This is a genomic window from Ruminococcus sp. 1001136sp1, assembly GCF_039841815.1.
GTDB classification, from domain to species: domain Bacteria; phylum Bacillota; class Clostridia; order Lachnospirales; family Lachnospiraceae; genus Blautia_A; species Blautia_A faecis.
Map to the genome: position 1 here is coordinate 1 of NZ_JBDPGY010000005.1, position 57,671 is coordinate 57,671.

General features: G+C 42.8%; 52 protein-coding genes, 1 tRNA gene and 2 pseudogenes (1 of these 55 running past the window's edge). 47 read left to right on the forward strand and 8 right to left on the reverse strand.

Features of this window, described 5'->3' with window-relative positions; genetic code table 11:
• The 11 genes and pseudogenes from ABHC48_RS05425 to ABHC48_RS05475 form a co-directional block, all read left to right on the forward strand.
• On the forward strand, positions 1–135 hold a 135-nt coding region (locus ABHC48_RS05425), incomplete at its 5' end, for a DUF4368 domain-containing protein (protein ID WP_215691481.1).
• A 21-nt stretch (positions 136–156) separates the two neighbouring features.
• Positions 157–315, forward strand: coding sequence for a Maff2 family mobile element protein (locus ABHC48_RS05430; protein ID WP_226854286.1), 159 nt, complete (start codon positions 157–159; stop codon positions 313–315).
• A gap of 148 nt (positions 316–463) precedes the next feature.
• Positions 464–1,675: an ATP-binding protein gene (locus tag ABHC48_RS05435; RefSeq protein WP_187565457.1), complete on the forward strand. Its 1,212-nt coding sequence runs from the start codon at positions 464–466 to the stop codon at positions 1,673–1,675.
• Positions 1,676–2,022: 347 nt separating this feature from the next.
• Positions 2,023–2,394, forward strand: coding sequence for a TnpV protein (locus ABHC48_RS05440; protein ID WP_173769856.1), 372 nt, complete (start codon positions 2,023–2,025; stop codon positions 2,392–2,394).
• Positions 2,395–2,608: 214 nt separating this feature from the next.
• Complete coding sequence (locus ABHC48_RS05445) at positions 2,609–2,938, forward strand: DUF6442 family protein (protein ID WP_005608366.1); 330 nt, start codon at positions 2,609–2,611, stop codon at positions 2,936–2,938.
• Positions 2,935–3,141 carry a helix-turn-helix transcriptional regulator gene (locus ABHC48_RS05450; RefSeq protein ID WP_003865061.1) on the forward strand — a complete coding sequence of 69 codons (207 nt, stop codon included), beginning with the start codon at positions 2,935–2,937 and terminating at the stop codon, positions 3,139–3,141. Before ABHC48_RS05445 ends, ABHC48_RS05450 begins: the two co-directional genes overlap by 4 nt.
• 9 nt (positions 3,142–3,150) lie before the next feature.
• Positions 3,151–3,453 carry a hypothetical protein gene (locus ABHC48_RS05455; RefSeq protein WP_008121271.1) on the forward strand — a complete coding sequence of 101 codons (303 nt, stop codon included), beginning with the start codon at positions 3,151–3,153 and terminating at the stop codon, positions 3,451–3,453.
• Positions 3,454–3,472: 19 nt separating this feature from the next.
• A complete protein-coding gene (locus tag ABHC48_RS05460; protein WP_226854287.1) occupies positions 3,473–4,270 on the forward strand; it encodes a YhfC family glutamic-type intramembrane protease in 798 nt (265 codons plus the stop codon).
• Between the two features lie 244 nt (positions 4,271–4,514).
• Positions 4,515–4,700, forward strand: a complete 186-nt coding sequence (locus tag ABHC48_RS05465) for a hypothetical protein (RefSeq protein WP_226854288.1) — start codon at positions 4,515–4,517, stop codon at positions 4,698–4,700.
• Positions 4,636–4,887: pseudogene (locus ABHC48_RS05470) on the forward strand (AAA family ATPase); the annotation flags it as partial. The gene ABHC48_RS05465 and the pseudogene ABHC48_RS05470, both read left to right, overlap by 65 nt.
• A 246-nt stretch (positions 4,888–5,133) precedes the next feature.
• Positions 5,134–5,487, forward strand: coding sequence for a hypothetical protein (locus tag ABHC48_RS05475; RefSeq protein WP_226854289.1), 354 nt, complete (start codon positions 5,134–5,136; stop codon positions 5,485–5,487).
• A 225-nt stretch (positions 5,488–5,712) separates the two neighbouring features.
• Here ABHC48_RS05475 and ABHC48_RS05480 read toward each other — a convergent pair whose 3' ends face one another.
• Both ABHC48_RS05480 and ABHC48_RS05485 read right to left on the reverse strand, forming a co-directional pair.
• Positions 5,713–7,092 (reverse strand): aldehyde dehydrogenase, encoded by a 1,380-nt coding sequence (locus ABHC48_RS05480; protein ID WP_195699073.1) that lies wholly within the window; start codon positions 7,090–7,092, stop codon positions 5,713–5,715.
• Positions 7,093–7,263: 171 nt separating this feature from the next.
• A complete protein-coding gene (locus ABHC48_RS05485) occupies positions 7,264–8,484 on the reverse strand; it encodes an iron-containing alcohol dehydrogenase (protein WP_195699072.1) in 1,221 nt (406 codons plus the stop codon).
• A gap of 500 nt (positions 8,485–8,984) precedes the next feature.
• Between ABHC48_RS05485 and ABHC48_RS05490 the strand changes: the two genes are divergently transcribed.
• From ABHC48_RS05490 to ABHC48_RS05510, 5 genes are all read left to right on the forward strand, one after another.
• Positions 8,985–11,864, forward strand: a complete 2,880-nt coding sequence (locus ABHC48_RS05490) for a TetM/TetW/TetO/TetS family tetracycline resistance ribosomal protection protein (RefSeq protein ID WP_195699079.1) — start codon at positions 8,985–8,987, stop codon at positions 11,862–11,864.
• A gap of 131 nt (positions 11,865–11,995) precedes the next feature.
• Positions 11,996–12,496 (forward strand): transcription elongation factor GreA, encoded by a 501-nt coding sequence (gene greA / locus ABHC48_RS05495; protein WP_173718207.1) that lies wholly within the window; start codon positions 11,996–11,998, stop codon positions 12,494–12,496.
• 407 nt (positions 12,497–12,903) lie between these two features.
• Positions 12,904–14,673, forward strand: coding sequence for a Na/Pi cotransporter family protein (locus tag ABHC48_RS05500; RefSeq protein ID WP_195699071.1), 1,770 nt, complete (start codon positions 12,904–12,906; stop codon positions 14,671–14,673).
• 297 nt (positions 14,674–14,970) lie between these two features.
• Positions 14,971–15,657, forward strand: a complete 687-nt coding sequence (locus ABHC48_RS05505; RefSeq protein WP_187565460.1) for a response regulator transcription factor — start codon at positions 14,971–14,973, stop codon at positions 15,655–15,657.
• Entirely contained in the window at positions 15,654–16,988 is a 1,335-nt protein-coding gene (locus ABHC48_RS05510) for an ATP-binding protein (RefSeq protein ID WP_187565461.1), read from the forward strand. Before ABHC48_RS05505 ends, ABHC48_RS05510 begins: the two co-directional genes overlap by 4 nt.
• A gap of 105 nt (positions 16,989–17,093) precedes the next feature.
• Here the strand turns inward: ABHC48_RS05510 and nagB are convergent, their stop codons facing one another.
• Positions 17,094–17,819, reverse strand: a complete 726-nt coding sequence (nagB, locus tag ABHC48_RS05515; RefSeq protein WP_173718210.1) for a glucosamine-6-phosphate deaminase — start codon at positions 17,817–17,819, stop codon at positions 17,094–17,096.
• A 258-nt stretch (positions 17,820–18,077) separates the two neighbouring features.
• Between nagB and ABHC48_RS05520 the strand changes: the two genes are divergently transcribed.
• From ABHC48_RS05520 to ABHC48_RS05580, 13 genes are all read left to right on the forward strand, one after another.
• Complete coding sequence (locus ABHC48_RS05520; RefSeq protein ID WP_195699070.1) at positions 18,078–19,820, forward strand: histidine kinase; 1,743 nt, start codon at positions 18,078–18,080, stop codon at positions 19,818–19,820.
• Positions 19,795–20,550: a response regulator gene (locus ABHC48_RS05525; protein WP_118582288.1), complete on the forward strand. Its 756-nt coding sequence runs from the start codon at positions 19,795–19,797 to the stop codon at positions 20,548–20,550. The genes ABHC48_RS05520 and ABHC48_RS05525 overlap by 26 nt, the downstream gene beginning before the upstream one ends.
• Entirely contained in the window at positions 20,534–21,793 is a 1,260-nt protein-coding gene (locus ABHC48_RS05530) for an ABC transporter substrate-binding protein (RefSeq protein ID WP_195699069.1), read from the forward strand. The genes ABHC48_RS05525 and ABHC48_RS05530 overlap by 17 nt, the downstream gene beginning before the upstream one ends.
• 178 nt (positions 21,794–21,971) lie before the next feature.
• The gene (locus tag ABHC48_RS05535; protein WP_195699068.1) at positions 21,972–23,252 is read left to right on the forward strand and encodes an ABC transporter substrate-binding protein; all 1,281 of its coding nucleotides are present in this window, start codon (positions 21,972–21,974) and stop codon (positions 23,250–23,252) included.
• Positions 23,253–23,335: 83 nt separating this feature from the next.
• Entirely contained in the window at positions 23,336–24,271 is a 936-nt protein-coding gene (locus ABHC48_RS05540; protein ID WP_226815371.1) for a sugar ABC transporter permease, read from the forward strand.
• Positions 24,272–24,290: 19 nt separating this feature from the next.
• Positions 24,291–25,145, forward strand: coding sequence for a carbohydrate ABC transporter permease (locus ABHC48_RS05545; RefSeq protein WP_148461675.1), 855 nt, complete (start codon positions 24,291–24,293; stop codon positions 25,143–25,145).
• A gap of 82 nt (positions 25,146–25,227) precedes the next feature.
• The gene (locus ABHC48_RS05550; RefSeq protein WP_118582300.1) at positions 25,228–26,538 is read left to right on the forward strand and encodes an alpha-L-fucosidase; all 1,311 of its coding nucleotides are present in this window, start codon (positions 25,228–25,230) and stop codon (positions 26,536–26,538) included.
• Between the two features lie 6 nt (positions 26,539–26,544).
• On the forward strand, positions 26,545–27,795 hold the full coding sequence (locus ABHC48_RS05555; protein WP_118582303.1) for a Gfo/Idh/MocA family oxidoreductase: 1,251 nt from the start codon (positions 26,545–26,547) through the stop codon (positions 27,793–27,795).
• The gene (locus ABHC48_RS05560) at positions 27,782–28,609 is read left to right on the forward strand and encodes an acyltransferase domain-containing protein (RefSeq protein WP_118582306.1); all 828 of its coding nucleotides are present in this window, start codon (positions 27,782–27,784) and stop codon (positions 28,607–28,609) included. The genes ABHC48_RS05555 and ABHC48_RS05560 overlap by 14 nt, the downstream gene beginning before the upstream one ends.
• Before the next feature lie 147 nt (positions 28,610–28,756).
• The gene (locus tag ABHC48_RS05565; protein ID WP_173771753.1) at positions 28,757–29,686 is read left to right on the forward strand and encodes a sugar phosphate nucleotidyltransferase; all 930 of its coding nucleotides are present in this window, start codon (positions 28,757–28,759) and stop codon (positions 29,684–29,686) included.
• 36 nt (positions 29,687–29,722) lie between these two features.
• Positions 29,723–30,805, forward strand: coding sequence for an aminoglycoside phosphotransferase family protein (locus ABHC48_RS05570; protein ID WP_195699078.1), 1,083 nt, complete (start codon positions 29,723–29,725; stop codon positions 30,803–30,805).
• A 127-nt stretch (positions 30,806–30,932) separates the two neighbouring features.
• The gene (galE, locus tag ABHC48_RS05575) at positions 30,933–31,949 is read left to right on the forward strand and encodes a UDP-glucose 4-epimerase GalE (RefSeq protein ID WP_118582312.1); all 1,017 of its coding nucleotides are present in this window, start codon (positions 30,933–30,935) and stop codon (positions 31,947–31,949) included.
• A complete protein-coding gene (locus tag ABHC48_RS05580) occupies positions 31,949–32,557 on the forward strand; it encodes an HAD family phosphatase (RefSeq protein ID WP_195699067.1) in 609 nt (202 codons plus the stop codon). The genes galE and ABHC48_RS05580 overlap by 1 nt, the downstream gene beginning before the upstream one ends.
• 57 nt (positions 32,558–32,614) lie before the next feature.
• Here the strand turns inward: ABHC48_RS05580 and ABHC48_RS05585 are convergent.
• Positions 32,615–32,687 (reverse strand) — tRNA-Phe (locus ABHC48_RS05585).
• A gap of 175 nt (positions 32,688–32,862) precedes the next feature.
• On the opposite strand from ABHC48_RS05585, the gene ABHC48_RS05590 reads away from it, so the two are divergent.
• The 6 genes from ABHC48_RS05590 to ABHC48_RS05615 all read left to right on the forward strand — a co-directional run bounded on the left by ABHC48_RS05590 (position 32,863) and on the right by ABHC48_RS05615 (position 39,324).
• The gene (locus ABHC48_RS05590) at positions 32,863–34,719 is read left to right on the forward strand and encodes a DUF6020 family protein (protein ID WP_195699066.1); all 1,857 of its coding nucleotides are present in this window, start codon (positions 32,863–32,865) and stop codon (positions 34,717–34,719) included.
• 161 nt (positions 34,720–34,880) lie between these two features.
• Positions 34,881–35,879, forward strand: a complete 999-nt coding sequence (locus ABHC48_RS05595) for an FAD-dependent oxidoreductase (RefSeq protein ID WP_195699065.1) — start codon at positions 34,881–34,883, stop codon at positions 35,877–35,879.
• Between the two features lie 55 nt (positions 35,880–35,934).
• Positions 35,935–36,237 (forward strand): thioredoxin, encoded by a 303-nt coding sequence (trxA, locus tag ABHC48_RS05600; protein WP_118582321.1) that lies wholly within the window; start codon positions 35,935–35,937, stop codon positions 36,235–36,237.
• 5 nt (positions 36,238–36,242) lie between these two features.
• Positions 36,243–37,982 carry a B12-binding domain-containing radical SAM protein gene (locus ABHC48_RS05605; RefSeq protein WP_173716893.1) on the forward strand — a complete coding sequence of 580 codons (1,740 nt, stop codon included), beginning with the start codon at positions 36,243–36,245 and terminating at the stop codon, positions 37,980–37,982.
• Positions 37,983–38,192: 210 nt separating this feature from the next.
• Positions 38,193–38,780 (forward strand): AIR synthase-related protein, encoded by a 588-nt coding sequence (locus tag ABHC48_RS05610; protein WP_173735093.1) that lies wholly within the window; start codon positions 38,193–38,195, stop codon positions 38,778–38,780.
• A gap of 43 nt (positions 38,781–38,823) precedes the next feature.
• Complete coding sequence (locus ABHC48_RS05615; RefSeq protein WP_173718216.1) at positions 38,824–39,324, forward strand: tRNA (cytidine(34)-2'-O)-methyltransferase; 501 nt, start codon at positions 38,824–38,826, stop codon at positions 39,322–39,324.
• A gap of 67 nt (positions 39,325–39,391) precedes the next feature.
• Here ABHC48_RS05615 and ABHC48_RS05620 read toward each other — a convergent pair whose 3' ends face one another.
• The 3 genes from ABHC48_RS05620 to ABHC48_RS05630 are packed head-to-tail and all read right to left on the reverse strand — an operon-like array spanning position 39,392 to position 43,999.
• Positions 39,392–40,897: a HAMP domain-containing sensor histidine kinase gene (locus ABHC48_RS05620; protein ID WP_173771763.1), complete on the reverse strand. Its 1,506-nt coding sequence runs from the start codon at positions 40,895–40,897 to the stop codon at positions 39,392–39,394.
• A complete protein-coding gene (locus tag ABHC48_RS05625; RefSeq protein ID WP_118582333.1) occupies positions 40,894–41,595 on the reverse strand; it encodes a response regulator transcription factor in 702 nt (233 codons plus the stop codon). Before ABHC48_RS05625 ends, ABHC48_RS05620 begins: the two co-directional genes overlap by 4 nt.
• Before the next feature lie 22 nt (positions 41,596–41,617).
• On the reverse strand, positions 41,618–43,999 hold the full coding sequence (locus ABHC48_RS05630; RefSeq protein WP_173716889.1) for an endonuclease MutS2: 2,382 nt from the start codon (positions 43,997–43,999) through the stop codon (positions 41,618–41,620).
• A gap of 800 nt (positions 44,000–44,799) precedes the next feature.
• On the opposite strand from ABHC48_RS05630, the gene ABHC48_RS05635 reads away from it, so the two are divergent.
• The 8 genes from ABHC48_RS05635 (at position 44,800) to ABHC48_RS05670 (ending at position 54,152) form a co-directional block, all read left to right on the forward strand.
• Complete coding sequence (locus ABHC48_RS05635) at positions 44,800–45,747, forward strand: HD domain-containing protein (RefSeq protein WP_195699064.1); 948 nt, start codon at positions 44,800–44,802, stop codon at positions 45,745–45,747.
• 5 nt (positions 45,748–45,752) lie between these two features.
• Positions 45,753–47,402, forward strand: a complete 1,650-nt coding sequence (gene rlmD, locus ABHC48_RS05640) for a 23S rRNA (uracil(1939)-C(5))-methyltransferase RlmD (protein WP_347505245.1) — start codon at positions 45,753–45,755, stop codon at positions 47,400–47,402.
• A 20-nt stretch (positions 47,403–47,422) separates the two neighbouring features.
• Positions 47,423–48,112, forward strand: coding sequence for a response regulator transcription factor (locus ABHC48_RS05645; RefSeq protein ID WP_117494501.1), 690 nt, complete (start codon positions 47,423–47,425; stop codon positions 48,110–48,112).
• Positions 48,088–49,353: a HAMP domain-containing sensor histidine kinase gene (locus ABHC48_RS05650; protein ID WP_195699057.1), complete on the forward strand. Its 1,266-nt coding sequence runs from the start codon at positions 48,088–48,090 to the stop codon at positions 49,351–49,353. Before ABHC48_RS05645 ends, ABHC48_RS05650 begins: the two co-directional genes overlap by 25 nt.
• 113 nt (positions 49,354–49,466) lie before the next feature.
• The gene (locus ABHC48_RS05655) at positions 49,467–50,141 is read left to right on the forward strand and encodes an ABC transporter ATP-binding protein (RefSeq protein ID WP_006426335.1); all 675 of its coding nucleotides are present in this window, start codon (positions 49,467–49,469) and stop codon (positions 50,139–50,141) included.
• Entirely contained in the window at positions 50,138–52,567 is a 2,430-nt protein-coding gene (locus ABHC48_RS05660; protein ID WP_195699056.1) for an ABC transporter permease, read from the forward strand. Before ABHC48_RS05655 ends, ABHC48_RS05660 begins: the two co-directional genes overlap by 4 nt.
• A gap of 133 nt (positions 52,568–52,700) precedes the next feature.
• Complete coding sequence (locus ABHC48_RS05665; protein WP_173735086.1) at positions 52,701–53,072, forward strand: TnpV protein; 372 nt, start codon at positions 52,701–52,703, stop codon at positions 53,070–53,072.
• A 318-nt stretch (positions 53,073–53,390) separates the two neighbouring features.
• Positions 53,391–54,152 (forward strand): helix-turn-helix transcriptional regulator, encoded by a 762-nt coding sequence (locus ABHC48_RS05670; protein ID WP_118581329.1) that lies wholly within the window; start codon positions 53,391–53,393, stop codon positions 54,150–54,152.
• 71 nt (positions 54,153–54,223) lie between these two features.
• On the opposite strand, the pseudogene ABHC48_RS05675 reads toward ABHC48_RS05670, so the two are convergent.
• A pseudogene (locus ABHC48_RS05675) lies at positions 54,224–54,505 on the reverse strand (plasmid segregation actin-type ATPase ParM); the annotation flags it as partial.
• A gap of 65 nt (positions 54,506–54,570) precedes the next feature.
• On the opposite strand from ABHC48_RS05675, the gene ABHC48_RS05680 reads away from it, so the two are divergent.
• From ABHC48_RS05680 to ABHC48_RS05695, 4 genes are all read left to right on the forward strand, one after another.
• A complete protein-coding gene (locus ABHC48_RS05680; RefSeq protein ID WP_272066915.1) occupies positions 54,571–55,650 on the forward strand; it encodes an ROK family transcriptional regulator in 1,080 nt (359 codons plus the stop codon).
• A 396-nt stretch (positions 55,651–56,046) separates the two neighbouring features.
• Positions 56,047–57,075: an alcohol dehydrogenase catalytic domain-containing protein gene (locus tag ABHC48_RS05685; protein ID WP_118581284.1), complete on the forward strand. Its 1,029-nt coding sequence runs from the start codon at positions 56,047–56,049 to the stop codon at positions 57,073–57,075.
• 9 nt (positions 57,076–57,084) lie between these two features.
• The gene (locus ABHC48_RS05690; RefSeq protein ID WP_117760520.1) at positions 57,085–57,477 is read left to right on the forward strand and encodes a VOC family protein; all 393 of its coding nucleotides are present in this window, start codon (positions 57,085–57,087) and stop codon (positions 57,475–57,477) included.
• An 18-nt stretch (positions 57,478–57,495) separates the two neighbouring features.
• On the forward strand, positions 57,496–57,671 hold the beginning of the coding sequence (locus ABHC48_RS05695; RefSeq protein WP_195699055.1) for an MFS transporter. 1,189 nt of this gene lie beyond the right edge of the window; only the first 176 of its 1,365 coding nucleotides appear in the window; the start codon lies at positions 57,496–57,498; its stop codon lies off the right edge, out of view.

Consider the following 57,671-nt stretch of genomic DNA (forward strand, 5'->3'; position numbering starts at 1 on the left):
CTTACCCCTACTCTGCTGCGGGAGTTTGTAGAGAAAATCGTTGTGCATGAGTGCAGCTATGACGAGAACAAGACCCGCAGACAGGACATTGAGATTTATTATTCTTTTGTTGGCAAGGTGGACTTGCCCGAATAACCGCCCGACCTATCCGACACAATGCGCAAGTGCCGGATAGGAACGGCAAAATTTTTTACACTCCTATTACTTCTTTATCGCACATCAGTAAAGTCTCAGGGCATGAAACAGCTGATGGCTGGCGGCGTGGCACTGATCGGCACGACTCTGGTGCCGCTGCTTTCTGGACTTTTTGGTTAAACTACGATATTCTGAAACTGCAAAGAAACAGAATTCGACACAATCCGAAAAAGTCAATGAAAATCAATGAAAGCTGCGGTTTATAATCGCAAAACCTATTGATTTTTTTATGCGCTTGCGGTATTATGGAACCATGGAGGTGGTTCCTATGATAGACAGACCGCTCTACGTCGATAAGATTATGGCCTACACCGACACACCTTTTGTAAAAGTGTTGACGGGTGTTCGCCGCTGCGGAAAATCCACAGTCCTTAAAATGATCATGGAGAAGCTGCAACAGGAGCATGGTGTTCCGTCTGAGAGGATTGTCAGCATGCGCTTCGATTCTATGGATTATGAGGATATGACAACGAAGGATATGTTCAAGGCTGTCAAAGAAAAGCTAAAGCCAACTGGGAGAACGTATCTCTTTCTGGATGAGGTTCAGGAAATTGAAGGCTGGGAGAAAGTAGTAAACTCCCTGGCAACGGATTATGATGTTGACCTTTATGTGACAGGCTCCAATTCCAGAATGATGTCTTCGGAAATAGCGACTTACTTGACCGGACGATATGTTTCCTTCCGTATCTATACGCTTTCGTTTCAGGAATATCTGGAATTTAAAAAGCAGTATACACAGGTAAAGGATATCCATGCTGAACTGGCAGACTATATCCGCTTGGGTGGCTTCCCTGCAACACACCTGCGAGAGTATTCACAGGATGAGGTTTATACGATTGTCCGGGATATCTATAATTCCACGATTTTCTCGGATATCGTAAAGAGAAACCAGATTCGCAAGATCGACCAGCTGGAACGGGTGGTTCGGTACACATTTGCGAATGTGGGAAATTCATTCTCAGCAAAATCAATTTCTGATTATCTGAAATCAGAGCATCGTTCTATCGACAATGAAACGGTGTACAGCTATCTGGAAAAGCTGGAGAAAGCATATCTCCTTCATCGCTGTTCTCGATACGACCTGCGCGGAAAGGAGATTCTGAAAACGCAGGAGAAGTTTTATCTTGCCGATACCGCTTTGCGTTACAGCGTGCTGGGCTACACACCAGACAGCGTCGCTTCCAGTCTGGAAAATGTGGTGTATCTGGAACTTTGCAGACGAGGATATACCGTGACGATTGGAAAAACGCCGGATGGTGAGGTCGATTTTGTGGCGCAGAAGCAGAATGACCGGTTGTATGTGCAGGTCACACAGGAGATTAAATCCGAAAAAACAGAAAAGCGCGAATATGAACGGCTGCTGGAAATCCGGGATAACTATCCGAAGTATGTTTTAAGAACCGATGAATTTGCCGGAGGCAATTACCAGGGCATTAAGAGTATGCACATTGCAGATTTTCTATTGAGCACAGAATATTAACGATGAGGGCGGCGGTGAGCCGCCCTTTTTACATAGCCAGGTTTCTGATTGAAATGGGAGACCTGGCTATTTTTTTGCCCTTTTGCAGGTGCACATGCAGGGGGACATTCACTATTCATCAGCCCATTAGGGCGCATCGTACAAGGAGGTACACATTTATGGCATTTTGCAACAGCGCAGTAACCGTTCTTCAATCACTATTATCGTCAGCGTGTATGTGCTGTGTGTGGCAGTACCTACTGGCCTACACACAGTCAGCAGAAATTCTGTTCAGATGAATGTACAAAGGTAAACCACAACAAAAAATCATTGGAGTTTTACCACAAGAAGCAAAAGGAGAAAACACTATGCAAAGATTTATTACAGACGAAAGAACAGGTATCCGATACGAACTCATCGGAGATTACTATTATCCCTGCCTGATAGTAGAGGAAAGTCCTCCCCTTTCAAAATACGGACGGTTGCGGCAACGATATTTGAGGGAACATAAGCGTGTGCTATATTTTAATCTGCTGACAAGCGGAAAGTTATATGAACACCTTGCCGAAATTGATACTTCGGCTCGTGATATGGCGGAATATCTGATAAAGGAAATGGCAAAGAAGCAGGGTGTAACGGAAGAACTGAAAGCAACGGATATGATGAGATGGATAGGATTGATGAATAACATTCGAGCCTGTGCCGATGAGATTGTATTGAATGATATTGTGTATTCCTAACGGATACCAACCGAAGAAGAACTGCTGTCAAACCGATGGCAGTTTTTCTTTTTCGGCAAGTATTCAAGAAGTCATTAAGTCGTGAGTATAATCGAAGTGGTAGAAAAGTTATCTCTTATATCGGTTGTAACTTTTTTATGAACTCTATTGACAAGAAAACTTGGTATGTATATAATTTAAATATGCAAAGAAAACTTGGCATGGAGGTGTTTTTATGAAAAAGGACGAAATCTTAAATGCAAGCAGAAAAGAACATCGCAATAAGGACTTGGCTGAAATGGAAGTGGTATATCAAGCCGGAAGTCACGCAAGCAGAGTTGGTGCTTTAGTGTGTTGTTTGCTTTCGCTGTTATCTTCTGTGCTTGCTCATACTATGATTTACAGTCCGTGGGTTATATACTTCAGCATTATTGCAACACAATGGTTAGTTCGTTTTATCAAAATGAAGCGAAAGAGCGATTTGGTCTTGACTGTTCTGTTTTTTGTGCTTTCCATTTTGGCATTTGTTGGATTTGTTAGCCACCTTTTAGAGGTGAGAATATGAAAGAACAATTACAACTGAAAAATCACTTAAAGGAAGTTCGCACAGAAGCAAATCTTTCTCAAGCTCAGCTTGCAGAAATGGTAGGGGTATCAAGAAATACCATTAGTTCTATTGAAACAGGACAGTTTAATCCAACTGCAAAATTGGCTCTAATTCTTTGTATTGCATTGGACAAAAAATTTGAGGAACTATTCTATTTTTAGGAGGTCATTATGGAAAATATTATAATGTTGATTTTGGGAGTGTTCATATCTGTTGTGGGAATTGTAAATATCAAAGGCAATATCAGCACAATTCACTCTTATAACAGGCGAAAAGTAAAGGAAGAAGATATACCAAAGTATGGAAAAACAGTCGGCACAGGAACGCTGATTATAGGAATATCTCTTGTATTAGGTTTTATTGTTTCGTTTTGGAGTGAAATAATTATAGATTATATCATTCTTCCAGCAGTTATTGTCGGATTAGGCTTTATATTGTATGGACAGTTCAAATACAATAAAGGAATTTTTTGAGAATCAGGGAGGTATAAAGATGGAATTGAACACAATATCAGGTCTGGCGATAGCGGGAGTTATCTGCTCTGTTGTCCTCTCGATGGGGGTACCGATTGCTTTGTTCATTGCAGGAAGGGTGAAGCTTAAGGCAAGGATTTCCTCGTTCTTTATCGGAGCAGGAACCTATCTGCTGTTTGCCATGCTGTTGGAGCAGCAGCTGCATGTTCTTGTCATTCAGTTCTGCGGACTGAACGCACAGAGCAGGCCATGGCTTTACTATGTGTACGCGGCTTTGGCTGCGGCGGTTTTTGAAGAGACCGGAAGACTGATTGCCATGAAGTTCTGGATGAAGAAATGGCTGGATTTTCCAAATGCATTGATGTATGGAATCGGGCATGGCGGTGTAGAGGCCATTCTAATTGGAGGACTCTCCGGAATCAGCAATCTTGTGTCCATGCTGATGATCAACAGCGGAGCCATGCAGAATACGCTGGCGGCACTTCCTGCTGAGTCTGCAAACCAGACCGTGTCACAGCTGTCGGCCCTATGGACAACACCGGCACCACTCTTTTTTGTAAGCGGAATCGAAAGAATCAGTGCCATCATTCTGCATATCGGGTTGTCACTGCTGATCTACCGGGCGGTAAAGGCAGGCAAATGCAGGACAGCGGCTTTTACAGCGGTTCTTGCATATGGGATTCATTTTATCGTGGACTTCTTTGCCGTGGCAGGTCCGGCGCTTCTTCCCATCTATGTGATTGAAATTGGTGTCTTTGTGATGGCAGCCGGAACTCTTGTTATGGCGCTGAAGATGGGAAGGATGGAAGAACTGTGAATTCCAGTTTTCTGCTATCATAAAACAGAATATATCTGACAGAACGCACCGTAGAAATACGGTGTTTTTTGTTATCCCAAACCCACAATTTCATACACAACCACAGGTTAGTACAAACACTTTGCAATTTTTTGAAAGGCTTAGAAAGGAAATTTTCCCTGATTTTCGCCCCGAGAAATGACACAAACAAGGCTTAATGTATCTTTCCTGTGGTTTTTATTTTCAAACGGAAAGGTGGATTGATATGCCGAGAATGAGCAAGAAACGGAAACAAGAGTGGGCGTTGTTTCTGAATGATCGAAACCGCATTACCTACAACGAACTTTGCAGAAAATGCAGGAATGACTGTAAGCAGAGTTTTCGCTGTGTTGTGGTGCATTGCCCAAAATATTTATCGAAAAGGAGAACAAAGAACTATGAAAATGATTGAAAATGAAATGAATGTAACTGTACCTCTTGAAATTATCAAGGCAAGCGAAATTGAGCCGAAAGAAGTGAAATGGCTGTGGTATCCGTATATTCCGTTTGGCAAGGTTACTCTGTTGCAGGGCGATTCCGGCGATGGGAAAAGCAAGTTAATGTTATCAATCGCCGCCCTGCTCTCAAATGGAGAACCAAGAAGAAGGATGCTTCCAGATTATGGTACGGTGAGTATGAAGGGAACGCAGTATTATCGAACCCGTGTGACAGATTAGCAGGGACGGCGGGTTTCCTTATATGCAAGACGACTATGATTTAAACCAGGCAATCTGTTTTTCTTTGAAAAAGTCAGGATATGGAGTTTTGGGGGCGGCTTTTATGGAAAAGGGATTGCACCAGAGCGGCAGGCACAGATTTTTACAAGATTTTACTGTGAACCGGAGGTGCATGACAAGCCTGGTGTTGGAATTACCATCTTTCTTGCCAGCCGGAAACCTGCAAAAATGGAAGCTGCTGTTTCGCCTATCGAGGCACTTGGCTATCGTCCTTCTCATAACGCATCAAAAATAAGAAAAGCAGGAGAGGGAAATTTGCTCACAAGACTTTTCGGGGAACAGTTCACAAAAGATAAGAAGAGGACTTTTATGGTACTGTTGTCTCTGGCTGCCAGTTTGTCTGTGTACCTTTGTGTTGTGACCATGCTGGACAGCCAGGCTGCAAGAACCATTGTATCCAATTTTATGGACAGTGATCTCACAGGTTGGAATGGAAGTATTGTGGAAAGGATTAGGGAGTAGATTAATTGTTATTGAGCCGCATTTTTACGAAAGGGACATGTCAACTTTGGACTTGGAACTTTCATAGTAAAAATGCGGCTCTTTTGTCATATTAATTAACAACCAATGTTAAACATTTTGCAAATCGCATTAAATAATTCGGTGCAGCTATTGAAATTAAAACACATAGTTTCGACCTCCTTATTTTTATTTACGCGAGCAACGAGCCGAAGTAATAGTAACACTTTATTTCAAGAAAATATGGATCAGCTTATCATAAATCCGTCTATAAGGCTGATACCTCGTCGGCAGGTCAATCCAGGTCTTTTTGTCTACAATGCTCTTGTAATGGGAAAAGGTTTCGAAGCCTTTCTGGCCGTGATAGCTTCCCATACCGCTTTCTCCGAAGCCGCCGAATGGCATTTCGCTGGTGGCGAGGTGAATGATCACATCATTGATACAGCCACCGCCGAAGCCACACTCAGAGGTGACTTTTTCGCAGATGGCTTTTTCCTGGGCAAAAATGTAAAGAGCCAGAGGATGAGCCATGGAATTTACCTTTCGGATTACTTCTTCTATGGAATCAAAAGTAAGGACAGGCATTACCGGTCCGAAGATTTCTTCCTGCATTACGGCATCTTCGAAGGTTACCTGATCCATGACTGTAGGTTCAATCTGTAAAGTTTCGGGACGGGCATTTCCGCCGCAGATGACTTTCGCAGGATCAATCAGGTTCTGAATGCGGTTGAAATGCTTTTCGTTGATGATCTTTCCGTAATTTTTGTTATCCAGAGGGGATTTGCCAAACTGCTTACGGATCTGTTTCTGGATCTGTTTCAGAAGCGTATCCTTCACTTCTCGGTGACAGTAAATGTAGTCAGGTGCTACGCAGGTTTGTCCGCAGTTCAGATATTTGCCGAATACAATACGTTTGGCGGCAAGCTTGATATTTGCAGATTTATCTACGATGCAGGGGCTTTTTCCCCCAAGCTCCAGGGTGACTGGAGTGAGGTGCTCGCTGGCATGGCGCATGACCTCTTTTCCAACAGCCTGGCTGCCGGTGAAAAAGATGTAGTCAAAGTGCTCCTGGAGAAGGCAGGAGTTTTCCTGGCGTCCACCCATAACAACGGCCACATATTCTTCCGGAAAACATTCACGGACGATCTCGCAGATGATATTGCTGGTGGCAGGAGAGTAGGCGCTGGGTTTTAATACTGCAGTGTTTCCGGCGGCGATGGCGTCTACCAGCGGATCAAAGGTAAGCAGGAAGGGATAGTTCCACGGGCTCATGATCAGGGTGACACCGTATGGGGACGGCTTCCTGTAACTTCTGGAATGGAACTGGGCAAGTGGGGTGTGCACGGTTTTTTCTCTGGAAAGGGAGCGGATGTGCTTCAGCATATAGGTAATCTCGCTGAGAACGAGACCGGATTCGCACATATAGCTCTCGAAGCTGCTTTTTCCCAGGTCTGACTTCAAGGCAGCATTGATCTGCTCCTGGTGGGACTGGATGGAGGTTTGCAGCTTTTTTAAGGCAGTGATGCGAAAGTCAATGTTTAAGGTAGCGCCTGTATAAAAATAGTTCCGCTGCTTGCGGATGATTTCCTGGATTGCTTCCTGGGTCATGGGAAAGTCCTTTCTGATTATTTATAATGTATTTGATGTTTTGAAATATAGTTTACATAATGTAAAAGGCTATAAAGGGGGTAATTCAAAACTATCTTATTTAAATTGAGATTACCGAATGTAATGTTATAAAGGTGACAATATGGTATTTTTCAAACACGCTTTAGTTTTTTATTGCACTGTGTTTTCTTTAGCCGGTATCAGCATATAATAAAATTTCTCCAGCTCCTGTGCATCCATCAGTACCGGTACCGGATACAGCGGATTCGCCTCTTTGTCCGCATAGTGTGACAGCTTCGGAATGTCTTCTTCCTGGATTTCCGGGATGGTATCGCCGATTCCGAAGCGGGCCTTCATGTCTTTGACCGCCTGGATAAAGTTTAATGCGGCTTCTTCTTCCGGTGTTTCTTTGGAGGCAACCCCGGCAGCAACAGCAAGGGCTGCCAGCTTCTTATAAATCGTTTTTCCGTAAGCTTCCAGAACATAAGGGAGAAGTACAGCGTTGGCAAGTCCATGTGGAACATTGTATTGTCCTCCCAGAGAATGGGCAACTGCATGTACATAGCCTACATAGGATTTTGTAAAAGCGCAGCCAGCGAAATAAGAGGCGCGGAGCATATTCCGGCGCGCTTCTTTATTGCTTCCGTCGGTGTAAGCAGTGTCCAGATTTTCGAAAATCAGCTGCACTGCATCCCGGGCATTTTTACGAGTGCCTGGTGTAGTGGAATTACCAATATAAGCTTCCACTGCGTGGGTGAGTGCGTCCATACCTGTAGTAGCGGTGATGAATGGTGGAAGGCTTAATGTGACCTTGGGGTCAAGCACAGCGTATCGGGGAATCAGCGGGAAGTCATTGATGGCATATTTATGCCGGGTTTCGGCGTCCACAATTACCGCTGCCAGTGTAGTTTCGCTTCCGGTTCCTGCAGTGGTTGGAACGGCGATAAGAAGTGGAAGCTTTTTGTGCACTTTCAGGATTCCTTTCATCTTTGCAAGAGACTGATGAGGTTTGGCGACTCTGGCACCTACTGCCTTGGCGCAGTCCATACTGGAGCCTCCGCCGAAGCCTATAATGGCCTGACAGTTATTTTCATGATAAAGTTCAAGTGCCTCAGCCACATTCACAGTGGTAGGATTTGCTACTGTTTTGTCATAAAGGATATAGGGAATGCTGCTGTCTGTCAACACTTTTTCAAGGCGGTCTGTAAGACCAAGCTTATGGATTCCTGCATCTGTAATAATCAGCACATTTTTACATTTTTTCTTTTTCAGCACATCGGGAACGGCTTTCAGACTGCTGATGATCTCAGGATTTCGGTATGGCAGGAATGGAAGGGCAAATTTGAATACATTCTGAAAAATCCGACAGTATATTTTTTTTAAGGGATTCATATGGAAGTTCTCACTTTCTGTTGATACACGCTCTAAAATATAACGTTGCATCAATCGGTTCTATTGTGTAATTGTTCAGTACCTTCACAGCTACATGCTTTGTGGAATAATTACTTTATTATTGTACTTTTTTTATCACGTATGAATTATACCATGTTATCAAATATTGTAAAGATAAAACAATTTTATTATAAAACAAATTGCAACATATATCTTGCAGAAAGTCTTTTTCAAACATGCTCTGGCCCGAACCCCTAGCCATGAATTCAATCAAGCAGGCATGGTTTATTCATTGCTGCTGTCCGGGACTTGCATAGTAAAAACACCTGGCGGAACATTGCCAGTGGACAGTAACCATAAGGTGATTTATTGAAAATAATGAAATAAACACCTGTGTCTCGACTGGCGCCTTCTGTTGTGATATACTGAAACAAGAGATTTTTACAACAGGAGGCGTTTTCGTGGGTGAACAGTCAGAGAAAATAAAGAAAAATATTTGTATGGGGCTGCTGGCTCATGTAGATGCAGGAAAAACTACATTGTCAGAAGCACTTTTATATTTAAGCGGCAAGATACGAAAGCTTGGAAGAGTGGATCACAAGGATGCATATCTGGATACCTCTCCCCTTGAGCGCGAGCGGGGAATCACGATTTTTTCCAAGCAGGCAGTGCTGGAATTCCCGGAAACAAGAGTTACCATTCTGGATACGCCTGGGCATGTGGATTTTTCTGCAGAGATGGAACGTACCTTGCAGGTTCTGGACTATGCAGTGCTTTTGATTAACGGTGCAGATGGTGTGCAGGGACATACGGTGACTTTATGGAAATTGCTTGAGCGGTACCAGATCCCCACATTTATTTTTGTGAACAAAATGGATCAGGAGGGAACAGACCACGACGCACTTTTGACCGAATTGAAAAAAAGGCTGAATGAGAACTGCATGGATTTTTCAGAAAATGAAAATGCTGATGGAGATTTGAAACCGGAATTACCGGCTGGTGAAAAAGAACAGCAGAATTTGATGGAAAATAAATTTTCTGAGGAATTTCTGGAGAGCCTTGCTATGTGTGACGAGAAACTGCTGGAAAAATATCTGGAAACAGGAGAAGTATCCAGGAGAGAGATTACCGGTCTGATCGCAGATCGAAAGGTTTTTCCATGCTATTTTGGCTCTGCACTGAGAATGGAAGGGGTGGAGAAGCTGATCAACGGACTGGACAGGTACACCAGATGTCCGGTATATCCTGAGGCTTTTGGTGCGAAGGTTTATAAGATCGCCAGAGACGATCAGGGAAACCGTCTTTCCTATATGAAGATTACAGGCGGGACACTGAAAGTAAAAGAACTTCTTATTACCAGCAAGGGAAATGTGGCAGCAGGAGAGGACGTGTGGGAGGAAAAGGCTGACCAGATCCGGATTTACTCCGGCGCCAGATTTGAATTGGTGAAAGAAGTGCCCGCGGGAACCGTGTGCGCAGTGACAGGCCTTTCCCATACTTTTCCAGGACAGGGACTTGGCGTGACAGAGAACTCCAATATGCCAGTACTGGAGCCGGTACTGAACTATCAGATTATTTTGCCGGAAGGCTGCGATGTGCACCAGATGCTGAAGAAGCTGAGAGAACTGGAAGAGGAAGATCCTCAGCTTCATATTGTATGGGACGAGCAGCTGGGAGAAATCCACGCCATGCTCATGGGAGACGTGCAGATCGAAATCCTGAAAAGGCTGATCTGGGAGCGGTTCCATGTGGCTGTGGATTTTGGAACGGGAAATATTGTATATAAAGAGACCATTGCGGCACCTGTGGAAGGTGTGGGACATTTTGAGCCTTTGCGCCATTATGCGGAAGTTCACCTTCTTCTGGAACCAGGGGAGCAAGGAAGCGGAATGCAGTTTTTTACCGCCTGCAGTGAGGATGTGCTGGACCGGAACTGGCAGAGACTGATCCTCACCCATCTGGAAGAAAAGGAACACAGAGGAGTGCTGACTGGTGCACCGATCACAGATATGCAGATTACCCTGCTTACCGGACGGGCCCACCAGAAACACACAGAAGGCGGAGATTTCCGTCAGGCTACTTATCGGGCTATCCGTCAAGGGCTTAAGAAAGCACAGAATGTTCTGCTGGAGCCTTACTATGAATTTCGGCTGGAAGTGCCGGTGGAGGTTGTTGGTCGTGCAATGAATGATATCCAGAAAATGCAGGGAACTCTTCTTCCTATGGAGACAGAGGAAAATACCGCTATTTTGAAGGGAAAAGCGCCTGTTTCGACTATGCGCGATTACCAGAAAGAAGTAGTTTCTTATACAAGGGGAATGGGAAGGCTGTTCTGCAGTTTAAAAGGATATGAGCCTTGTAAAAATCAAGATGAGATCGTGAAACAGATCGGCTACGATTCTGAGAGGGATCTGGATAATCCTACCGGGTCTGTATTTTGTGCCCATGGAGCTGGATTTGTGGTGCCATGGTATGAAGTGGAAGAGTATATGCACCTGGATACTGGAATTATGGCAGAGTTTGAGGATGATCTCAGCGAGGAAGAATGGGAGGATGCTGCGTCAGTCTTTGGAAATCCTGCAAGTGGAGACGATACTGCTCAAAGTGCCAGAAATTCAGCACGCAGTGGAGCTGGTAGTACAGGAACTGCCAGAAATACATCTGGAAGTGGAAGCCGTGCGGGAAGTGGTTACCAGCCGCCGGAATCTGCCTACCGTGGAAGCTATGAGGATGACAAAGAACTTCAGGCCATTTTTGAGCGTACCTTTGGTCCGGTGAAAAGAGACCGCGTGTCTTCTTATAAAAAAGTGGTAAGTGCCCTATCTTATTCTGGCAGCAGTTCTTCTGCAAAAAAAGACCAGGAAGAATACCTTCTTGTGGATGGTTATAACATTATTTTTGCCTGGCCGGAGCTGAAAGAACTGGCAGATGCGGATGTCCGTGCAGCACAGACGAAGCTGATGGATATTTTAAGTAATTATCAGGGATATAAGAAATGTACTTTGATTCTTGTATTTGATGCTTACAAGGTGGAGGGACACCAGGAGGAAGTGCTTACTTATCACAATATTCATGTGGTTTACACAAAAGAAGCGGAGACTGCCGATCAATATATTGAAAAAACAGTTCACAAAATCGGCAGACAGCATCAGGTAACGGTTGCTACTTCAGACGGACTGGAACAGATTATCATTATGGGTCAGGGCGCCAACCGTATTTCCGCAAGAGGTCTGAAAGAAGAAATCGAAGAGACCAGAAAGCAGCTCCGCCAGGAATGGCATCAGCACCGCCAGTCCAGTCATACCTATCTTTTTGATCATGCAGATGCTGAGACTGCGAAGCTGATGGAAGAAGTCCGACTGGGGAAAAAGAAATTATAGGGTTTCTGTTCATGGAGTGAACAATAGCATTATTGGAATTAATGTTTTCCATTGGCAATTTGACAAACTCTTTGCCATCTGTTAAGGTGGTGTGCAAAGTGGTGTTGCAGCTATAAAGGAGATGTATAAAAATGAGAGAGAAGCTCACCAAAAAAGACGTAGAGAAAATCGAACAGGAAATCGAGCACCGTAAGCTGGTTGTCCGTAAAGAGGCAATTGAAGCAGTAAAGGAAGCACGTGCCCAGGGTGATTTAAGTGAGAATTTTGAATACTACGCGGCCAAGCGTCACAAGAACCAGAACGAGAGCCGTATCCGTTATCTGGAAAATATGTTAAAAACAGCAACCATCGTTTCTGATAAATCCAGCAGTGACGAGGTTGGAATGGATGATATTGTAGAAGTTTATTTCGAGGAAGATGATGAGATTGAGAAATATAAGCTTGTTACTTCCATCCGGGGAAATTCCATGGAGAACAGAATCAGCATTGACTCTCCAATTGGCATGGCACTGAAAGGACATAAGATTGGCGACAGAGTGGAAGTAAAGGTAAATGATAATTACAGCTATTTTCTGGAAATCCGCTCCATCGATAAAACTCATTCAGAGGAAGAGGAAATCCGAGGATTTTAAAAGTATCAGAGCCTTGTTCAAACATGCTCTAGAACGAGTCTGATGATGTTATTCCGCGAAGTGTGTAACAGTGAAGATACTGAATCATTACACGTATTATATAAAAATCCCTCATGAGATATGCAACGATAATTGTAAAATTATTCTTCATGTTTCCTGGGGGATTTTTTTGAATGTAAAATTTGGAAAATACGGTAAAATCAACTATCAAACAAATATTTTACATTTTCAACAGCCTGGCTTTACATTTTTTCGGTATAAGAAAATCCAAGATTGTAAAGTATTTTACATATATTTAACATTCTTCTCACCCGAAACTTTACATAGCCCACTTATATTGGTTTTGCAAACAAAAGAAATTAAGAACCCAATAAACTTTTAAAAGGATAAAAAGGAGAGGAAACGTAATGGATTTTTTTAGCATTCTGACATTGGTCGGCGGACTGGCGATGTTCCTTTATGGAATGCAGGTAATGGGAGACGGTCTGGAAAAGCTTTCCGGCGGTAAACTGGAAAAGATTCTGGAAAACCTTTCATCTAACCGTGTGAAAGCAGTTTTGGTCGGTGCAGCAGTTACCGCAATCATTCAGTCTTCATCGGCAACCACAGTTATGGTAGTCGGCTTCGTAAACTCGGGAATCATGCATCTGTCCCAGGCTGTTGGCTTTATTATGGGAGCAAATATCGGTACTACTGTTACTGCATGGATCCTTAGCCTGGCTGGAATTGAAAGCTCCAATTTCTTTGTAAGACTTTTGAACCCAAACTCATTTTCACCGATTCTGGCATTGATCGGAGTTATTTTTATTGTTTTCCTTCATGATGAAAAGAAGAAAGACATTGGAAACATTCTGGTTGGTTTCGCAGTGCTGATGTTCGGTATGAATACCATGAGCGGTGCCGTAAAACCTCTGGCAGAGGTACCGGAATTTACAAATATCCTGCTGAAGTTCTCCAACCCTGTTTTAGGTGTGCTGGCCGGTGCACTTCTGACTGCTGTTATTCAGTCTTCATCTGCTTCTGTTGGTATTCTCCAGGCACTTTGTATAACTGGTGCAGTCCGTTACGGAGCAGCGCTTCCGATTATCATGGGACAGAATATTGGAACCTGTATTACAGCAATGCTTTCTTCAATCGGTGCTACTAAGAATGCAAAACGTGCAGCAATCGTTCATCTGTACTTCAATATTGTAGGAACTGTTACATTTATGGTTGTATTCTATGTGCTGAATGGATTTTTACATTTCTCTTTCATTGAAGAAGTGGCAGGTCCTGCCGGCATCGCAGTGATCCACAGTGCCTTTAACATCATTGCAACACTTGTACTTCTTCCATTTGGAGATATGCTTGTAAAAATGGCATGTGCAACTGTCCGTGATACAAAAGAGGAGAAAGTTATTTCCGCAGAAGATCAGGAGTTTATGATCCTGGAGTCCCGTTTTCTCAGCAATCCTGGTATTGCTATTGAGCAGAGCAAAACAGCTGCCAGGAAAATGGCAGAGCAGTCCAAAACCGCTTTGAACCTTTCCTTTGGCTTGCTGGATGATTTCCAGGAGGAGACAGCTTTCCGTGTGGAAAAGATTGAAGCAAAGGTTGACCGCTATGAGGACGAACTGGGAACCTATCTGATCAAGTTGAATCAGAAAGATCTTTCTCTGGAAGACAGCCACAGCTTGTCCATTATGCTTCACTGTATCGGAGATTTTGAACGTATTTCCGACCACGCACTTAGCATTATGAAATCTGCAAAGGAAATTTCAGAAAAAAATGCCCGCTTTTCAGACAAGGCAGTGCAGGAACTTCACATTATGGAAAAAGCCGTGTCGGATATTGTGGAAAAAGCGTATAGCGTTTTTGCAAACCAGGACCTGAGAGCAGCCGAAGAAATTGAGCCTCTGGAAGAAGTGATCGATGAACTAAGCCGTGAGCTGAAAAGACGCCATGTAAATCGTCTTCGTGCCGGAGAATGTACAATCGAGATGGGATTTGTGCTTTCTGACATTACAACCAGCCTGGAGAGAATCGCAGATCATTGTTCCAATATCGGAGTCTGTGTGACTCAGGTGCATGAGGATCTTTATGATACCCACAGTCACCTTGACACTGTAAAAAATGCACCGGGAGAACATTTCCATCACGAACTGGAGGTTGCCCGTGTGAACTATATGCTTCCGTAACCGGGAGAGCAGATGTTGCCAGTTGCTGCTCTGGAAAAATTCCTGTGAGAATTATTTCCGGAGGCAGCGACTGGTAATATAATTTTTGCGGCGCGAAAACATGCGAATGCATGATTTCTGTGCATCGCGAAGCGTGTCACTGGCCAGGTCGTGAACGGTAACCTGTTTTCCTGCTTTTTACCGTGACTTTACAGTTGTGCACTTGTATAAGGGGAAAAAAGTACGTATACTAAGAAATAATGATGATTTACAGGTAATGTAAAAAATAGGTAAGACATGGGAGGAGAATACTAAAAAATGATTTTTTGTGTTGAAGATGATAACAACATCCGTGATCTGTTAGTATATACATTAGAGACGACCGGATTTCATGCAAGGGGTTTAGAAGACTCCCAGGAATTGTGGAAAGCCCTCGCAGAAGAGGAACCAGAGCTGATTCTTCTTGATATTATGCTTCCTGGAGAGGACGGATATTCCATTCTGGAAAAACTGAAGAAATCCTCTGGAACAAGAGATATTCCAATCATTATGGTAACTGCCAAGGAAGCAGAATTTGATAAGGTCCGTGCCCTGGAAGCCGGTGCAGACGATTATATTACCAAGCCCTTTGGAATGATGGAATTTATAGCCAGGGTGAAGGCTGTGCTCAGGCGCAGCAGCCGTCACGGAGATGACAGAGAGTTTAGCTGTGAGGAACTTCGTATTTTCCCGGGCCGTCATCAGGTATACTGTGATGATCAGCCTGTGGAGCTTACCCGCAAGGAATTTGAACTTCTTCTGTATCTTATGGAAAACAGAGGAATCGTTATGACCCGTGACCAGATTTTGTGCCATATATGGGGCTATGATTTTGACGGGGAAACCAGAACTGTGGATGTACATGTGCGGACCCTGCGGCAGAAGCTTGGGGATACTGGAAGACTGATCGAAACTGTCCGCGGCGTAGGTTACAGAATGGCAGATAAAGGAGGCACTCAGGGATGAAAAAGAAAATCCTAAGTCATACCAGTGTGATGATCATTCTCACGGTTATCCTTACCTTTATAGCTGCCAGCTTTGTGATGTATGATAAGTATAATAGTACCATGAAAAAGGGTGTACGGGATGAAGCAGAATATGTAAAAGTGGGGATAGAAGAAGTTGGAGAAGCATATTTAAGCGGAAATGTGGGAAAAACCACAGATACTCGTATTACGCTCACCGATTCAGAGGGAAATGTGCTCTATGATAATGAGGCAGAGGCTTCAAAGCTTCCAAACCACAGCAGCCGTCCGGAATTTGTCCAGGCTATGAAAAATGGACAGGGAGAAATCGTTCGTTATTCGGAAACCCTGTCGCACCAGACCTTTTATTATGCAGTAAAGCTGAATGATGGCAGAATTCTCCGCCTGGCAAAAACAACAGACAGTGTGTTCCATACGTTGCTTAGCAGTTTTATCTGGCTGGGACTTTTGATGCTGTTAATCATTCTGGTAGAGATCGTGCTGGTACAAAAACAGACAAAGAATCTGATTGAGCCGGTGAACAATCTGGATCTGGAGCATCCTCTTTCGAATGTGTGCTACGAAGAACTCCGCCCTTTGCTGATGCGGGTGGATCAGCAGAATAAGCAAATTGCAAGCCAGCTGGAGGAGTTGAAGAAGACAGAGGCTGTGAGAAGGGAATTCTCTGCAAATGTTTCCCATGAGTTAAAGACACCTCTGATGTCCATTTCCGGTTATGCGGAGCTGATGATGAATGGAATGGTGAGACCGGAGAATATTGCCGATTTTTCAGGACGAATTTATAAGGAGGCCAATCGCCTGGGAAATCTGGTGGCAGATATTATTCAGCTGTCGCGTCTGGATGAACAGCAGGATGCAGTGGTCTCCATGGAAAGTGTGGAGCTTGATGAGCTGGCAAAGGATGTGGTAAACAATCTCCGGGATCATGCGGAAAAGAAAAACATTTCGTTGGATTATTGTGGTATTCCGATCAACATTCAGGGTGTTCGGCATGTTTTATATGAAATGCTGTACAATATTGCGGACAATGCTGTCCGTTACACCAATCCGGGAGGACACATTCATATTTATGTAGGCAGAAAAGGGGATCATCCTTTTTACCGAGTAGAGGATGATGGAATCGGAATCCCGAAATCTGAACAGAAAAGAATATTTGAGAGATTTTACCGGGTGGACAAAAGCCATTCGCGGCAGACCGGAGGAACCGGTCTTGGACTGTCCATTGTAAAGCACGGGGCAACCTTACATCATGCACAGATCAATGTGGACAGCGATCTTGGAAAAGGTACAAAAATGGAGCTGCTTTTTTAGAGCGTGTTGAAAAAGGCTTTCTGCAAATTGTGACGTACAGCTTGCAGAAAGCCTTTTTGGAACATACTGAGGCAGCTCCTTTTTATATAAGCATAAATAAAAAAATTACAGTTCGCTCAGTGCATCCTCATCTGCCACAATAATTGCATTGGGATGGAACTGAAGGATGGAAGCCGGGCACTGTGGTGTAACAGGTCCTTTGATCGCAGCAGCGAGAGCCTTGGCTTTGTTCTTGCCGTTAGCTACAAGAAGAATGGTCTTTGCGCTCATAATATTGCCGGTTCCCATAGAAATTGCCTTGCGCGGTACATCCTCCTCGCTTGCAAAAAAGCGCTTATTCGCCTGGATGGTAGCCTCTGTAAGATCTACACAGTGTGTGCCAGCCTGGAAATGGTCGTCTGGTTCATTAAATCCGATGTGACCATTAGGTCCTATTCCAAGAAGCTGAAGGTCTGCAGCTCCCATATTCTTAAGCAGTGTATTGTAAGCTTCGCAGCAGGCCTCTGTATCCGGATTGGTTCCGTCCGGAACATAGGTATTCTTAATATCTATATTGACTCTGCTGAACAGGTTCTTGTTCATGAAGTAACGGTAGCTCTGGTCATTGGATCCGTCCAGTCCTACATATTCGTCCAGGTTCACAGATTTTACATGGGAAAAATCCAGTATTCCCTCTTCATACATAGCAGCCAGCTGATCGTAGGTACCTACCGGGGAAGAACCGGTAGCAAGTCCAAGGATACAATCCGGTTTGGACAAAATAACACCGGCGATAATGGTAGCAGCAGTACGGCTCAGCTCTTCATAATTCTTAACTTTAATTACTTTCATTTTACCTCTCCTTCTTTGTCAATAAGTGAAAATAATCACTTTAACAAGGTGCAAAAAAATAACGGCATTATCAGAATGCTGTCACATAAAACCCCTGCCCTTGTTCTTTCAGACAATAACAGTATACCCTATATTTAGGTGAAATGCTATAAATATTTCTGCTTTTTTTGCTTTTTTTGGTGAAAACTGATTGCAAGTTTCGAAAGCTTTTCCTATAATGAATTTATAATATAGAAATTTACCCTGGGGATAAATAAAATGAAAAAAACCTACACTCTGAAAAGGGAACTTACACTTCTGATGATACTGACCTCTGTATGTACTTTACTGTCTGTATGTGCAGCTGTTTTCTATGTCTTTTTCTCTTTCTTCTTTCAGAAAACACAGGAAGATATTGAATATGTACTTCGATATACCAGTCAGCAGTATGAGGCTCATATGCAGTTTATTGAGGATAGTGTGATCGCCATACGTCATAATACGGTACTGGATGACTTTTTTCAGAAAGAAGAATACGACCTGGAGGAAATAGAACCACAGCTTTCTTACAGCATGGAGCTTTTTTCAGAGCGGAATATGGTGGAACGTCAGCTTCCTTTTGTTACTGGAATTTATCTGTTTAATAATGGGAATGAATGTATTTATGAGCACTATTATGCCACCACACTGGCTGCCGGGAGAGAACAGAAGCGAAAATACGAAAACATGCAGCAGGAATTTAAAAGTACCAGTGACCAGTACGCCTGTTTGTCTGATAAAGATGAATTAAATATTTTTTTTAGAATTTATGATGAAAATATGAGGGAAAAAGGAATCGGAGTCGTGCAGATCAGTCAGAGTGCGGTAGCGAAAGTTCTGGAAACGGTACAGCTGTATCATAATGGAGGATGGGCTGTCCTGGATAAAAACGATCAGCTGCTTGCCTCAGAAGGAGCTCAGGAGCTGGTGAAAAAGCTGCAGACCTCTGAGAATTCATGGAATGGAACAAAAGACCTGGCGGGTACGAAGGTGATTGGTTATGGAAATTCCTGTGGATTTGGAGTACGTACAGTGATCTCAGTAGGGTATGGGAATATTTTTTCTATTTTGAAGCCCACTCTTTTTATCGTTCTTGTGGGCCTTATTGTGGTACTGGGAATTGCATTTCTGGTTGCATATGCTATCAGCTACCGTTTCACCAAACCGGTTACCAGGATGATCCAAAGTATACAGGCTTTTGGAAAACCGGATCTGAATGCCAGAATGGAAGATTCCTCTATTCAGGAATTTCATGACATGGGAATCGTGTTTAATGAGATGGCAGACAGGATTGAATATCTGATCACTCAGGTTTACGAAAAAGAAATTGTGGCAGCCAGGTCTCAGGTAAAATATCTGCAGTCCCAGATAAATCCGCATTTCCAGTTTAATATTCTGGCCATGCTGAGTCTGAAAGCGAAAATGGCTGGAAACGAAGAAGTTTACGATGGACTGAATGCTTTTTCCAGACTGATGCAGGGTAAGATATTCCGGGAAAAAGAGATTAAGATAAAGGTAAAAGAGGAACTGGAAATAGTTCAGTTTTATTTATATCTGCAGAAAAGCCGTTACCAGGATAAACTGTCTTATGAGGTGAAGCTTGAAGATGAAAAAATCGGCGAAGATCTGATTCCCCGTCTTCTTATTGAGCCACTGGTGGAAAATGCAGTTTCACATGGTTTGGAACCAAAGCGTGAAAAAGGAAATCTGCAGGTCCTTTTATATGAAAGGGAAATGCTCTACATCTGGGTAAAAGATGATGGAGTAGGCGTTTGTCGGAATCAGACGAAGGCAGAGGAAAATAAAGAAAAAACTCCTCATACCCATGTGGGCTGGGAAAATACAAAGAAAATGCTCCGGATCCTGTATGGAGATCATTACAAGTTTCAGGTCTGGAGTGAACCGGGAAAGGGAACGGAAATAGAAATTGCAGTTCCAATTGAAAGAGGTGGAAATTATGTGGAAAGTGATAGCAGCCGATGATGAAGGATACATCAGAGAGGCTTTGCAGAAACTGATAAATTGGGAAAAAATGGACTGTTCTTTGGAGAGCGTAGTCAGTGATGGACAGGAACTATTGGAGAAGATCCGGGGAGAAATGCCGGACATTGTGATCACAGATATACAGATGCCTGGTGTTGACGGATTAGAAGTATGTAAATATGTATACGAAACCTGCCCGGAAACCCAGGTGATCATCCTTACCGCATATTCAGATTTTGAGTATGCCAAACGTGCCATTAAATACAGTGTATGTGAGTATGTGCTTAAGATTTCCATTATAGACGAACTTCCACTGGCAGTGGAAAAAGCAATTGGAAAGCTATCCAGACTGAAAAAGGAGATCGAAATCCAGGAGCATACGAAGGCAGAAGAACCGGAATCACTGCTTGATCAGATTGAACAGTATCTGGAAGAAAATTTTCGCAAAAAGATCACGCTGGATGATATTGCAGATACCCTGCATGTGAACCGCAGCTATCTCAGCCGTTATTATAAGAATAAAACAGGTGTGAATCTGTTTGATGAGATTTTAATGAAAAGGGTGGAAAAGGCAAAAGAATATCTGCAGAATACAGAGATGAAGACTTATGAGATTTCAGAAGCGGTAGGAGTGGAAGATGCTGGTTATTTCTCAAAAATGTTTAAAAAGATAACCGGGGTATCACCAAAAGAATTCAGGAAAAGAGAACAACATGAAGAGAAAAATTAGAGGCCTTTTCTTTAGTATCGGAATAGCAGGGAGTCTGATCCTTGGAGGCTGCGGGAAAGAAGAAAAAGAGCCTGTAACTATCACAATGATTCATGCATGGGGTGGAACAGGTGAAGATCATGTAGCTATGAGGGATATTTACGATGGATTTCAGAAGGAGAATCCGGACATTGAGGTGCAGCTGATCTCCATGCCAGGAAGAAAGGAAATGCTGCGTAAGGTGGAGGACATGATCATGGTGGGAGATATGCCGGATGTGATTACCTTCAGCGGTATGGGACAGAATACAACCTATGATTTTATTGTAGAAAATGATATGGCGCTGGATATTATGCCCTATGTGAAAAAAGATGAAGAGTTTGCCTCCAATATTTCCCAGACCAATCTGAACTATTGGACCACAGAAGAAGGGGAGCTGTTTACAGTGTCAGATGTTTTGTCCTTAAGTGGTGGTTATTGGTATAATGAAGATATTCTGCACGCAGCTGGCGTAAAGGAAATTCCCAGGACCTGGGATGCTTTTCGCGGTATGTGCTACAAAATCTGGAAATGGTCGGAACGTGAGAATAATGAAATTGCTTCGCTTCAGACATCTCCGGAGGGCTATCTTTATTTTATGGATCATATGCTTCTGGAAGAAGGTACAGAAAAGGACAGAAACGATATCGGTACAATTTCAGAGGTATTGAAACGGCTGCAGGAAATTTATGTATATTCCACCTCCGAAAATGCAGAATACAGTTATTTGGATGAGACCAGATTGTTCAATGAAGGAAAGCTTGCCATATATGTGAATGGCGTATGGGGCGCTTCCATGATTTCCGAAAACATTAATGCCAAGTATGCACTGCTTCCAACTACATCCGGGAAGAATCTGTCTTGCGAATCTGCCTGTTTTGGTTATGTGCTTGGAAAAAGTGGAAACGAACAGAAAGAGGAGGCTTCCATCCGGTTCCTGAAATATATGCTAAGCAAGAAGGTGCAGACGCGGATTTTGGAGGAAACAGAGCAGATTCCGGCGAATAAGCAGGTAGTTCTGGATTCTTACGAGAAGGAAATGCCGCGGCTGTTTCAGGCTGCTTCCCTGGTGTTAAGTGCAGAGGATAAAATTGAAGTTCCGGATAATCTGTGGACTTATGAACAGAAAGCCTATTTTACAGAAAACATTTTCAGAGAGCTTACCGGTAAAATTTCACCGGAAGCTTTTACCCGGCAGCTGGGTGAAATGAAAATAGATAAATAGGGAAAATAAAGATAAGGAAAATATTGCCGTCAGGTAAATATTTTCCTTATTTTTATTGTGAAAATGTCAATAAATACCTGTAAATTGCAAATGGGATTCATTCAAAAATACCAAAAACAAGGGTAAAATAAGGACAGTTAAAGCAAAGACGTATAATTTATGAAGGAGGATTTTTGTAATGAAGAAAAAAATGGTAAGTGTTTTACTGGCAGCAGCAATGGGGACTACTGCACTGGTTGGATTTGGAACGACTGCTTATGCAGATGATGATGATGTTCTGGAATTTTACCATGGATATTACCAGGATGAGAGCGAGTGGGCTGCAGCTCAGGTTATGAGGGATATCTATGATGAGTTCGCAAAGGAACATGCTGATGGATCAGTTACATTCAAACCAATCGCTGTAGAAAACAGAGATGACATTGTAAGTGCACAGGTTGCTGGCGGTTCCTTCCCGGATCTGGTAGATGTAGGCGGTGGCGGAGTTCCGCAGGCAGCACTTTCCCAGGATCTGGTATACGATCTGAAACCGTATATCGATGAAAATGGTCTGCAGGATGCAGTTGGTCTTAACTATACACAGCATGATATGGATGGTCATATTTATGCAGTGCATGATCAGATTGAGAGCCGTGGCTTATGGTATAATTCCGATATTTTTGAAAAAGCCGGAATTACAGAGGAGGCGTTTGCAGACTGGGATTCTTTTGGAGAAGCAATGGAAAAAATCCGTGCTCTGGACGAGGATGTGTACGGATATATTGCAGGACAGGGCTCCAGCTATATTGTAAACACAGTTATGGCTTCTACAGATGAAGGAAAGAAAATGCTGGAATCTGAGCTGACAGAGGACACCATCAATTCAGAGGAATTTGCAGCTGCATTTAAGACTGCTGCAAATCTGGATCAGGCAAATGGTTCTGAGCATACTACAGATGATAACGGAAATCTTATGGCAGAATTTAATACAAATGGTAAGGCTGGTGTCCTTTTCAATGGTGTATGGAATGCAAGTGGAATTGATGCATCTTTAACAGATGCCATTGAGCCTGCTTTATTCCCTGGAAATATTGCAATCGCTTCTGCAGGCGGCGGACTTGCTGTGGCAAATAACATGAGTGATGAGAAAACAGAGCTGGCACTTGAGTTTATCAAATATATGACAAGTGCTGAGGTTCAAGAAAAAATCTTCACTGGCGTACAGGCAAATCCATGTAACACAACAGTTGATTTGAACGCACTTGCAGAAGAGAGTGATGACGCAGCTACAAGAAAGCTTGCACAGGCTTGCTCTCAGGTAAATGAAGCTGATACTGTAGTGATTGACATGAACTATACCTGGGGATCTGACGTGGACAAAGCTATCATCAATGCATTGATGGAGTGTGCGGTATCAGGAACAGATATTGATGCAAGATTTGCAGCACTTCAGACAGAGCTGATCGCGTTGGTGGCTTAAAGCACACAGCTGTGATGAACAGAAACTATGAATGAAATAGAAGAGGGAGGGGAGAAATCTCTTCCCTTTTTGGAGGTATGAATTTGGAAAATCAGAATGCTGCGAAAAAAAGAAAGAATAAGCTGGGTACGCGGAGAAAAGGATTTATTATAGCGTTTCTTGCGCCTACCCTGATCGCATTTTGCGTATTTTATCTGTATCCCATTATTACGGTGTTTATCACTTCTTTCTGCAAATGGGATTATACCAATATTACTAGTCCGGAGTTTTTCGGCTGGAGCAATTTGTGGGATAATTATGATTATATTTTTAACAAGTATCCATTTTTCTGGGAAGCACTGAAAAATTCAACTACCTGGGCCATTCTTGGAGCAGTGGTACAGATTCCCATTGCTGCTTTGATCGCTCTGGCCCTGTCCAGAAAGGTAAAAGGTATTAAATTTGTACGAAATGTTTATATTATTCCGAATATGATCTCAACTGCCGCTATGGGCATTGTATTTTTACAGTTGTACAACCCTTCTTATGGAATTATCAACCCGATCATTCGTCTTTTCAACAAAGAGTTCAGGGATAATATCCTACTTCTGAAAGGACCGGCTTTTGTGGCCATGACCTGTGCCTATATTTTCTTTACAGGAACTACAACTTTAATGATTTTGGGGAATATTATGGCAGTGCCGGAAGAGGTAAGAGAAGCAGCTATGCTGGATGGGGCAAGCGGTCTGAGACAGGACTGGTATATTACAATCCCTATGATCAAAGGAACTTTAAAAACAGTATCCGTTCTTGCTGCAACCTCCGGCTTCCTTCTTTATAACGAGGTTTATTTCCTGACAAAAGGAGCTGCAGGAACCTACAGTATCAGTTACATTATCCGCGAGCTTGCCATTACCAGTCCGAGAACCCAGTTTGGACGTGCCAATGCAGTGGCAATGATCCAGATCCTGGCTGGGATGGTGATCATTCTGGTGATTAATTTTGTATACAGCATTTCTTTCAGGAAAGAGAAAGAATAAGAAGGAAAAGAGGATGAATATGAAAAAAACAAATACCCTGAAAGGTGTAAATAGTATGCCGGCGGGAACCAGGATCGTGACTTACATTTGTCTTGCGTGGGCGCTGATCGTGTCGTTGCTTCCCATTGGCTGGCTGGTTTTATCCAGCCTGAAAAAAGATCCTATGGCGAGACCTGGCTTTCAGCTTCCGGAATCCATTTGTCTGGATGGTTATATTTCCACATTTAAAGATTTACATGTGATGAGATATTTTGGAAACAGTCTTTTTGTCGCAGGTGTTTCCGTGGTGATCAGTGTGGTGATGATTTCCATGTCTGCATATGTGGTGGCGCGAATGGAATTCAAAGGAAAAGCACTGGTAAATGTACTTTTGTATTCCACCATGTTTATCCCAGCCACAGCCCTTACTTATCCGGTATATAATCTGGTAAACCGCCTGCATTTATATGATACAAGATCTGCGCTGATCCTAATTTATTCCTGCAGTGGAATTGCAGTGAGTTTTTTTGTGATCAAAAACTATTACGACAATATCCCAAGAGAGCTGGAAGAGGCGGCGAGAATTGATGGATGTGGGTATGTACAGACCTGGATGAAAGTAATTTTTCCAATTGCACGTCCGGGAATTATGACAGCAGCTGTGCTTGCATTTTTGAATAATTGGAATGAGTATTACTGGGCCTCTCTTGTGCTGATCACAAGGGAAAAGCTGACAGTACCGGCGCTTTTGTCTACTTTCACAACAGCCTTTAACACCAATTATAACGGACTTTTTTCCGCTATGGTGATTATCATTCTTCCGCCTGTGCTTCTGTACTGTATTTTCAGCAGATTCTTTATTGAGGCACTGTCTGGCGGAGCCGTGAAAGGTTGACAGGTGAAATGAAAGTTTTTTGATAAAAATGCTGAATATACAAAATTTTCTGATATAATGAAGAAGACAGGAGAATAGAAACATGAATGAGGAAATAAGACAGCGCACCAAATGGTTTATGGAAGACAGATTCGGTATGTTTATTCATTGGGGATTATACTCCATTCCGGCATGCGGTGAATGGATGATGTCACAGAAAGAAATGACAATTGAGGAATACAGTAAGTATTTTGATCAGTTTGATCCTGTGGATTATGATCCGAAGAAATGGGTTCGTCTGGCAAAAAAAGCAGGCATGAAGTACGTGGTACTTACAGCAAAGCACCATGACGGATTTTGTCTGTTTGACTCTAAACTGACAGACTACAAGTCAACAAACACAAAAGCAGGCAGAGACCTGGTAAGAGAATTTGTAGATGCATGCCGAGAGGAAGGATTAAAGGTTGGTCTTTATTTTTCCATTATCGACTGGCATCATCCGGATTTTCCTAAATATGGAGACAGGCAGCATCCTATGCGAAACAATCCGGCATATAAAGATGAAAAAATTGATTTTGACAGATATCTTGCGTATATGCATGGCCAGATAAAGGAACTTGTAACAGGGTATGGCAAGCTGGATCTTCTATGGTTCGATTTTTCCTATGACGATATGACCGGAGAAAAATGGAAAGCCACAGAGCTGATCAAAATGGTTCGAAAGTATCAGCCGGATGTGATCATTGACAACCGTCTGGAAGGTGCGGGGGATAACCATGGCAGCATTACAACAGAGGAACCACTGATTTACAGCGGTGATTTTGCAAGTCCGGAGCAGATCATTCCTCCAAAAGGAGTATGTGATGACAAGGGAGAACCCATTCCATGGGAACTTTGTGCCACTATGAATAATCATTGGGGATATTGCAATTTCGACCATCAGTATAAGACCCCTCAGATGCTTGTAAGAAAGCTGGTGGAATGTGCCAGCAAGGGTGGAAATATGATCCTGAACGTGGGACCAGATGCCCGTGGAAATATTCCGGAGGAGAGTGTTCAGATTCTCACAGAAGTTGGAAAATGGATGAAAAAAAATGGGGAGAGCATTTACGGATGCGGAATTTCCAAATTGGAAAAGCCGGATTGGGGAAGATATACCCAGAAAGGTGACATCATTTATGCTCATGTTTATGAGACACCGCTTGGAGCACTTCCGCTGTATGGAATCGGCCCGGATAAGCTGGAATCTGTTACATATCTTGCTGACGGCAGTGAGGTGAACAGAGGGGAAGCATGGAATACGGTGCTGTATCCGGATGTGGCCTTTGTTTCCTTCGGAGATGATCCGGTATTTACCTATCCATTGCCAGATGAAAAAGATACGGTTTTAAAAATACGTTTGCGACAGGAGTAAAAGAGTATGAAAAAGGTAACGAGTATTGTAATTGGAGCAGGCCTTAGAGGAGGTCATGTTTATTCTCAGTATGCACTGGACCATCCGGATGAATTTCAGGTGGTGGCAGTTGCAGAGCCGGATAAAGAGCGCAGAGAGAGCTTTGCAAAAAGACACAATATTCCGGAAGAGCTTTGCTTCGAAAGCTATGAAGAGCTTCTTGGAAAAGAAAAGCTGGCAGATTGTGCCATGATCTGCACCATGGACAGGATGCATTATGAGCCTACGATCATGGCTCTGAAAAAGGGATATCATGTACTTTGTGAAAAGCCCATGTCTCCCGACAAGAAAGAAATCATTGAAATGGGAGAGATGGCGAAGAAATACGACCGTATTCTGTCCGTGTGCCACGTACTTCGGTATTCTCCGTTCTTTTCCAAATTAAAAGAACTTCTGGAAGAAGGCAAAATAGGAAGACTTATGACTATCCAGCATATGGAAGAGGTAGGTTACTGGCATCAGGCACATAGCTTTGTAAGAGGAAACTGGAGAAATGCAGAGGAATCCAGTCCTATGATCCTGCAGAAATGCTGTCATGATATGGATATCATGCTGTGGCTGGCAGACAGTAAATGCGAAAGCCTTAGTTCCTTTGGCGAACTGTCTTATTTTACAGAGGAAAATGCACCGGAAGGAGCTCCTGCTTATTGTCTGGATGGATGCCCACATAGAGATGAATGTGCTTTCTATGCACCACGCTTTTATCTGGAGAATTTAGATGGCTATCTGGTACGTGCAGTGACCGATCAGACAGATCCGGAGCATGTATTGGAGGCTTTGAAAAAAGGACCTTACGGAAGATGTGTATTCCACTGTGATAATACAGTAGTAGATCACCAGTCCGTTGACATAAAGTTTGAAAATCAGGTAACAGCGTCCTTCCTTATGACAGCCTTTACAGACCAGTGTGCTAGACGGATCCGTCTTATGGGAACAAAAGGTGAGATCAAAGGCGATATGGATGCAGGTACTATTGAGATCAGAGATTTTGTCAGTGGGAATCTGGAGACAATAGAGCTTCACACACCTGCAAACGGACATAACGGAAGTGATATGAGTATGATGCATGATTTTGTCCGTATGGTAGGAGAAGGAAGAAAGGGTAAAACAGACGCTGCTGTTTCCGTGGAGAGTCATCTGATGGCACTGGCAGCAGAAGAAGCAAGAATAACGGGACAGGTTGTAAATCTCAGAGGATTTGCCAATGAAAATAAATGAATTTTTAGCTGAAATCAACATGCTGCCGGAGGCTGTGCATCTGCTTAATGAGCTTCAGGAATCCGGACGCATTGGGGAGGAAGAATATCAGGAAAATAAGCTTTTGTATGAGAAAGACAGAGCTTTGTTTTATGAAAAAATTCTTTTGGAAAAGGATTATCGGCTTGTGTTTCTGTATTATTTATGCCGCATGGGCGCCGAAACCTATGATGCTTATGAAAAGCGGGGAATCAGCCGGGAAATTTTCAGGGACACTTTTTACGATCTGACCTTTTGGTGTGAAAACTGTTTTCTGGAATATGGAGAGTATGGAATTGATGAATACGACTGGTTTTTCCGCCATATGAAGCTTACCATCTTCAGGCTTGGAAGAATGCAATTTGAAATCATGGATTCTCGCTGGAATTTTACAGCAGGAGAAAGAATGGTAAAAAAAGGAGATCCGATCATCAGTATTCATATTCCACAGGGCGAAAAGCTCACACTGGAGAGTGTGAGGGAATCCATTATTCAGGGAATGGCTTTCTGGGGAAAAGAGATGCCGTATCTGTGTCATTCCTGGCTGCTCTATCCGGGGCTTAAAGACATTTTGCCGGAGAAAAGCAATATCATTATGTTTCAGAATCAATTTCAGATCGTAGAAACAGATTGGGACGAGCGTGAGGCTGAATGGCGTATTTGGGGGAAAGTACAGCGAAATCTGAATGTATATTCTGAGAATACTTCGCTTCAGAGGGCTGCAAAGAAATATCTGAAATCCGGAAAAGTCCTTGGGAGTGGTCTGGGAATATTAAAACCGGAGTATTTCCTGTAAAATAATTGATAAAAATTGACAAGAAGAGATTTGTCTGTTACCATCGAACCAGGGGCAATTGTTTGTCCCTGGTATCGTTATGAATAAGCAACAAAGCGGATCAGGAATCTCCGCTTTGACAAATAAAAAATGGGAGGCAGCAATAACATGAAAAAGCCGGTATTGGTAGTAATGGCAGCAGGTATGGGAAGCAGATATGGTGGCCTGAAGCAGATCGATCCTATTGATAAGGATGGGGACATTATCATTGATTTTTCTATCTATGATGCTATTCAGGCAGGGTTTGAAAAAATTGTATTTATTATAAAGAAGGAGAATGAGGCTGATTTCCGTGCTGCTATCGGAGATCGTATGAGTAAGCATATCCAGGTGGAATTTGTATTCCAGGATCTGCATAATCTTCCGGAAGGCTTTACAGTTCCGGAAGGACGTGTGAAGCCATGGGGAACCGGACATGCAATCATGAGCTGTATCGATGTGATTGATGGACCTTTTGCCGTTATTAATGCGGATGATTATTATGGACGTCATGCATTTAAGATGGCATATGATTTCCTTACAGAGAATCAGGATAAAGACGGCATTTATCAGTACATGATGGTAGGCTACAAGCTTGAGAACACATTGACAGATAATGGACATGTGGCTCGTGGTGTTTGTGTGACAGACGAAGAGGGATTTCTGAAGGATATTAATGAGCGCACCCATATTGAGAAGAGAGATGGCGGTGCTGCTTATACCGAGGATGATGGTGCTACATGGACAGAGCTTCCTATGGATGCTACGGTGTCTATGAATATGTGGGGATTTTCTGCAAGCATTCTGAAAGAACTGAAGGACAGATTCCCATTATTCCTGAAAGAAAATGTGGAAAAGAATCCTCTGAAATGCGAATATTTCCTTCCATTTGTTGTAGATGAGCTTCTTGGCGAGAAGAAAGCAACTGTCAAAGTTCTGAAATCTATGGACAAATGGTACGGAGTTACCTATAAAGAAGATAAGCCGGTAGTAGTTGCTGCAATTCAGAAGCTGAAAGATGACGGTCTTTATCCTCAGAAGCTTTGGGAGGAAAAATAAGTGGGAAAAACAAAAGATGTAAGCCATCAGGAACTGATGGAAGTAATCAACAGCTTTGATTTTGGCGGTAAACTTGAAGAGGTTGGCATATTCGGAAATGGCCACATTAATGAGACTTACTGTGCTGTATTTTCCACAGAAGCCGGACAGAAGCGCTATATTCTCCAGAAAATGAACAAGCAGATTTTCAAAGATCCTGTTGGTCTTATGGAGAATATCAGTGGTGTCACCTCCTGGCTGAAGAAGAAAATCCTGGAAAATGGCGGGGATGCAGAGCGCGAAACCCTGAATATCGTAAATGACCGTGCAGGAGCTCCTTATTTTGTAGATAAAGAGGGAGAATACTGGAGAGCGTATCTGTTTATAGAAGATGCAACCTGCTTTGATCAGGTGGAAAATGACGAGGATTTTTACCAGAGTGCTCTTGCATTTGGTAATTTCCAGCGTCTTCTTGCAGATTATCCGGCAGATACGCTTCACGAGACAATTCCGAATTTTCATAATACTGTGAAAAGATTTGCTGATTTTAAAAAGGCTGTGGAAGAGGATGCATGCGGACGGGCGGCTGATGTTCAGAAGGAGATACAGTTTGTCCTGGAAAGAGAGCAGCTGGCCCATACACTTGTGGATTTACAGGATGCAGGTAAGCTGCCTCTTCGTGTAACGCACAATGACACAAAGCTGAATAATATCATGATCGATAATGCTACACATAAGGGAATCTGTGTGATCGATCTGGACACGGTAATGCCGGGACTTTCTCTGAATGATTTTGGCGATTCCATCCGTTTCGGCGCAAGCACGGCAGCAGAGGATGAGCAGGATATTTCCAAAGTGTCCTGTGACCTTCATCTGTTTGAGGTGTATGTAAAAGGATTTCTGGAAGGCTGCGGCGGTGCCCTCACAGATCTGGAGGTGGAAATGCTTCCGATGGGTGCAATCCTGATGACCTTTGAGTGTGGAATGCGTTTCCTGGCAGACCATCTGGAGGGAGATCATTACTTCCGCATTCATCGCGAAAATCATAATCTGGACCGCGCAAGAACCCAGTTTAAGCTGGTCTGGGATATGGAACAGAAATTATCTGAAATGAAAGCTATTGTACAAAAATATAAATAGTGGTATTCTAATACTGGCAGGAAACAAACGTCTGCCGGGTATCATAAATACATACAGAAGCAAGGAAAACAGGCCGATAGTGCTGCAATCACAATAATGCTTCTGCAGATACGAGGAGGAAAATATCATGGCAATTTTAGTAACAGGCGGTGCAGGATACATTGGAAGCCATACAGTTGTAGAACTTCAGAATTCCGGTTATGACGTAGTAGTTCTGGATAATCTGTCCAATTCCAGCGAGAAGGCACTTGACAGAGTTTCCAAGATCACAGGCAAGCCGGTTAAATTTTATAAAGCAGATATCCTGGACAGGGAAGCCCTTGACCAGATTTTTGACAAAGAAGACATTGACTCCTGTATTCATTTTGCCGGACTGAAGGCTGTTGGAGAGTCCGTTGTAAAGCCTTGGGAATATTATGAGAATAATATTGCAGGAACCCTGACTCTTGTAGATGTAATGAGAAAACATGGTGTTAAGAATATTATTTTCTCTTCCTCTGCAACTGTATATGGAGATCCGGCACAGATCCCGATCACAGAAGAATGCCCGAAAGGACAGTGTACCAACCCATATGGCTGGACCAAATCCATGCTGGAGCAGGTTCTTACAGACATCCAGAAAGCAGATCCGGAGTGGAACGTAATGCTGCTTCGTTATTTTAATCCGATCGGTGCCCACAAGAGCGGAACCATCGGCGAGAACCCAAATGGTATCCCGAACAACCTTATGCCATACATCACACAGGTTGCTGTTGGCAAGCTGAAAGAGCTTGGCGTATTCGGTAATGACTATGACACTCCGGATGGAACCGGCGTGAGAGATTATATCCATGTAGTAGATCTTGCCAAAGGTCATGTAAAAGCGCTTAAAAAGATCGAGGAGAATCCTGGACTTGCAATCTATAACCTTGGCACAGGAAAAGGCTACAGTGTTCTTGATATTGTGAAGAATTTCGAAGCTGCAACAGGCGTTAAGATCCCATATGCGATCAAACCACGTCGTGCAGGCGATATTGCTACCTGCTACTGCGATGCTTCCAAGGCAGCGAAAGAGCTTGGCTGGACAGCTGAGAATGGCATCCGTGAGATGTGCGAGGATTCCTGGAGATGGCAGAGCAATAACCCGAATGGTTATGAAGACTAATGATTCGGAATTTAATTTTTGATGTTGGAGATGTACTGGTGGAGTATCGCTGGTTTGAGATGCTGACCAGGGACTACGGCCTTTCTGAAGCTGAGGCGAAGAGAATTGGCGAGGAAATGTTTGACAATGAGATCTGGGTACAGGGACTTGACGGAGGAAGGCTGAGCCTTGAGGAAGCCATTCATCAGTATGAACTGAAGTACCCGGACGATGTGGATGTGATGGGCTGGTTCCTTCGAAACGGAGAGCAGATGGCTGTAAAGCGTCCGGAGGTCTGGGACAAGGTTGCAGCTCTGAAGGAAAAGGGTTATAAGATTTACCTGCTTTCCAACTACTCAGAAGAACTGTTCCATGTGCACACCAAGGGAGCGAAATTCCTGGATGTGCTTGATGGGGGAGTTGTTTCCTATCAGGTTCACGCCCTGAAGCCAGACAGGGAAATTTATGAAATCCTTCTGGAGAAATATAGCCTGAAAGCAGAAGAGTGTCTGTTTTTCGATGACCGCATGGATAATGTGGAAGGTGCGAAGAAGGTAGGAATTCAGGCGATACAGGTGACATCCAGAGAGATGCTGAACGAAACATTAGATAAAATGCTTACAAAATAAATGAGGCCGCCCCTTCGGGGGCGGCTTTTTCCAGAGCGTATCTGAAAAATAAAAAAATGCCCAGAGCCGGAATCGAACCAGCGACACGAGGATTTTCAGTCCTCTGCTCTACCAACTGAGCTATCTGGGCATTTATAAGTTCTCTGAACTTACAGCGCATATAATAGCACAGAAACTGCTCTGGCGCAACAAAAATTTCAAAAAATCTGTAAATTCCAAAAATTTACCTTGTAAAAACCACGCCTTGCTTTTCATATATAGTAATGTTAGAATGGCAGTGTGATAAAAATCGGGAGGATTTATTGGTGGAAAAAAAATTAAAAAAATATATTTTGCCGGTTATTGCTGCCATTTTAACAGTGTTTGCTCTTTCCATGACGGGCTTGTATGCTGGTTCGGCAGATAATCCGGGAGAAACATTTCTTTCTTTATGCAAGAAAGAGATGACAGGAATCGGAATCGACAAACTGGTGGTTCTCATTGCAATCATTACATTGTACATGAAATGCTGGAGGAATTTTTGCAGAAGCTGTAAATGGATCACGCATCTGATCGCCGCCATGTTTTCTGTTTTTATGCTGATCGGAATGTCCTTTTCCGTGCAGGGAAACTGGACCTTCTTTACAGCTGGGAGAAATCAGATTCTGATCGCATTGCTTACATGGGCAGGATTCTTTTTCTTATTTGATGTAGTGATCAGTCTTTTATATGCATATGGAGAGAAGCATCCTTTTCTGCACAGCAGGAATATAAAGAAATTTCCGGAATTTATGGAAAAACACTACCTTCTGGTAGCATTTTTGCTGATTCTGGCAGGATGGCTTCCCTATATCCTGATCTTCTGGCCAGGAAGTGTTCCCTATGATGGCTTCCGGCAGCTGAATATGTTTGCCGGAAATCAGAGATTTACAAACAAGCATCCATGGGAATTAAGCCTTATAATGGGAGCCTTGATGACAATTGGAAATGTGATCAGTGATAACTGGGGCATTTTCATGGTGGTTGGCGTGCTGGCACTGATTTATGCGGTATGTTATGCCACTGTTTGTTATAAACTGAAATCATGGGGAGCACCAAGATGGTTCAATATCTGCTGTATTGCATTTTTCAGTCTTGTGCCTGTATTTGGAGCTTATTCCCAGACGATCATTAAGGATGGAAGTTTCAGCGCTCTGTTTTCCCTTTTCATGGTAATCTATGTGGAATGCTGCATTCCCACCCTTCGGGAAAAAAGTGGCCAGTCTTTAAGACAGCAGCTGACAGTGCTGTTTCTGGTTGGCTTTGGCATGTGCATTACCAGAAATAATGGACTTTACATGGTGCTTCCTGCATTTATCCTGTTATTCTTTTTCCTTGGAAAAAAACGCAGACTGTATGCAGTTGGAATGGTGATCCTTGTGACAGTGGGCTACATGGGGCTTCAGAAAGAAGTGGCACCGAGACTATACATTGGTAATTTCCCATCCAGAGTATTTTTCTCAATTCCAATGCAGCAGACAGCCAGATATCTGAAGGAATATCCGGATGATGTGACAAAGGAAGAAGCTAAAGCAATTGACGGGGTGATGAAGTATGATGAGATTGCGGATTTGTATAATCCGGAACTGTCTGATCCGGTAAAGGCAACTTATCGCGGCGGACATATTACCATGGCGAAGCTGAAACGCTACTTTAATGCCTGGTTCAGCATGTTTCTGAGGCATCCGGGGGTGTATATAGAAGCCACACTTCATAACAGCTATGGATATTATTACCCATTTCATAATTGCACCGCGCAGAGCTCCTACCGCTTCTATACAGTAAATGAGCCGCTGATTGAAGAGTCAGATTATCATCAGATCTTTTCCGCAGAGACAAGGAATCAGTTGAAACGTTATGCCGATCTGTGGAGTCAGATTCCAGGTCTTGCGCAGATCTGCAATGCGGGAACCTACACATGGATCGTGATTCTGCTCCTTGGATATCTGATCTACAGGAAGCGATGGAAAGGAATCCTGGTATTGGCTGCCCCGGCGCTGAATGTGGCAATCTGTATAGCTTCTCCGGTAAACGGTCTTCTGCGTTATGCGTTTCCGTTGATGGCGTGTATGCCAGCTGTGATATTCTGGGGACTGGCTTATGCAGAGAAGGCTATAGACGATAAAAGAACCGATGAAAAATGAAAAGTCTGAATTTCTTTTATAGAAAGTATATTGTCAGGTAACTATTTAGCAGGTACCCTTCCGGGAATGGTGTAACCGTGAAGATACGGAACAGTTACATGGTAAATAACAATATATGGAAATGATTGGAATCATGAGAAAGGCAGGTGATTCTGAAGTATATGGAAAAAATAATCATTATCGGTGCCGGACCGGCAGGAATTTCCGCAGCTTTGTATGCTGCCCGGGCAAATATGAATCCGCTGGTGATCAATAACGGCATTGGTGCTTTGGAAAAAGCAGAAAAAATAGAGAATTATTATGGTATGGAACATCCTGTTTCCGGGAAAGAATTATTTGAGACAGGACTTGCACAGGCGAAAGCATTAGGCGTGCGGATCCTGGAGGCACAGGTACTGGGGATTGGCGGGTTTGATACTTTTACAGTAAAGACAACAGCAGGTGATTTTGACACCATCAGTGTGATCCTTGCCACAGGAAGCAAACGAAAGGCTCCTGCAATTCCGGGGATTAAGGAATTTGAGGGAAGAGGTGTCAGCTACTGTGCTGTGTGTGATGCATTTTTCTACAGGGGAAAGGATGTTGCAGTGCTTGGAAACAGCGACTTCGCTCTTCATGAGGCAGAAGAACTGGCACCTATGGCCGGTTCTGTTACCATCTACACAGATGGGAAAGAACCGGAGTTTTCCAGGAAATCTTCTTTTGCGGTGAATACAATGAAAATTCAGTCTGTAGAGGGAGACGAGAAGGTGTCCGGACTGCGGCTGGTCTCTGAGTCAGAGACGGATGCAAAATCAGATACTGATGAAGAGAAGAACCTTCAGCTTTTGCCAGAAGGAAAGGAAGCTGAAATGGAAGCTTCAGAGCTCCATAACCCGGAGAGTCCGGTAAGGGATTCCACGGAGACATTTGTCCCGGCAGACGGCGTTTTTGTAGCTCTTGGAACTGCAGGAAGTGCAGAGATGGCAAGACAGATGGGCGCGGCACTTACTGAGAAAGGCAACATCAAGGTAAATGAAAAGATGGAGAGCACCATTCCGGGGCTTTTTGCAGCAGGTGACTGTACCGGCGGTCTTTTGCAGGTGGCAAAGGCAGTTTACGATGGTGCCCAGGCAGGACTCAGTGCAAACCAGTATGTGAGAAACAGACAAAAAAAGTAGAATTTCGACATGAAATCAGAGAGAAGAATAGACCGATAGAAAGGATGGATCAATTATGGCAAAAGTAATCACAACACAGAATTTTGAAGAGGAAGTATTAAAATCCGAGAAACCGTTTCTTCTTGATTTCTGGGCAACCTGGTGCGGACCATGCATGCGTCAGGGGCCAATCGTGGAGGAACTGGGAGAGGAAGGTTATGCAGTAGGAAAGCTTGATGTGGACCAGAACATGGAGCTTGCACAGCAGTTCCGGGTTATGAGCATTCCTACCCTGATCATTTTCAAGAACGGAGCAGAAGCACACCGTCTGGTTGGTCTTACGGATAAAGAAGAGTTAAAGAAACTTCTGGACGAGTAAGAACGATGAAGATATTACTTGCAGCATGTAATGCAAAATATATACATTCCAATCTGGCTGTCTTTAACCTGAAAGCCTGCGCAAAAGAATATGACAGTAATGTTGTACTTCGGGAATACACCATCAATCAGCAGAAGGATGACATTCTGAAGGATATTTACAGATGTCATCCGGATGTGATCTGCATATCCTGCTATATCTGGAATATTACTTTTGTGCGGGAACTGATGCAGGATCTGAGAAAGATCCTGCCGGATGTTCCTTTCTGGGCGGGAGGCCCGGAGGTATCGTATGATGCAGAGGAATTTCTGAAAAAGAACCCGGCATTTGATGGTGTAATGGTTGGAGAAGGAGAGGAGACCTTCCTGGAACTGGTGAAGCACTATATGAATGGAAGTCCTTCTCTGGAGAAAACCACCGGACTTGTGTACTGTAAACCGGACGGTACAATTCAGAATAACGGATGGCGGCAGATCATGGATTTAAGCAGGGTACCTTTTGCTTACGAAGATCTGAAGGATTTTGAAAATCGTATTATTTATTATGAGAGCAGCCGGGGCTGTCCTTTTTCATGTAGCTATTGTCTGTCATCTGTGGACAAGAAACTGCGTTTTCGCGACCTGGAACTGGTAAAGAAAGAACTTCAGTTTTTCCTGGATCACAAAGTGCCACAGGTGAAATTTGTGGACAGAACCTTTAATTGTAAGCACGATCATGCAATGACCATCTGGCAGTACATAAAAGATCATGATAATGGAATTACCAATTTCCACTTTGAGATTTCCGCAGATCTGTTGAGGGAAAATGAACTGGAACTGATGAGCACCATGCGTCCGGGGCTGATCCAGCTGGAAATCGGTGTACAGTCCACAAATCCGGACACTATTCGTGCTATCCACAGGACTATGGATTTTCCGAAGCTGGCAGGGATTGTAAACCGCATCCATAGTTTTAAGAATATTCACCAGCATCTGGATCTGATCGCTGGTCTTCCTTATGAGGATTATGACAGCTTTCACCGGTCCTTCAATGATGTTTATGCACTTCGTCCCCAGCAGCTTCAGCTTGGATTTCTGAAGGTTCTGAAGGGCTCTCATATGAAAGAGATGACAGAAGAATATGGTATTGTGCATAAAGAACTGGAGCCATATGAAGTACTGGGAACCAGGTGGCTGCCATATGAAGACATTTTGAAGCTGAAAATGGTGGAAAGTATGGTGGAACTGTACTATAATAGTGGACAGTTTCAGAATACCATCGCCTGTGTGGAGCCTTTGTTTGAGGATGCTTTCACATTGTATGAGAAGCTGGGACAGTTTTATGAGAAAAAAGGTTATTCAGAGATTTCCCATTCCAGAATGCGCAGATATGAGATCCTGCTGGAGTTTGTGAAGGAAGAACTGGAAGAAAAATCCGCAGGAAAATCTGGAAATCAGGATCCTGAGGTGGAGAATCCTGCGGGAAAAGCTGCGGAAGATTGCAGAGGAATGGAAACTGCGACCTGGGAAAAGGTGGCAGACAGCATGATCTACGACCTGTATCTTCGCGAAAACCTGAAAAGCCATCCATCCTTTGAGTATGACCAGAAGCCCTATGAGAAAGCAGTCTGGGAGTACAGGCGCCAGGAAAAGGTGCCCAAGACAGCGCATATTGAGGTGTTCCGGGATGGAAAAATATTGCTGTTTGACTATGAAAACCGGGATCCACTGCTTCATAATGCGGCAGTGAAGGAAATTCAGATATAATAAAGAAAGGGTGTAACTGTTCGGCTGGCCGTATTGACATGGCGTATATTTGTAGTCTGTAAAGTGCCGGATGGTTATGAGAGGTTAAAAATTATGGGAATGTTTGATCCAAAGAAAAGAAAACTTGTAACTGCGATCATTGCTGTTATTCTTGTTCTGGCAATGGTAGTTCCTGCTGTCCTCTCTCTTCTTCTGTAGGGAAAAGAGAAAATGAGGCTTGGAAAAGCGGCTATGGAAGCACTGCAGGCTGAAATCAGCGGGCTTCTTACGCCTGGAAACGAACTGGTGGTGGCTGGAGCCATTGCTCTTTACGGCACAGCGCAGATTGCAAGGGAAAAACATGAGATTTTAAGAGAGCATTTTTCAGAAGGTTTTTTACGGGAGGCAGAGAATCTGAGAACCCTTTACGGGACTGCGGATGAGATAAATGTAAAAGAGGCTGGCGCTACCGCTTTTTATGCAATGGGTGAGGGTGGTTTTCTGAGTGCTCTGTGGAAGATGGCGGAGGCTTCCCAGGTGGGACTGGAAATGGATTTTTCCAAGGTACCCATACGCCAGGAGACAATTGAAATTTGTGAAATCTTTGACATTAATCCTTATAAGCTGAATTCGGAAGGGGCTGTTCTGATCGGTATTCCGGCAGGAGAAGCATTGGTGCAGGAGCTTCGCAGAATGGGCATGATGGCTGCTGTGATTGGACAGACGAATGCTGGAAATGACAGAATGCTTTACTACAATGGGAATGGCAGGTATCTGGAGCGGCCGGCTAAAGACGAGATATATAAGATATTGCCTTAAAATCGAAATAAAACTGCTGTAATTACAGGAGAGTATAAAAACTATGGGAACATTAAACATTGTACTTCATGAGCCGGAGATTCCGGCGAACACAGGAAATATAGGACGTACCTGCGTGGCTACAGGAACCAGGCTCCATCTGATCGAGCCGTTGGGATTTTCATTAAGTGAGAAAGCACTGAAACGTGCCGGAATGGACTACTGGAAAGATCTGGATGTAACTACTTATCTGGATTATGAAGATTTTCTGGAGAGAAATCCTGGAGCGAAGATTTATTATGCGACTACGAAAGCACCTCAGACTTATGCGGATGTGAAGTATGAGGACGACTGCTTTATCATGTTTGGCAAGGAGAGCGCTGGAATCCCGGAAGAGATTCTCCGTGACAATCAGGAGACTTGCGTAAGGATTCCTATGCTGGGAGAAACAAGATCCCTGAATCTGAGTAATTCGGTTGCCATTATTCTTTATGAAGCCTTTCGTCAGCATGACTTTGCCCATTTGAAACTGGATGGGCATCTGCGCAAATATGACTGGAAATAGTAAAAGACCTGGAGCTTTTTTCAAACACGCTCCAGGTCTTCGTTTATAAAAAGAATTGCTGAATAATTTATTTTGCTTTCTTTAAAGTAAAAATGAATTCTGTTCCAACACCTTCCGTGCTGATCACATTAATATTCTGATTATGAGCTTTGATGATCTCTTTCACAATAGAAAGCCCAAGTCCTGTACCTTTCCGGTCTTTTCCGCGGGAGGTATCTGTCTTGTAAAATCTGTCCCACACCTTGGACAGGCTGTCCTTGGGGATTCCTACTCCGTGATCCTTCACAGAAACGAAAACCTTATCATTTTTTACGGATGTTTCAATGTTGATCGAGGAATTGTCATTACTGAATTTGATTGCATTGTCCAATAAATTGTACAGTACCTGCTGGATCTGTTCCATATCTGCCTCTACGAACAGCTCTCTTCCGGAAAGCAGCAGTTCCAGGTCAATATTCTTTTTGGAACAGATTACCTCAAACGTATTGGCAGTATTTTTGATCACATCATTAATATCAAATTTGCGGATATTCATCATCCGTTTCCGTTCATCCAGATCATTCAGCACCAGAAGGCTCCGCGTCAGTTTTTCCAGACGGTCAGCTTCATGGGAAATGATATTTAAATATTTGTCCTGCAATTCCGGGGGGATGGTGCCATCCAGAATTGCCTCCACATATCCTTTGATGGAAGTCAGAGGAGAGCGGAAATCGTGGGAAACATTGGCAATAAAGGTGCGCTGGTATTCTCCGTTCTGGTTGATCCTGTCTGCCATGTAGTTCAGAGTTTTGGCAAGATAGCCCATTTCGTCCTCGGATTTCACTGGAATGCGATAACTCAGATCTCCGTTGGCATATTCGGAAGCCCCCTTGATGATCTGCTGCATTGGAGTATGGATCCATTTCTGATAGCAGAGAAGGAGCAGTCCGCACAAGGCATACACGGCAAAAAAAACCATCTGAAGAATTCCAAGAAGACCGCTTCGTTTCTGATAAAGCTGCTGCATGTCATAATGGTAGGTAACATAGCCTTCTGTTACACCGGAATTTTCCACCGATATCATCACATTAAGATGGGGACTGGAAAAATAGCCATAAAAATTACTGATCTGATATTGGGTATTAAGCCAGAAGTCCAGATCAGAATAGGGAATGGAAATTGTGTTTGCAGCAGAGAATTTTTCAGAGGATGTTCCATTCTCTGGGATTTTATCTGTTTCTGAAGTCTGAACTTCAGAATCGGCAGTGGATTTCGCAGAACTGACGTTATATTCCAGATTTGAGGACTGCACGATCACATGGAAATTTTTATCCAGGATCAGTATCCCGGCTTCCTCTCCGGAAGCCAGAATATCCATAATCTTTTCCAGTCCTTTGCTATCATTGTCTGCAACTTGCTGTACAGTGACAGCATCAGAAGCAAATCGTACAGCACTGTCATACAGCCTTGCGCCAACTTCTTCTTCCAGATAGGTTTCCACGAAATGAGAGCCACCTGCTGTAGCGAAAAGGAAGCCTACAATTCCAATGAAAATATAACTGCAGATCAGTTTGCTGTGAACCGTTTTTCTCATTCGCTTTTTACCTCAAACTTGTATCCGATTCCCCAGACTGTAGAAATAGACCAGTTCGGATGATCTTTGATTTTTTCGCGCAGACGTTTAATGTGAACGTCTACAGTTCTGGTATCGCCAATATATTCGTAGCCCCAGATGTGGTCCAGTAGCTGCTCTCTGGTGAATACCTGATTGGGTGAGGAAGCAAGGAAATAGAGAAGCTCCAGCTCCTTAGGCGGCATGTCTACCTGTTTTCCCATATAAGTAACGGAATAGTTGGTAAGGTTGACAATAAGATCCGGATAAGTGGCACATTTCTCATCGCTTACAACTGCAGCCTGTTTGGGCTGGAAACGGCGTAGAACTGCACGGACACGGGCAACCAGTTCTTTTGAATCAAAAGGCTTGATAATGTAGTCGTCGGCGCCAAGCTCCAGGCCAAGTACCTTGTCAAAGGTTTCTCCTTTTGCGGAAAGCATAATGATCGGCACGTCTGAGGTGTGGCGGATCTCACGGCAGACCTGATAGCCGTCAATACCTGGAAGCATCAGATCCAGAAGAATCAGGTTCGGGCGAAAAGTCTGAAATTCTTTTAAAGCCAGCTCGCCATCGTTTACAATTTTTGTTTCGAAACATTCTTTGGTAAGATACAGAGAAATCAGCTCTGCAATATTGTTGTCATCATCGACAATGAGGATTTTCTGTTTAGCAACCATAGTTTCTCCTTATAAAATATAGTTATTTCTTAAATTCTACAATGGTAACACCAGCATCTCCTTCGCCAAATTCAGCCAGGTGGAAATCAGCCACATGCTTCTGGCGGCGGAGATAATTGTGTACTCCTTTTCGAAGGGCACCGGTACCTTTACCATGTACGATACGCACGCTCTTTAAGTGTGCCAGATAAGCGTCATCCAGATATTTATCCAGTTCTGCCACAGCCTCATCTACAGTTTTTCCAAGAAGATTGATTTCAGTGGAAACACTGGTAGACTTGGACATGCGGATCTTGCCTGCTCCTGTTCTGGAAAGTCCAGGAGTGTTGATAACTGGTTCGTCAACAAGCTCCAGGTCAGAAATATGAACCTTGGAACGGATGATACCCATCTGTACAAAAAGGAAGCCTTTGGAATCGGGATGACTGCTGACTGTTCCTTTCAGATTCATACTCAGTACCTGAACGGTATCTCCAAGGGAAAGATCCTTAGGCTTCAGCTCTTTTTTCGGTTTCTTTACGGTGGTGTTCATGGACATGCCCTTTTCGGCTTTGTTCATGCGGTTTCTAAGATTCTGGCGTTCTTTTTCAATGGCAGCAGTGTCCACGTGATCTTTCTGGAATTTGTGGAACATTTTCATGGTCTGATCTGCGTATTCCTTAGCATCTGCAAGAATCTTACGGGCTTCTTCGTTGGCTTCGCGCAAGATCCGCTCTTTACGCTCGTCCAGCTTCTCCTGCTTGGACTCTAACTCCTGTTTCAAGGAAGCAATCTGGGTTTTGTAACGCTCTGCTTCCTGACGCTCGTTTTCGATGATCACGCGGCTGTTTTCCAGGGAGGTAAGTACATCCTCGAAGGACTCGTCCTTCTGGCTGATCTGATCTTTGGCGCGCTCAATGATAAAGTCCGGAAGTCCAAGTTTGGAAGAAATCGCAAAGGCATTACTCTTTCCAGGAACACCGATGAGCAGACGGTAAGTAGGACGCAGGGTTTCCACATTAAACTCACAGCAGGCATTTTCAACGCCGTCAGTGGACAGGGCATAAACTTTCAGTTCACTGTAATGGGTGGTTGCCATAGTGCGGATGCCCTGTTCATGCAGGAAGGACAAAATGGAGATGGCAAGTGCCGCTCCTTCTGTCGGGTCGGTACCAGCGCCAAGCTCATCAAAAAGCACCAGAGAGTCCTGATCTGCTTTTTTCAGGAAAGACACTACGTTGGTCATATGTGAGGAAAAGGTACTGAGAGACTGCTCGATGCTCTGCTCGTCCCCGATATCTGCGTAAACCTCACGGAAAACAGAAAGCTCGGAGCGGTCCAGGGCTGGAATGTGAAGTCCCGCCTGTCCCATCAGGGTCAGAAGCCCAACTGTTTTAAGGGAAACGGTTTTACCACCAGTATTTGGTCCGGTTACAACAAGGAGGTCGAAGTCTTCTCCAAGACGGATGTCAATGGGAACGGCTTTTTTTCTGGGAATGAGCGGGTGGCGTGCCTGTTTCAGGTGAATGCGTTTCTCTGTATTGAAAATGGGTTCTGTGGCATTCATATCCAGTGCAAGTCCTGCTCTGGCAAAAATGAAATCCAGCTGGATCATAATGTCAAGGTCTGCGCGAATGGCGTCCACATTCTGGGCGGTCTGTTCACTTAAGGTAGCGAGAACTGCCTCAATCTCTTTCTGTTCTTGAAGCTCCAGCTCGCGGATGTCGTTGTTTAGTTTGACAATCGCCAGAGGCTCAATGAATAAAGTGGAGCCGGTGGAAGACTGGTCGTGGATCATACCTGGAACCTGACCTTTGTATTCGGCTTTTACCGGGATACAGTAGCGGCCGTTTCGCATGGTGATAACGGAGTCCTGAAGGTAATTGCGGGCGCTGCCGTTTACCAGAGAGGCCAGCTGGGTGTGGATGCGGTCATTGGCAACTTTCATGCTGCGGCGTACATGCATCAGACCGGCACTGGCGTCGTCACTGATTTCGTCCTGGGAAATGATGCAGCGGCGGATTTCGGCTGAGAGGGGAGTCAATGGCTCCAAACTCTCAAACATGCCGTCCAGAGAGTCTTCTCTTGCATCTCCGCGCTCATTTCGGGAGTAGGCTTTGACACGGTTGGTATTTTCCAGAAGTCCGGCAATGGCAAGGAGTTCGGAAATTCCAAGGGAACTTCCGATTTCCAGACGTTTCAGTGAGCCGCGCACGTCTTTTACGCTTCCAAAGGAGATGTTTCCTTTCTGGAAAAGGCGTGTGAGGGCGTCTCTGGTCTGGGTCTGCATATGACGGATTTCGTAAACATCTTCAGAGGGCAGGAGGTGCCTGCACAGGTCTTTCCCCATCTGGGAAGAAGCCTTCTCTGTCAGTTGGTCGATAATCTTGTAGTATTCAAGTGATTTTAAAGCTTTTGGATTCATAATATCTCCTATAAATCAATTGCTATTTAATGTGTTGGTCGTTATTCCGGACGCGATTTCACAATGTATATTCACCGCCGCGCGTCGCAACGTTCCGGCAAGCTAATGACTAACTACGACTAAGACGCTCAGGAGAGCCTTCGCGCCTAAGTCTCCGTAAGTCATGGATCTCGCCTCCACTAAAACCGCTCCTGAAATGCGCGGCTTGCGAATATACATTGCAAAATCGCTGGTTACTGGAAAGGGAAGAAAGAAACAGTAACGACAACAACGGGGGATGGGGGGAAGTAGTTGGTATCCCGCAACTTTATTGTTTTTTGCAAATCTATCGTTGCCAAGAAAGTGTAGGGAAGCCAGTCACTCACCCTCACCCCTGTTGAAAGTTCCTATGTACAAATAAGTCCCAGCCAGTACACAGCATTCGGGCAATGGTTATTGCTCTAGCGAGCCATTTCAAGCGCGGTTTTAGCGTAGGCGAAATCCACTGCTTACGGAGACTTAATCGTGAAGGCTCTCCTGAACGATTTAGTCGCAGTTAGCAGTTAGTTCGCTGGAGCGTTGCGCCGGCGAGTGAGCAATAACCATTGTCCGAGTGCGTCCGCCTTGAACAACTTTCAACACACTAAATAGCAAATTTGTAAACAATAATTACTGTACACCTTATTGTACATGATTTTCAAGGACTTGAAAAGGAAAAAGTGGGGAGAAATTCATAAAATGTTCATAAATATTTGTTATGATACAAAAGATTGTAATGTCTGGGAAAACGGACGTGTCTTTTTTAGAAAGGGAAGGAAATTATGCGTTTTTTAAATGAGTTGCATGAAGGCGACCGGATCAGTGGCATTTATCTGTGTAAGCAGAAGCAGCCGGCTGTGACCAAGAACGGAAAGCCTTATGAGAATATTATACTCCAGGATAAGACTGGAATGATGGATGGAAAGATCTGGGATCCGAATTCTCTTGGGATTGATGATTTTGACGCACTGGATTACATTGAAGTCATGGGAGACGTGACCAGCTTTGCAGGAGCTATGCAGCTGAATATCAAGCGTGTGCGCAAAGCAGGCGAGGGTGAGTACAATCCGGCAGATTATCTTCCGGTAAGTGAGAACAGCACGGATGATATGTATACCCAGCTGGTTGCCATGATCGGCACTGTGAAGAATACCTATCTGAATACACTTTTGAAGAAACTGTTTATAGAGGATAAAGAATTTTTGAAATCTTTCGAGGAGCATTCCGCAGCCAAAACCGTACATCATGGCTTTATAGGCGGGCTGATGGAGCATACTTTAAGTGTTGCCAGGCTTTGTGATTATATGGCATCTGCTTATCCGGTGATCAGGCGAGATATGCTGATCACAGCAGCACTTCTTCATGATGTAGGAAAAACAAGAGAACTTTCTTCTTTTCCACTGAATGATTATACAGATGAGGGACAGCTTCTGGGACATATTATAATCGGAGCACAGATGATTCATGATCTGATTAAGGAGATACCGGACTTTCCACTGGATCTGGAGAACCAGCTGGTACATTGTATTCTGGCACATCATGGCGAACTTGAGTACGGTTCCCCTAAGAAACCGGCTATGGTAGAGGCAGTTGCTTTGAATCTTGCAGATAATACAGATGCCCGCATGGAGACTCTTACCGAGATTTTTGCAGCAGATAAGAGCAAGAAAGAATGGCTTGGATTTAACAGAATATTTGAATCTAACTTAAGAAAGACAGGAGAATGGTAATCTTTATGGAGTATCGTAAGAATGATATTGTTACGTTAAAGATTGAAGATTGCGGAATTGACGGTGAAGGTATCGGAAAGGCTGATGGCTTCACCGTTTTTGTCAAAGATGCAGTAATCGGAGACACAGTCCGCGCAAAGATCATGAAAGCGAAGAAAAATTACGGTTACGGAAGATTGGAGGAGATTATCACTCCATCTCCTGACCGTGTGGAGCCGAAGTGTCAGTTTGCAAGACAGTGCGGAGGCTGTCAGCTGCAGGCCCTTTCTTATGAGAAGCAGCTGGAATTTAAGACTTCCAAAGTCAGGGGACATTTGGAGCGGATTGGCGGCTTTACAGATATTCCTATGGAGAAAATCCTGGGAATGGACCAGCCTTTCCACTATAGAAATAAAGCGCAGTTTCCAGTTGGAAAGTCAAAAGACGGCAGAATTATTACCGGATTTTATGCCGGCCGTACCCACAGTATTATTGAGAACCGGGACTGTGCTCTTGGGGTAACACGGAATAAGGAGGTTTTGGACCGTGTGATTGCGCATATGGAGAAGTTCCATATTCAGCCGTATGATGAGAACACTGGCAAGGGTTTAGTGCGCCATGTGCTGATCCGATATGGCTTTTTTACGGACGAGATGATGGTCTGTCTGATCATTAACGGGGAGAAGCTTCCTGGCGAAGAGGCTCTGGTGAAATCCCTTCGTCAGATTCCGGAGACTGTCAGTGTGATGGTAAATGTGAATAAGAAGCGAAATAATGTGATCCTTGGGGAAAAGGTGCGGCTGCTCTGGGGACAGCCATACATTACAGACAAGATCGGAGAGATTTCCTATCAGATTTCGCCGCTGTCCTTTTTTCAGGTAAATCCTTACCAGACAGGGCGTCTTTATGGAAAAGCACTGGAATATGCACAACTTTCCGGAAATGAGACTGTGTGGGATCTTTACTGCGGAATTGGAACAATTTCTCTGTTTCTTGCACAGAAGGCAAAGATGGTAAGGGGCGTGGAGATCATTCCTGCTGCCATTGAGAATGCTAAAGAGAATGCATGTCTGAACGGATTTGATAATACGGAATTTTTTGTGGGAAAAGCGGAGGAAGTGCTTCCAGAGCAGTTTGCACGCACTGGTGAGCGTGCTGACGTGATTGTAGTAGACCCGCCGAGAAAAGGCTGCGACGAGACCTTGCTTTCTACCATTATCAAAATGCAGCCCGACCGGGTAGTTTACGTAAGCTGCGACAGCGCAACTCTGGCACGGGATTTGAAGTATCTTTGTGAAAGAGGCTACGAATTGAAGAAAGTCTGCCCGGTTGATATGTTCCCGAATACGGTGTCGGTGGAGACGGTTGTTCTTTTGTCCCAACTGAAACAAAAGCCGGATGATTACATTAATGTCACGATTGAACTTGATGATATGGATATAACATCTGCAGAGACTAAGGCTACATATGATGAGATAAAGAAATATGTGGCTGAACATAATGCCGGCATGAAGGTTTCCAATCTGTATATCTCACAGGTAAAGAGAAAATGCGGAATTGAGGTTGGAAAGAATTATAATTTACCTAAAAATGAAGATAGCAGGCAACCGCAGTGTCCAGAAGATAAAGAGAGTGCAATTGTGGAGGCATTGAAGCATTTTAAGATGAATAGTTAATAAAGAGAGGTGCAGATGCTATGCCAGGTATACTCGTGGTTGAAGATGATGAAAATTTAAATCGTGGAATTACATTCTCACTGAAAAAATCCGGATATGAGGTTTTTTCAGCAGAATCAGTGAAAAAAGCGAAAAGAATTGCAAGTGATAATAATGTGGATGTTACCATTTGTGATGTGAATCTTCCGGATGGGAATGGACTGGAATTTGTAAGGTGGATGAGATGCAATTATAATACATACATTATTTGTCTTACAGCACTAGATCAGGAGATGGATCAGGTTATGGGATATGAAGCAGGGGCGGATGATTATATTACAAAGCCGTTTAGTCTTTCGGTACTTCTTTTGAAAATAGAAGCATATTTCCGTCGCAGACAGGAGAAAACGGAAGCTGGAAAGATGATTTCGGGAGATATCGTATTTATCGCAGGAGAAATGAAAGTTCTGATAAAGAGTCGTGAAATCAGTCTGACAAAAACGGAGTTGAAAATGCTGACTTTTTTTCTTCAGAATCCGAAACAGATTCTTTCAAAAACACAAATATTGGAAAATGTGTTTGATCTGGAAGGGGATTTTGTGGATGAAAATACAATCGCTGTCAATATCAGAAGACTCCGTGAGAAAATTGAAGACAATCCGGCTGCACCGGTCTATATAAAGAATATCAGAGGTCTTGGGTATATATGGAATCAGGAGGTAAGGCAGTGACAAAGAGATATCACAGGAAACTCACATCAGCCTTGTCTTTGGTATTGCCGGTCATATTAGTGTTTGCAATATTAAATTGCTTTACCACGTATGTGTTTTATGAAGATTATAAATATAAAATGAATCTTATGACAGAGATTGCTGCAAAGGAAGAATTTTCCGGGCTGGATGCTGTTTCGGAATTGCTTAAGGATAAGGATATTGAAACTAACGAACAGGGAAGGCGATTATTGGAGCAATATGGATACTGGGGGAATAAAGGGAATGCATTTTATTCGCAATTCCGACATCAGGTTATGGTGACCGGTGCTGTAAGCACTGTGATATGCGTGCTTCTTTTGACTTTTTTATTTTATTGGAAGAAAAAAGAAGATGCGAATCATCAGAAAATTTTAGACCAGTTGGAAGAAATTCTGATCAGATTCCGTGAAAATAAATTTGATGATTTACTGAAAACGGAAAATCATGCAGAACTGGAAAAATTGAATGACCAGCTTGAAGCAATCGGACATCATATTCAGTTGATAAAGGAAGAAGCAAGGGCAGAAAAGGAGAACACGAAAGAAATGGTTTCTGATATTTCTCACCAGTTAAAGACACCGGTTGCAGCTTTGGATACATGTTTTAGTGTGCTGATGCAGAATGACTTAAGTGCCACAGAACAGGAGGAGTTTCGTATCCGTTGTCGGAGTGCTCTGGATGGACTGGAGACATTATTGCAGTCGCTTCTTGAAATATCCAAGATGGAAACTGGACTGATTCAGATTAATAAGAAAAAACTTCCGCTTATGGATACTGTCATATCTGCTGTGAATCGCACTTATCCTAAAGCGGATGAGAAAGAAATTGAATTCGTTTTTGACTATGAAAAAGAGTTGGAAACATGCACGATTATGCAGGATAAAAGGTGGCTTGGTGAAGCTGTGATCAACGTTCTGGATAATGCGGTCAAGTACAGTCCGTGTGGTTCAAAAATATTTATCCGGTTACAAAAAAGAAACGATCTTGTAAGAATGGAAATTGAGGATCAGGGAATTGGTATTCCGCAGAATGAGTATCACAAAATTTTTCAACGATTTTACAGAGGAAGTTCCAAGGAGGTCATGGAAAAGAGTGGTACAGGAATCGGACTTTTTCTATCGAGAGAAATTATCGAAAAACACGCAGGTACGATTACGGTAACCTCCGGCAAAAAGAAAAAAGGAAGCACGTTTGTGATTCAATTACCATATGTTGGTTAAATTTTAAGTGAGCAGAAATCTTACAATTCTGTAAGACTTCTGCTCGTTTTTTGAAAGTGAAATGAAAGATTGCCCTGATACAATTTGGATGTAGGATGAAAAGGAGGCAACACATGAGTGTGATATTAGAAACCAAGCAGCTTTGTAAGTTTTATGGCGCAGGTGAGAATCAAGTCAAAGCGGTCAATCAGGTGGACATTCAGATTGAGCAGGGAGAATTTGTCGCAATTGTTGGAAAGTCAGGTTCCGGTAAAAGTACATTACTTCATATGCTTGGAGGGCTAGACACCCCGACAAAAGGCAGTGTTACTTTAGCAGGGAAAGATTTATACAGGATGAAGGAAGATGCCCTTGCTGTTTTCCGCAGAAGAAAAATCGGATTTGTTTTTCAGGCATTTAATCTGGTTTCATCTGTTAATGTCTGGGAAAATATTGTACTGCCACTGGGGCTGGATGGAAGAAAAGTGGATGAAGCGTATGTAAATGATATTATTGCAACTCTGGGGATTGAAAACCGGATTTATAATCTGCCAAATCAGTTATCCGGAGGACAGCAGCAGAGAGTAGCAATTGCAAGAGCACTGGTGAATCGTCCGGAAATTATATTTGCAGATGAGCCGACAGGAAATCTTGATTCTAAGACCAGTGATGAGGTAATCGCTCTGCTTAAGATGACAGCAAAAAAATATGGACAGACAATTGTAATGATTACCCATGATGACGAAATTGCACAGGTCGCTGACCGTATTCTGGTGATTGAGGACGGACAGGTGGTGGATTTCAGATGAAGACAATAAGCAGGATTGCATATAGCAATGACAAAAAGAACAAGACAAGAAGTATACTGATTATGATGTCCATATGTCTGACTACGATGCTGCTTGTGATTATCAGTACTGTGGGAAATGGAATGATCCGTTTGCAGAAAAGTCAGGCGGCAAGCTCATATGGAAGCAATTATGGCCTGTTTATCGCCGCAGATGGTACGCAATTAAAAGAAGTGGAACGCAGAGCTGAGATATCTGATATCGGCATCATGTGTACGGAGGGCATCCTGAAAGGAAATGAAAATGGCGGCTTTGTCAGTGCGGATGAAACGGTCAGGAAAATGCTTCCCTATAATCAGGAATATGTGTTGAAGGAAGGTACCTATCCGGAAAAGGCGCAGGAAATTGCCGCAGGACGCGCTTTCTTTGATGCAGTGGGATACCATGATGTAAAGGTCGGAGACATCGTAACATTGGAGTACCGTTCCGGCATGCAGTCGGAATACGCACCGGTGGAATTTACTGTCAGCGGGATTTTATATGACCGGGATGAATATACCATCGAGGCTTCCTATGTTGTATTCGGTTCGCAGGATTTTTATAATGAGCGTGTTGCGGAGGGTGACAGGCAATATAATATCTATTTTACCTTGAGCGATTCTGCAAATGTATCTATGAATAATGTTGCGCCTGTTATAAAAGAAATCGCGGATTCCTGCGGCATTGACCAGAAAAACGTGATCATCAATGACCTCTACCTGCAGTGGGTATTGCAGCCGAGCTATGAAATGATTGTGGTTTGTGGAACCCTGATCCTCGGAATCGTGCTGTTTTCCGTTGTGGTCATTTATAATATCTTCCAGGTCGGGATCGCCCAGAAGGTTCAGGAGTACGGAAAAATCAAGGCGCTGGGTGCAACCAGAAAGCAGATGAAGCAGTTGATCTTTCGTGAGGGCATTCTTCTGGCGGTTCTTTCGATACCGCTGGGGCTGCTGTTTGGTTTCCTGATTGCAAAAGTCAGTTTCAACTGGCTGGTGGAGCAGGGAAATCTGGTATCGTCCGGAATCAAGAACCATCAGGTGCCTCTGTTTTCACTAACAATTATGCTCATCTGCATTTTTGTATCGTTTCTTACGGTCGTTTTGGCTCTGCGCAAACCCATGAAAATTGTTTCCCGGATTTCACCAATCGAAGCGACACGGTATCTTGACGGCTCCAAAACGCAAAAACAGGGCAGACGAAAAGGCAGAAAAGATGTCACCGTTTTCTCCATGGCAATGGCAAATGTGACAGGCAATCCGAAAAGAACCATTGCTACGATTCTTACCATGGGGCTTTCCTGTGTATTGTTTGTAATTATCTCTAATTATGTTGGGAATATTGACCCGGAGTACGAGGCGCGGATTGCAATCAACCATGGACAATTTGAGTTGCAGCTGGATTATTCCCAGAATTATGATGAAGCCTATTCGGAGAATAATCTGGACACAATCCTACAGAACAACCCACTGAATGATTCATTGATTAAAGAAATCAAATCCATCCCCGGTGTAACGGATGTACTGACGAGAGAAATCGTCTCTGCAGATCTGAACGGAACAAAATTTCCGGTTGCAATCGTAAATCAAGAGGATTTTGAAATGATGCGCGGGGATGGCGATATCGGTTCCATGGACTATGCACAGGCTGTCAAAAACGGGGATGTTTTCTTTGGCTGGTCCATGTGGATGGAAGCTGACGGGTATTCTGCGGGTGCACCGATTACATTCAACTTTGATAACGGAAGCGGAACCTATACCTATCATGGGAAAATCGCAGGCTCCTTTGTAAGCGCGGACACTTATCTGGTCATTCCGGAAGAAGTATACCGCTCTGTAGATCCGAAAGGGACATCTTATGGATACCTGTGGGTGGATTGTGCTAAAAAAGATGTGGCATCTGTAGAGCAAAGCCTGAATGACCTGCTCTCCGATACTTCTCATATCAAGCTGAACACCTATCACGCAGAATTGCAAACTGCAGAATACGCAAGCCGTATGATGAAGCTTGGCTGCTATCTGTTCATGGCAATTGTCGGTCTCATTGGGTTTATGAATCTGGCAAACACCATGATCATCAATATCACCACGAAGAAGCAGGAATATGGTGTATTACAGGCTGTGGGTATGACAAATAAACAATTAAATTTATGCCTGCAGTTACAGGGACTGATTTTTACGGTTGGCACCATATGTGTAGCACTTATCGTTGGTCTGCCACTTGGCTATGCGCTCTTTGCCTATGCAAAGCATAATGGAATATTTGGAATGAATGTCTATCATGTTCCAATTACACCAATTCTTGCTATGATTTTGCTGGTCAGTCTTTTGCAGATTGTGCTTTCCCTCGTTTTAAGCAGTAATCTGAAAAAGGAAACGCTGGTAGAAAGAATAAGGTATCAGGGATAGCAAGTAATATGTAATGAACTAGGTCTTAACGAAGAGGAGAAATAGATAACTTCCATTTTGTATGCTATCAAGGCTGTCCTGAAATATTTTGCGATGATCTAAGAATATCGCTGATTTCAAGGAGGAATAACACATGAAAAGCACATTTGAAAAAATAGGTGGAACCTACACACTGGGAGCAGACGGAATTTACTATCCGAATCTTGTCAGTACAGATGAAGAACCGCATTATGGGAAATATGGAATGATTCGGAAAACGTATCTGAAAGAGCATCGTCCGGCAATGTATTCTCTGTATATGTTGGAAGACAGATTAACAGAACATCTGAATGCTGTGGACGATGAAGCACAGGAGAGGATGGATATTCTGGTGCGTCAGATGATGGAGAAGCAAGGCGTTACGGAAGAATTGAAAGCTCGTGATCAGATGGTGTGGGTTGGAGCTGTAAATAATATCCGGAATGCAGCAGAAGAGATTGTGTTAAAAGAACTGATTTACAGGTAAACAAAGAGCTGAACAAGTAGGACGAAAAATCCTGTTTGTTCAGCTTTTGTGTTTATAAGGGGCCAAAGAAGCAAATTACAATTCTATAGAAAGTGATCTTTTCTAAGTTTCGGAAGGCTGGTTTTTTCCGTCATAGTTATAAGTTGCCGATTTAATTATTCCATAGTATGGCTTAAAAAATATTCGAATATAACTTTATAGAAATAATCATAATGGGGAGATTATTTGATGAATTATGTGCTAATATTCTGCAATTCTACTGCTGGTCGATTGATTTATGCACACTCTCATTATAATATGTGTGCAGGAGGTGGATATATGTATCAGATTAGTAATGAAAAATTCGGTTTATTTGTAACCGAATTAAGAAAGGAAAAGAATTTAACTCAAAAGGATTTGGCTGAAAAATTATATGTATCAGATAAAACAGTTAGCAAATGGGAACGTGGTCTTAGTATGCCCAATGTCGTATTACTCATACCAATAGCTGATATATTAGATGTTACCGTTACAGAATTGTTACGTGGAGAAAAAATAGATACACAGAAAAATATTGAAAAAAAAGAAATCGAGGAATTGGTGGTAGGCTCTCTCGATATGGCTGTTAGGGATTCTATTCACCAGCATAGAAAAAACTGGATATTAGCATATTTGTTATGTTTTTTTATATCTATTACAGAAATTATTATGTTAGTTGTATCTGAAAGTTCGTTAGCTGAGATGAAAGGGGATATATTGCTGGTTACAGGGGGAATGCTTTTATTTGGTGCATGGTTTTGTTTCTTTGCAAAAGACATATTACCAACATATTATGATGCCAATAAGATAAATTATGTTTCACAAGGAATTTTTAGAATACATCTAGTTGGTTTATCTTTTAACAATGGAAATTGGATATACATCTGCACAACTTTAAAAATATGGACACTTGCAACGGTTGTTCTATATCCTCTTGCAGGTATTATAATAATCAATTGTTTCAATATAGCTTTATGGGATATTTTGAATAAAATTTTCTTAATTATGATATTAGGTGGTATGGTAGTTTCGATTTACATTATTGGGAAAAAATACGAATAATTAAATTACCTGTTATCGTTGTGGATAGTACTAATTTACAACATTCTTCATGGGAAATATGGAATGATGCAGAAGAGTGGTTCTGTTTCATAGGCTTTGATTCCGGTTGGCGTGACGGTGTTTGCTGTTTTCATATTGCCATAGCCATGATCTACAGCGATGATTTTTGTGTTTCTGAGTTCTCGCATAAAAAATACCTCCGTTTTCGTATTGATTGATTCAGCAGGCTGTACCGGTGTGGTACTGCTTTGCTGTGAGATAAGCATACGAAAATCGGAGGGAACAGTAACTATTTCTGAATGCAGCAAATTTTTATTATAGAACATTACTTTACAAGAAGAATAAAAAAGCATATAATTCTTTTATAATATATTTAATAAAAGAGGGTAAGAAAACGGAAAATAAAGATAAAAAAAATATAACAAGAAAAAAAATAATTAATTATGTTCTAAACAATCATGTTACATCCAAGGCAGAAATCGCAAAAGAGTTAAACTTGAGTATGCCGACTGTGTTAGCAAATGTGAATGACTTGTTAGAAAAAAGGGTGTTGGAAGAAACTGGGGAATATGCTTCAACCGGTGGAAGGAAGGCAAAAAGTATAGGGATTAATAAGTCATACTGTCATGCAATGGGAATTTTGATTACAGCGAATCATATAGAAATGGTATTAGTAAATCTTGGAGATGAGATTATAAAAAAAGATCGCATCCGTTTAAAATTTACGGCTGAATTATCTTATTGTACAGAGGTGGCACAAAAGGTCAAAACTTTTCTGGAAGGCGAAGTAGCGAAGGACACGCTACTTGGGATTGGAGTGGCGATTCCAGGAATTATTGATCAGAAAGAACGGATTGTTTTAAAATCCCATGCTTTAGGTATAGAGAATTATAGTCTGCGCTTTTTAGAGCAGGCTCTGGAAATTCCAGCATATTTTGAAAACGATGCTAATGCTGCAATGCTTGCAGAAAAAAAGCAAAAGTATCCAAATGCGATATATCTGTCTTTGAACCACACATTAGGAGGTGCATTCTGCATAGATGGAAAGCTGTTTCGAGGGCAGAACCAGAAAGCAGGGGAGTTTGGTCACATGATACTCGTTCCCGGCGGAAGAAAGTGTTATTGTGGTAAATCAGGATGTGCAGATGCATATTGTGCTGCAAGTGTACTGACACAAGATAACAGGCAGTCACTGGATGCATTTATGGAAAAAATTGAAAGTGGTGATGAAAAAAATTTGCAGACATGGAATGAGTATTTGGATCATCTTGCTGTTTTGATATCAAATCTGCGGATGGCATATGATATGGACATCATACTAGGAGGTGATGTGGGAGGCATATTGTCAGATTATATGATACCACTGGGCGAAAAAGTGATGGCATATAATGGCTTTGAGCATGATGTTTCATACTTGAAAAATTGTTCGTATAAGAAAGAAGCGTCGGCTGTTGGAGCCGCGAAATACTTTTTTACAAAACATATGGTAGAATTGTAATTTTTTTGAACGCAGATAAGCAGTCCACCGCATCTGGTGCGTAGGGAATTAAGCGTTGGGTAAGGGGATGTTTAGTCTGTTGGAGTTAAAAACTCCCACTGACAGGTTGCAAAGCGAATGCGATGTCCGATTTATATGTGTGAAAAACGAGAAGTTGTGTAAAATTAGAAAAAGATATTATAGTAAAAAACGGAAAGAAAACAGTAACTACGGTTTCCTTTCCGTTTTTTTGCATGTTAATTGTGAAAAATATACAAAAAATATATTTTGAAATTATGAAATATATAAAAATATGAAAAAACATATTGACAAATTGTGTTTATAGGACAATAATATAATTACTTTAATAAAACGTTTTATAAAACGTATAATAATATAAAAAAGGAGGAAACAACTATGTTACAACAGGTAATGACAAATCCAGGAGAAATTATTTTCAGAGAGGTTCCGGTTCCGGAGGTAAAGGAAAATCAGGTTTTGGTAAAGATTATGAATATTGGTGTTTGTGGATCAGATATTCATGTTTATCATGGAAAACATCCGTTTACAAAATATCCGGTAACACAAGGACATGAGGTTTCCGGTGAGATTACAGAATTTGGAAAAAATGTCACAGAGTTTCATGTGGGACAGAAGGTGACGATAGAGCCTCAGGTATATTGTGGACATTGCTATCCATGTCGTCATGGAAAGTATAATCTCTGTGAGGAATTAAAAGTAATGGGATTTCAGACGACAGGAACAGCATCTGAGTATTTTGCAGTGGATGCATCTAAAGTAACACCTATTCCAGAAGATATGTCCTATGAAGAAGGCGCTATGATTGAACCTCTTGCTGTGGCAGTTCATGGTGTAAAACAGATAGGTGATGTGGCTGGCATGAATATTGCAGTTCTTGGAGCAGGACCGATTGGAAATCTCGTGGCACAGGCAGCAAAAGGAATGGGGGCAGCGAAAGTGATGATCACAGATATCAGTGATCTTAGACTGGCAAAGGCAAAAGAATGTGGAATTGATGTGTGTGTGAATACCAAAAATAAAGACTTCAGTGCGGCAATGCTCGAAGCATTTGGACCGGACAAGGCGGATGTGATCTACGACTGTGCCGGAAACAATATCACAATGGGACAGGCAATTAAATATGCAAGAAAAGGAAGCACGATTGTACTGGTGGCTGTTTTTGCAGGAATGGCAGAAGTAGATCTTGCAGTGGCAAATGACCACGAACTTGACATTAAGAGCACGATGATGTACCGCCATGATGATTATATAGATGGAATCAGATTGGTAAATGAGGGCAAAGTTCATTTGAAACCGCTCATCTCAAAGACATTTGCTTTTAAAGATTATCTGAAAGCATACCAGTATATTGATGATAACCGCGAGACAACGATGAAAGTAATTATCAACGTCAGTGAAAAGTAAGGAGTTCGTATGGAAAATAAATATGGAATTGTCGGAGTTGCCCATGTCGGGCTTCCGACAAACGATTTACAGAAAACAGTTGAGTTTTATAAGAGTCTTGGATTTGAAGTGATTATGCAGTCTTATAATGAAAAAGCAGGGGAAAAAGTGGCATTTTTACAGATAAAAAATTACTGTATAGAGACTTTTGAAAATGGGCAGGCGGCAATGTCAGACGGTGCATACCAACATGTTGCACTTGATGTGGAAGACATTGAAAGTATGTATCAGAAAATCTGCAATGAAAAATACACAATTATTACAGACGGAATCGAAGAACTACCATTTTGGGAAAATGGTGTGAAGTATTTTATGATTAAGGGACCAAATGAGGAAAGAATAGAGTTCTGTCAGAAACTCTGATAAAAATAGGAGAGACATATGGGAAGCGAAAACAAAAATGGAAAAGTACCGCTGATCAGTAAGATTGCATATGGGTTTGGTGATGTTGGATGTAATTTCAGCTGGATGTTCGTCAGTAATTTTCTGATGATATTTTATACAGACGTGTTCGGAATCAGTATGGCGGCTGTGTCAGCACTTATGCTTTTTTCAAG

Excerpts from the sequence above, each read along its gene's own strand:
- ABHC48_RS05535 (WP_195699068.1), top strand. The coding sequence starts at position 21,972 with ATGAAGAAAAAAATGGTAAGTGTTTTACTGGCAGCAGCAATGGGGACT.
- ABHC48_RS05635 (WP_195699064.1), top strand. The coding sequence starts at position 44,800 with ATGCGTTTTTTAAATGAGTTGCATGAAGGCGACCGGATCAGTGGCATT.
- ABHC48_RS05690 (WP_117760520.1), top strand. The coding sequence starts at position 57,085 with ATGGAAAATAAATATGGAATTGTCGGAGTTGCCCATGTCGGGCTTCCG.
- ABHC48_RS05605 (WP_173716893.1), top strand. The coding sequence starts at position 36,243 with ATGAAGATATTACTTGCAGCATGTAATGCAAAATATATACATTCCAAT.
- ABHC48_RS05685 (WP_118581284.1), top strand. The coding sequence starts at position 56,047 with ATGTTACAACAGGTAATGACAAATCCAGGAGAAATTATTTTCAGAGAG.
- ABHC48_RS05545 (WP_148461675.1), top strand. The coding sequence starts at position 24,291 with ATGAAAAAAACAAATACCCTGAAAGGTGTAAATAGTATGCCGGCGGGA.
- galE (WP_118582312.1), top strand. The coding sequence starts at position 30,933 with ATGGCAATTTTAGTAACAGGCGGTGCAGGATACATTGGAAGCCATACA.
- ABHC48_RS05460 (WP_226854287.1), top strand. The coding sequence starts at position 3,473 with ATGGAATTGAACACAATATCAGGTCTGGCGATAGCGGGAGTTATCTGC.
- ABHC48_RS05520 (WP_195699070.1), top strand. The coding sequence starts at position 18,078 with ATGAAAAAAACCTACACTCTGAAAAGGGAACTTACACTTCTGATGATA.
- ABHC48_RS05445 (WP_005608366.1), top strand. The coding sequence starts at position 2,609 with ATGAAAAAGGACGAAATCTTAAATGCAAGCAGAAAAGAACATCGCAAT.
- ABHC48_RS05455 (WP_008121271.1), top strand. The coding sequence starts at position 3,151 with ATGGAAAATATTATAATGTTGATTTTGGGAGTGTTCATATCTGTTGTG.
- ABHC48_RS05625 (WP_118582333.1), bottom strand. The coding sequence starts at position 41,595 with ATGGTTGCTAAACAGAAAATCCTCATTGTCGATGATGACAACAATATT.
- ABHC48_RS05440 (WP_173769856.1), top strand. The coding sequence starts at position 2,023 with ATGCAAAGATTTATTACAGACGAAAGAACAGGTATCCGATACGAACTC.
- ABHC48_RS05620 (WP_173771763.1), bottom strand. The coding sequence starts at position 40,897 with ATGAGAAAAACGGTTCACAGCAAACTGATCTGCAGTTATATTTTCATT.
- ABHC48_RS05430 (WP_226854286.1), top strand. The coding sequence starts at position 157 with ATGCGCAAGTGCCGGATAGGAACGGCAAAATTTTTTACACTCCTATTA.
- ABHC48_RS05450 (WP_003865061.1), top strand. The coding sequence starts at position 2,935 with ATGAAAGAACAATTACAACTGAAAAATCACTTAAAGGAAGTTCGCACA.
- ABHC48_RS05595 (WP_195699065.1), top strand. The coding sequence starts at position 34,881 with ATGGAAAAAATAATCATTATCGGTGCCGGACCGGCAGGAATTTCCGCA.
- ABHC48_RS05630 (WP_173716889.1), bottom strand. The coding sequence starts at position 43,999 with ATGAATCCAAAAGCTTTAAAATCACTTGAATACTACAAGATTATCGAC.
- ABHC48_RS05550 (WP_118582300.1), top strand. The coding sequence starts at position 25,228 with ATGAATGAGGAAATAAGACAGCGCACCAAATGGTTTATGGAAGACAGA.
- ABHC48_RS05485 (WP_195699072.1), bottom strand. The coding sequence starts at position 8,484 with ATGAATCCCTTAAAAAAAATATACTGTCGGATTTTTCAGAATGTATTC.
- ABHC48_RS05560 (WP_118582306.1), top strand. The coding sequence starts at position 27,782 with ATGAAAATAAATGAATTTTTAGCTGAAATCAACATGCTGCCGGAGGCT.
- ABHC48_RS05505 (WP_187565460.1), top strand. The coding sequence starts at position 14,971 with ATGATTTTTTGTGTTGAAGATGATAACAACATCCGTGATCTGTTAGTA.
- ABHC48_RS05665 (WP_173735086.1), top strand. The coding sequence starts at position 52,701 with ATGAAAAGCACATTTGAAAAAATAGGTGGAACCTACACACTGGGAGCA.
- ABHC48_RS05465 (WP_226854288.1), top strand. The coding sequence starts at position 4,515 with ATGCCGAGAATGAGCAAGAAACGGAAACAAGAGTGGGCGTTGTTTCTG.
- ABHC48_RS05615 (WP_173718216.1), top strand. The coding sequence starts at position 38,824 with ATGGGAACATTAAACATTGTACTTCATGAGCCGGAGATTCCGGCGAAC.
- ABHC48_RS05565 (WP_173771753.1), top strand. The coding sequence starts at position 28,757 with ATGAAAAAGCCGGTATTGGTAGTAATGGCAGCAGGTATGGGAAGCAGA.
- ABHC48_RS05660 (WP_195699056.1), top strand. The coding sequence starts at position 50,138 with ATGAAGACAATAAGCAGGATTGCATATAGCAATGACAAAAAGAACAAG.
- ABHC48_RS05510 (WP_187565461.1), top strand. The coding sequence starts at position 15,654 with ATGAAAAAGAAAATCCTAAGTCATACCAGTGTGATGATCATTCTCACG.
- ABHC48_RS05490 (WP_195699079.1), top strand. The coding sequence starts at position 8,985 with ATGGGGCTGCTGGCTCATGTAGATGCAGGAAAAACTACATTGTCAGAA.
- ABHC48_RS05580 (WP_195699067.1), top strand. The coding sequence starts at position 31,949 with ATGATTCGGAATTTAATTTTTGATGTTGGAGATGTACTGGTGGAGTAT.
- ABHC48_RS05610 (WP_173735093.1), top strand. The coding sequence starts at position 38,193 with ATGAGGCTTGGAAAAGCGGCTATGGAAGCACTGCAGGCTGAAATCAGC.
- ABHC48_RS05435 (WP_187565457.1), top strand. The coding sequence starts at position 464 with ATGATAGACAGACCGCTCTACGTCGATAAGATTATGGCCTACACCGAC.
- nagB (WP_173718210.1), bottom strand. The coding sequence starts at position 17,819 with ATGAAAGTAATTAAAGTTAAGAATTATGAAGAGCTGAGCCGTACTGCT.
- ABHC48_RS05555 (WP_118582303.1), top strand. The coding sequence starts at position 26,545 with ATGAAAAAGGTAACGAGTATTGTAATTGGAGCAGGCCTTAGAGGAGGT.
- ABHC48_RS05650 (WP_195699057.1), top strand. The coding sequence starts at position 48,088 with ATGGAATCAGGAGGTAAGGCAGTGACAAAGAGATATCACAGGAAACTC.
- rlmD (WP_347505245.1), top strand. The coding sequence starts at position 45,753 with ATGGAGTATCGTAAGAATGATATTGTTACGTTAAAGATTGAAGATTGC.
- ABHC48_RS05655 (WP_006426335.1), top strand. The coding sequence starts at position 49,467 with ATGAGTGTGATATTAGAAACCAAGCAGCTTTGTAAGTTTTATGGCGCA.
- ABHC48_RS05530 (WP_195699069.1), top strand. The coding sequence starts at position 20,534 with ATGAAGAGAAAAATTAGAGGCCTTTTCTTTAGTATCGGAATAGCAGGG.
- ABHC48_RS05670 (WP_118581329.1), top strand. The coding sequence starts at position 53,391 with ATGTATCAGATTAGTAATGAAAAATTCGGTTTATTTGTAACCGAATTA.
- trxA (WP_118582321.1), top strand. The coding sequence starts at position 35,935 with ATGGCAAAAGTAATCACAACACAGAATTTTGAAGAGGAAGTATTAAAA.
- ABHC48_RS05500 (WP_195699071.1), top strand. The coding sequence starts at position 12,904 with ATGGATTTTTTTAGCATTCTGACATTGGTCGGCGGACTGGCGATGTTC.
- ABHC48_RS05480 (WP_195699073.1), bottom strand. The coding sequence starts at position 7,092 with ATGACCCAGGAAGCAATCCAGGAAATCATCCGCAAGCAGCGGAACTAT.
- greA (WP_173718207.1), top strand. The coding sequence starts at position 11,996 with ATGAGAGAGAAGCTCACCAAAAAAGACGTAGAGAAAATCGAACAGGAA.
- ABHC48_RS05525 (WP_118582288.1), top strand. The coding sequence starts at position 19,795 with ATGTGGAAAGTGATAGCAGCCGATGATGAAGGATACATCAGAGAGGCT.
- ABHC48_RS05570 (WP_195699078.1), top strand. The coding sequence starts at position 29,723 with ATGGAAGTAATCAACAGCTTTGATTTTGGCGGTAAACTTGAAGAGGTT.
- ABHC48_RS05645 (WP_117494501.1), top strand. The coding sequence starts at position 47,423 with ATGCCAGGTATACTCGTGGTTGAAGATGATGAAAATTTAAATCGTGGA.